The organism is Arthrobacter bambusae, assembly GCF_022606295.1.
Classification (GTDB): Bacteria; Actinomycetota; Actinomycetes; order Actinomycetales; family Micrococcaceae; genus Arthrobacter; species Arthrobacter bambusae_A.
The window spans coordinates 55,954-112,468 of sequence record NZ_JAHHZS010000002.1 but is presented as its reverse complement, the minus strand read 5'-3'; the positions used below and the strand labels follow the sequence as shown (position 1 = coordinate 112,468).

Here is a 56,515-nt window from a genome sequence, read left to right as displayed (position 1 = left end):
GTCCTGGAGCATGACCTCGACGACATCCTGGCGAGCGCCGCCGAGCTTGGCTTGGAGGGAGTGATGGCCAAGCGCGCCGACAGCCGTTACCAGCCCGGCCGACGCAGCAGATCCTGGATCAAGCTCAAGTTGGAACGCACGCAGGAAGTGGTGGTGGGTGGCTGGCGGCCCGGCGCCGGGGCGAGACTCGGGACCATCGGTGCGTTGCTGGTGGGGATTCCGGACGGCGACAAGCTGCGCTACGCCGGCCGGGTGGGCACGGGGTTCAAAGACTGGCAACTGCGCGACATCCTCAAGCGCTTGCAGGGGCTCGATCGCCCGGACTCACCCTTCCACGACATCCCGGCCGAGGACGCCGCCACTGCGCACTGGGTTTCCCCCGAGCTCGTGGGCGAGGTGACGTTCGGCGACTGGACCGCCACCGAGAGGATGCGGCACCCCGTCTGGCGCGGCTGGCGCCCCGACAAGTCCCCCGCCGACGTCGAGCGCGCGTAGCCCGAACAGTTCAGCGACACGGAAAATGCCCTACGCCGCCAGAATTCCGGTGTCGCAGGGCATTTTCCGTGTCGAAATCTTATTAAGAGGAGTGCGGCAGTTGGGGACGGCTGGTGCGGTGGACGGCTGTGACCGCAGCCTGCTGGCCCGCGCGGCCGTGGTTGGCGCCGCGATCCTTGGGGTGCTTGGACTTGCCACTGCCGTCTGGCCAGGCAGGTGCTTGGGTCGAGCCCAGCGTCATGGCCACAGTTTCAGGGGCCGGCATGGGCGCCTTGTCCATGGACTCGACCAGATGGCTGGCTACCTCGGAGTTGATTTGTTGCTCAACGCGCTTCGCAACCATTGTTCTTCCTTTCTGCATTGAAACGAAGGGATTTTCCATACTAGGTGGGAGCGGTCCGCTTGTCTGCAGGTTCTACCAGCGGACCTTCTTCTCGGACTTGGCCAGCTTGCCGCTCGCTTGGGTGGGCTTGTGCCCTTTTCCGGTGCTTTGCCAGCTGTTCGCTGCCCCGCCGCGGGATTTGCTGGCCAGCATCTCCTTCTGGGCGTCAGTCAGTTTCGATTTGACCCCAGCTTCCGGGGCGTCGGTTTCCTGCGCCTCCGGCTCGTGCCCGGCGTCGGTTTCGGGTGTGTTCGGTGTCATGCAGTGGGCTCCTTAAAGCTCTTGATGTGCCGGAGGAGGTATCGGGACGTGACGTCCGCTGCGAGACCCTGGTTCTGGTGGGAGCAACAGGAACGGCGCGGAGGCGAAGCCTCAACAGGCGTGGATTTTTGTCGGTTCAAACTCAGCGATGATCCGCTGGTCTATTCAAAAATCAGTGTTCCCATGCACCCACCCTAGACAATCCGGGCCGTGTTTGTGAACCCCGGTTTTGGCGGAGCCGTTTCACTCGTGGCCTCCAGGTCCCCTCTCGGCTAGCATGACCCGCAGAGCACCCCTCGGTGTCCTGAAAGGCTCTCCCATGTCAGTACCCACCTTCCAGCCTTCCCATTCCGCCGTCGCAGCACGGCTCCGTGCTGCCGGTTGCGTCTTCGCCGAGGACGAGGCCCGGCTCTTGATCGCGGCGGCGCACGCCCCCGGAGACCTCGACCGCTTGGTCGATCAGCGCGTCTCAGGTTTGCCCCTTGAATACCTCCTGGGCTGGGCTGAGTTCTGCGGCCAGCAGATCGCCGTGGACCCGGGCGTGTTCGTCCCCCGCCGCCGCACGGAGTACCTCGTCCAGGAGGCGTCCCGCCTCGCCCGGCCGGGCGCCGTCGTCGTCGATCTCTGCTGTGGTTCGGGTGCCGTGGGAGCTGCTTTGGCCGCCGCGGTGGGGGGCATCGAGCTTCACGCGGCCGACGTCGAGCCCGCCGCGGTCCGTTGCGCCCGCCGCAACATCGGGCCAGCGGGCGGACATGTCCATGAAGGCGATCTCTATTCGGCGCTGCCGGACGCTCTTCGCGCCCGGATTGATGTCCTTGTGGCCAACGCCCCCTACGTCCCCACGGAGGCGATCCGGATGATGCCGCCGGAGGCCCGCGTGCATGAACCGCGGGTGGCGCTCGACGGCGGCGCGGACGGTTTGGACGTGCAGCGCAGGATCGCCGAGGAGGCTCCGTTGTGGCTGGCTCCCGGAGGTCAGCTGCTCATTGAAACGAGCGTCCGGCAAGCCCCGACGACGGCGGCCCTTTTCCGGGGCGCCGGGCTGTCCGCGAGGGTGGTCCATTCCGAAGAATTCGACGCCACGGTGGTGCTCGGAAAACGACAGGAAATCCACCGGGGTTGATCAGCAAACTGTGCATTTGGCGGTCCTGAACCAAACAATTTGGTAACGAAGTCCTGAAACACGGAAAATCCGCGTGATTCCGGGGCTGCAGGCGGCACGCGGATGTCAGACATTTGCGTCCGAGAGGACCCGGAACGGCCCCGAAATTCGGAGCCCGACTCTAAGATCCGGCGAATCTCGCGTAAAATTGAAACCCTGCCCAGAGCGGAGCAGCTGTATGTCGCAAGCAAATGATCTCCCTAGGAGAAACACAAATGCCCACAGACCGAAGCATTACCGACTCTTCAGCAGGCGCTAGGAACGCTGCTGCAACGAGCAAGGCCGCGCCACGCGGTGCCTCAAAATTGAAACTTCCCACACGCCGTCGACTCAAGGTATCCGACGTCAACGTCGTTGACCAGCCCATGCTGAAAAAGGCACTCGGCGGCACGATCGTCGGCAACACCATGGAATGGTACGACGTCGGCGTGTTCGGCTACCTCATCACCACGATGGGGCCAGTCTTCCTGCCCGAGGCCGACAAGTCCGTGCAGACCTTGTTCCTACTGGGAACCTTCGCCGCAACCTTCGTGGCGCGGCCGCTCGGCGGCGTCGTCTTCGGCTGGTTAGGTGACAAGGTGGGCCGCCAAAAGGTGCTCGCCACAACACTCCTGCTGATGGCTGCGAGCACCTTCGCCGTCGGACTCTTGCCTGGATACGCACAAATCGGTATCTGGGCGGCGGCACTCCTCGTCATCCTGAAACTCGTCCAGGGTTTCTCGACGGGCGGCGAATACGCCGGCGCCACCACGTTCGTGAGCGAATACGCTCCGGACAAGCGCCGCGGCTTCTTTGCGAGCTTCCTCGATATGGGCTCGTACATCGGCTTCGCCCTTGGTGCGGCCCTGGTGTCCATCCTGCAGCTCACCATCGGCCAGTCGGCCATGGAGGACTGGGGCTGGCGGCTGCCGTTCCTCATCGCGGGTCCGCTCGGCGTCATCGCCGTGTACTTCCGTAGCAAGATCGAGGAATCACCCCAGTTCCAAGCCACGTTGGACGCACAGGAAGCCCTCGCCGCGGATGCCGCAGCCAGCGACGCCGCAGTAGCCAAGGGCCCCATCGGCATCGTCAAGGCTTACTGGCGCCAGATTATCCTCGCCATGATCCTTGCGGCGGCCGCCAACACCGTGGGCTACATGCTGACTTCGTACATGCCCACGTACTTGACCGAGTCCAAGGGTTACGACCCCATTCACGGCACGCTGCTGACCATCCCCGTGTTGGTCATCATGGCAGTCTGCATCCCGCTGACGGGCAAGCTCTCCGACCGGATCGGCCGCCGGCCCGTACTGTGGATCGGTGCCATCAGCACGGTCGTGTTCGCTGTTCCGGCGTTCCTGCTGATCGGCATCGGCGATATTTGGTCCACGCTTGCCGGTCTGGCCCTGATCGCCTTCCCGGTGACGTTCTACGTGGCAAACCTCGCCTCTGCACTGCCGGCACTGTTCCCGACCTCGAGCCGCTACGGGGGAATGGGCATCGCCTACAACTTCTCCGTAGCGATCTTCGGCGGCACCACGCCGTTCATTGTGGCCGCTTTGATCCAGGGCACCGGCAACGACATGATGCCCGCGTATTACCTCATGGGCACGTCGGTGGTCGGCGCAATCGCCATCTACTTCCTGCGTGAATCCGCGCAGCGCCCGCTCCCGGGCTCCATGCCGAGCGTGGACACCCCGGCCGAGGCCCGCGAACTAGTGGCCACCCAGGACACCAACCCGTTGATCGACCTGGACGAAATGCCGTTCGACGATGGCAACCTCGTGGCGGCGGGTTCGGGCAGGGACCCCGTCCCGGCCTAGGCAGACTGCGGGCGCGGGCTGCGGGCGGCCCGCGCCGGCGGGGCAAGGCTGGTTGTTTGGTAGCGGTATCGCTGCAAACAACCAGCCTTGCCGTCGTTCAAGGCCCTGTCCTTCAGGCCTTGCGGTCGGCCTTCTGCTCCTGCATCCGTTTTGCCTGCGCCTGGATCTTCGGGCCGTAACCGCCGTTCAATGCGGTGTCCCTGATGTGGGTGGCTTTCGCGACCCGGTCGCCCGCCGCCGCATCCTTCAGCGCCTTCAGGTCCGCCTGCAGCGCGGCTGGAAGCTTTGCGGCCAGCTTCGGGCGCTTGTCGAGGATGAAGGTGGCGATTTTCGCGGCGCGCTGGCCGTAGGTCGGCTTGCTGCTGTCCCCATTGACGAAGAACCGCAGGCCAACCGCCAGCGGGTGGCGCGCCAGTGCCGTTTTGGCCGCGACGGCAGCCGCCGCTGTCGGCTGGGAGGTAGCTGCCGCCGTCGTGCTTGTGCCGCTTGAGGTAGCCGCGTTGGCAGCGATCACGCCGCCGCCCAGCAGGAGGCCTGCCGCAAGGACGCCGACGACGACGGTTCGGGCCTTGGTGCGCTTGCGGCCCTCAACGGGGGTACCGGGGCTCGGGATGGTGTTGTTCATGGTTCGTGTCCTTTGTTCCGGCCGGTGGTCGATCCGCCGGCGCTCTTCACAACACTCTGGTCCGGCCGCATGAACTGACTGTTCGGCCAATGTTCGAGGAATGTAAAACCGTCCCCGCCGGCTGACGATGACACTCCAGGCACCCCGTCCTTGCTGTTGAATGGACGCATGGAAGAGAGCCGCGGATTGGTGCTGGTTGCGGAGGATGAACAGGCAATTGCCGATATCCAGCGCCTCTATCTGGGCCGTGCAGGTTTCGGCGTCCACGTGGAGCGGGACGGGGTTTCCGCGCTGGCGCAGATCAAGCGGCTCAAACCGGTCGCGGTGATTCTCGACGTCGGGCTACCCGGCTTGGACGGGATCGAGCTCTGCAGGCAATTGAGGCAGGCCGAGGATTGGACGCCCGTGCTGTTCGTCACGGCCCGCGATGAGGAGGTGGACCGCGTCCTTGGCTTGGAACTCGGCGCTGACGACTATCTCACCAAGCCGTTTTCGCCCTCCGAACTGGTTGCCCGGCTCAAGGCGGTCCTGCGCCGGACCGAAGGCACCCCACGGCCCAAGCCGCTGGTGCTGGGCAGTGTCGAACTGGATCCGCTGAACCGGACCGCACGCGCGGGAACCGAGGAACTCACGCTGACCGCCACCGAATTCGACCTCCTCGCCTATCTCATGGCCCAGCCCGGCCGGGTCTTTTCCCGTGAGCAGCTCCTGTCCGCCGTGTGGGGGCAGGCCAGCTACGCCGCCGGACGGACAGTGGATGTGCACATCGCGCAGCTCCGCGCCAAGCTCGGCGGGCACTCCCCCATCGCGACGAGCCGCGGTGTCGGCTATTCGGCCGGGGCTTCCCCATCGTCCGGCCCCCGTCCCTCGGCCGGGGAACCGACGTGAGGCGCTGGTTTGGCACGCTGGCGGGGCGCACGACGGCGGTGATCGCCGCCGTCGCGACCGTCGCCGTCGTGCTTGCCGGCCTTCTGGCGGCGCAACTGGTCAACGCCACGGCCGTGGACGAAGCCAAGAAGTATCTCGCGGTCGAGGCCGATTCCCTGAGCAAGCAATCAAGCCTTGGCAGCCTGCAGGACCTTCGCGCAGACCTGCTCACGCACGGCGCGAGGTTAGCGCAAATCAGTACCGACGGCCGAGTGAGTGGCGGCGGGGCGAGGCTGGTGGATGCGAAGACTGTAGCGGATGTCTTGGCCGGAAAATCGGTCTCGACATCGGTGAACGGTCCGCAGAACACCGTGGTCCTTGAGGCCCGGCCGTTGGCGGCCGGCGGTGGCGTGGTACTTGCGCAGCCGGTGTCCGAAATCCGCGCGGCCGCCGCTCCCCTGCTGAGCCGTATGCTGGTTGCCCTCGCGGTTTGCCTTGTGTTCGCCATCGTGGCCGGTGGCCTTCTGGCGCAATGGTTGAGCCGGCCCTTGGTACGCACGGCACATTCGGCCCATCGGCTTGCCGCCGGAGAACGATCCGTGGCGGTGGCGCCCGGCGGCCCGGCCGAAGTGGTGGAGGTTTCGCAGGCACTGGCTGCCCTCGACGCCGCACTCCGGACCAGCGAGGGGCGCCAACGCGAGTTCCTGCTCTCCATTTCCCATGAAATCCGGACGCCCCTCACCGCGCTACGGGGCTACGCCGAGGCGCTTGCCGACGGTGTGGTCAGCGGCGACGACGTGAGCGGGGTCGGGCAGACCCTCGTGGCCGAAACGAACCGCCTGGACCGTTTTGTCCGCGACCTCCTGGAATTGGCACGGCTTGAGTCAGATGATTTCCGCGTGGAACTGCAGCCTGTGGACGCGTCCTTGATCCTGCGCGAGAGCTGGCAGGCCTGGCAGGCGGTGTGTATCCAGAACGGGATCGCGGGGCGGCTCGAACTGCCTCTTGGGCCATTGCCGGTACGCAGCGACGGCCAGCGGCTGCGCCAAGTGGTGGACGGCCTGCTGGAAAACGCACTGCGCGTGACACCCGAAAGCGCTCCGGTTGTGCTCGCCGCTTACGCGACCGGGAGCGGGCTCACCGTTGAAGTGCGCGACGGCGGGCCTGGCCTCACGGAGGCGGATGCCGCCGTCGCGTTCGAACGCGGTGCGCTCTTTGCAAGGTACAGCGGAGAACGGCCGGTTGGAAGCGGACTGGGCTTGTCCATCGCGGCAAGGATCGTGCAGCGGGTGGGCGGCCGCATCAGTGTGCGGGTGGCGCCTGAGGGCGGTGCGGCGTTCGTGGTGGAGTTGCCCGGCATTCCCGCGGGCGCCCCGCAAACGTAGACTCTGCGCATGGCCGATATTCCAGTGGGTGTGCTGCACCACGTAGAGATTTGGGTACCCCACATCGGCCGTGCGCAGGAAGAGTGGGGCTGGCTGTTGGCCGAACTGGGCTACGAACAATTCCAGGAGTGGCCCGAGGGGTGTAGCTGGAAACTCGGAGGCACGTACATCGTGATCGAACAGTCCACGGCGCTCACGGGAAGCACCCACCGCAGGACAGAACCTGGCCTCAACCATCTCGCCTTCCATGCCGGCACCAGGGAGAGCGTTGACCGGCTCCGGGAGCTCGGCGCCGACTCGGGCTGGTATGAGATGTTCGAAAGCAAGTATCCCCACGCAGGCGGGGCCGACCACTACGCCGCCTATCTGGTGAATACAGACGGCTACGAGGTTGAGCTGGTTGCGGGGTAGGGGCGGGGCATTCGCCTAAGAACCCGGATTCCGGAGCCGGGACTTGAGGGCCGCCGTATCAACGCCCAGGTTATGGAGCAGGACGGCAGCCGGATCCGGTACCTGCCGGTCCAGCAGGGCAAGCATGAGGTGCCGCGTGGTGATCCTGCGGGCCTTCTCCCGGGTGGTCAGTATTAGTGACTCCTGAATGACTGAGCGGGCTGCCGAGGTGAAGGTAGTCCGGCTGCTTCCCTTCGGCGTATTCAGGGCACCGAAGTCGCCCAGCGTGATGCCAACGGATTCCAGCGCCTGCTGGTCGAGGGTGTCGAGCTGGGCGCGGGCGGATTCGAGGTCCGTCTCCAAAGTCCGGCAGCTCTCGGGGTCGTGGAGCAGCCCCAGCAGCAGATGGTCCGTTCCGATTCTCCGGTCTCCACGGCGTTTGGCTTCCTCGGCGCCGGCATGGACAGCAGTTCTTGCTTCGCCGGCAAATCGTTCAAACATGGCAGGCTCACTTTCCGTATTTGGCGTGGACCGACTGCTTGGAGACGCCCAAGGCGTCACCGATTTGTTCCCAGGACCAGCCCTGCTGCCGCGCGAGGGCCACATTGGTGGCCTCTACCTTTTCAGCCAGGCGATGCAGGGCGCCAACGGCGCGGAGGCCAATTGCCGGGTCCGTCGCCGCGATCTGGGAAGTCAGCTCATCACCATCCATGCTGTCAGTTTGAACTGACAGCATGGATCTGTCAATCCAAACTGACGAAATCGGCTTGGGCAAGGATTGACTTGACGCGCCGCCGCATGGCGATCCTCGGCCAACGACTCAGGCCCACCAAACCCTCGCACTCGAGAATGCCCCGGAGTCCGTCGTCCAACAGCTCCGGTTCCAAGTCCTCAAAACCCAGTCGGCGATAGTAGGGCGCATTCCACGGAACATCGCGGAAAGTGGTCAAGGTGAGCCACTCCAGGCCCTCGGCCTGCGCCCACTTTTCGGCACCGTCGAGCAGTTCGCTCCCCAGACCCCTCCGCGCATGCGACGGGTGGACACTCAACTGCTCCACGTGCGCATTTCCGTCGAGGTGTTCAACCAGGAGATAGCCCACCGGAACGTCTGATGCGTCGGCGAAGACCAAAACACCGCCCCGTGACTGGAAGATCGCCAGCTCCGTGACGGTCAGGGGCTCGTCGTCGGCGATGGCGTCCATGCCGCAAGAGCGGAAGATCTCCCCCGCGGCGAATTCGATCCCGCGGAGTCGTTCAAGTTCGTCCGGCCGTGCCGCCCTGATCATGCGGCGGCACCGTTGCGGGCAAGATATTCGTTGCGCTGCCCAATGAGATTCTGCAGGTATCGCCCCAGGAACGCTTTCTCCACCAGCCGGCCCACGACGCCGAAGGGCGCCGCGAACTCGACGCGATCGATCATGAGCGTGCCGCCGTCGTCGGGAAGGAACTCGTGCACGTGCCGGAAGAAACGGAAGGGTCCCCGCACTTGCTCGTCCGTAAACGACTCCGGGAAGCGGTACCGGGTGATCCGGCTGCTCATCCGCAGGGGTACCGCGAAATGCCAGGCCTGCCAGGTGACCTCGTCGCCTTCCGAGAGCAGTCCGGACACGACGCCGGCAACCGCACGTTCCCGGGACTTGGCCATGGAGCCAACGTGGGCGTCGACGTTGCGGGCGAGATCGAAGAGTTCCCCGGGCTCCATTCCAATATGCGTACGGCACGTGAACGACACAGTCATGCTTCGATCCTGCCACCGTTTCGAAACCCCCGTCGACCCAACTAGCTGGCAGTTGTTGTCGTTATGAGGCTCCAAAACGACATTAACTGCGAGCCAGTTGGGTGGGAGACTGGGCCCACGCCGGTGGGGACTAGTTGGACGGGAAGTTGTACGAAGCTCCCGAAGCGTGGGCGGACTCGGGCCAACGGGACGTGATGACCTTGCCTCGGGTGTAGAAGGAGACGCCCTCGGGGCCGTAGATGTGCTTGTCGCCGAAGAGCGAGGCCTTCCAGCCGCCGAAGGAGTAGTAAGCCACGGGAACCGGCAACGGCACATTGATGCCGATCATGCCAACGTCAACTGAACGTTGGAATTTCCTGGCGGATGCCCCCGAGGAGGTAAAGATCGCGGTCCCGTTGCCGTACGGATTGGAGTTGATCAGCCTGATGCCTTCATCGAGGTCCTCCACCCGCACCACCACCAGGACCGGGCCGAAAATCTCCTCCTGATAAGCGCTCATTTCGGTCTTGACGTGGTCGATCACGGTGGGGCCGACCCAGAAACCGTCCTCATGCCCAGGAACCACGAGGTCCCTGCCGTCCACGACCATCGCGGCACCGGCCTGCTCCGCCTCGGTCACCGTCTTGACGATGAACTCCCGGGACTCGGGGCTGATCACGGGGCCCATGTCGGCGTCGGCGTCGGTACCGTTCTTGACCTTGACGTCGAGGGCACGCTCTTCGACCTTCTTGACCAGCAGATCCGCGGCATTGCCGACGGCGACGGCCACGGAGATGGCCATGCACCGTTGTCCGGCGGAACCGAACGCGGCTGCGGCCAGGTGGTCGGCGGCGTTGTCCAGGTCGGCGTCGGGCAGCACGATCGCGTGGTTCTTTGCCCCGCCCAGGGCCTGGACCCGCTTGCCATGCGCCGTCGCCACTTCCAGGATGTGCTTCGCGACAGGGGTGGACCCCACGAAGGAGATGGCGTCCACGTCCGGGTGCGTGAGGAGCCCGGAGATGACATCACGGTCACCGTGCAGGACCTGGAACACGCCGTCGGGCAAGCCGGCGTCTCGGAACAGTTTCGCAAGCAACATCGCGGCCGAAGGGACGCGGTGCGAAGGCTTCAGGATGAAGGCGTTGCCCGTCGCGATCGCCATCGGAGCCATCCACAGCGGCACCATCACCGGGAAGTTGAATGGAGTAATGCCGGCCACGACGCCCACGGGCTCCCGGAACGAGAAGACATCGATGCCCGTGGAGACCTGGTCCGAATACTCCCCCTTGAGCAACTGCGGAATGCCGCAAGCGAACTCGATGACCTCCAGGCCCCGGCCGATCTCGCCCTTCGCATCGGAAATGACCTTGCCGTGTTCGGCGGTGATCAGGGCCGCGAGTTCGTCCACATGGGCAGCGACGAGCTCACGGAACTTGAACAACACGGCAGTGCGCTTGGCCAGCGAAATATCGCCCCAGGACGCTGCGGCCTTCTTGGCGATGGCAACCGTCGCGTCCAAATCGGCGCGGTTGGCCAACCGCAACTCGGCAGTCACGGCACCCGTGGCCGGGTTGTAGACAGGCTTGGTGCCCGTGCCGCTGCCGGCGGCCTCGGTTCCGCTGATGAAGTGGTTGATGATGGTCATTACTGCTCCTGTAGTAGGTGGTGCTCCACGGCATGAACGTCGTTGACATCCCGCGGCAAGCCGGTGGCGAGTGATTCCTGGAGCGCCAGGCGGACGGCCAGGTTCTGTTCGGTCAATTCCCTCTGGACGAGCTCGGGTCCGGAGTTGCGCACCCACGCGCTGAACCGTTCGATTTCGGTCTTGAACGGGTCTTCCCCGATGTCGACGGACTCAGTCCGACCGTCGCGGAAGGACAGCGTAACGCGGGCAATTTCGCCCGGGTCCGGGTCGAAGGCCTTGTCCAGGGTGATCTGGCCTTTCGTGCCGATGATCTGGAACGTGTTGGTGCGCGGGCCCTCGAAACCGCAGTCCAGCGTTCCCAGGACGTCCCCATAGTCCAGGATCGCGGCCATAGTGGTTTCCACCGCGTCCGTGCGGCTTGTGCCTTTGCCGAAGACGGTTTCCGGCGCGCGGCCCATGACCATGTTCATGATGTCGACGGCGTAGCAACCGACGTCGTTGAGCGCACCTCCGTCCATTCCCGGCTGGAGGCGGACCTCGCCTTCGCTTCGGTCCATGACGAAATGGAAGCGGGCGTGCATGGACACCAGCTCGCCGATCTTGCCCGAGTCGATGAACTCACGGACTTTCTGGTGCTGGGGGTGGAAGCGGTACATGAACGCTTCCATGAGGTTAACCCCGTTGCGTTCGCAGGCTTCCAGAACCCGATGGTAGTCGTGGGTGTTGGCGACGAGCGGCTTCTCGCAGAGGATGTCTTTGCCAGCTTCGGCAGCAGCAACAATCCAGTCGGCGTGCAACGAGTTGGGGAAAGGCAGGTAGACGGCTTCGATGCTTGGATCGGCCAGCAATTCCTCGTGGGAAGAATAGGCGGACGGGATGCCGAAGCGCGCTGCGACGTCGGCCGCCTTTCCGTTCGGGCTGCTGATCGCCGAGGCAACGGCATTCCGGGCCCGGCTCATGGCCGGCAGGAACCGCCCTTGGGCGATCCGTGCCGTGGTCAGCACTCCCCAGCGGACGGCGCTCATCGGTCGATTTCCGCTTCGAGCTGGCGCAGGAACGCGACCGACTGGCGGACGTCCCCGACCGGACCGTCGTCGGTGGGTTCGGAATCCAGGATGGTGTCCTGCTCCATGGTGAACCAGCCCTCGTAACCGGCGTCCAGCAGGTTCCGGACGATTCCGGCGATGCCGACGTCGCCTTGTCCCAGGGGCACGTACATGCCTGCCTTGACGCCGTCAGTGTAGGAGATCTCGCCGGCCTGGACCCGCTGCGCGAGGGCCTTGCGCACGTCCTTCAGGTGGGTGTGGCCGATCCGCGAGGCGTAGTCCCGAACCAGAAGGGCAGGGTCGGTGCCGCCGATGAGCAGGTGGCCGGTGTCCAGGCACAGGTTCGCCGCGGTGTCGTTGAGGACCCGGTCAACATCCGAGGTGCTTTCGATCATGGTTCCCACGTGCGGGTGGACCACCGCCTGGATACCTTTGTCCGCGGCGGCCTTGACCACTGCGTCAAGGTTCCTGCCGAACAGCTCCCAGCCTTCGGCGTCGAGCTCGTGGCGCTGATCGTAACCTGCGACGCCGGTCTCCGCGGCGAGGACCATGACGCTGGCCCCGGCAGCTTCGTACGCGTCCAGCTCAGCGGACACAACATCCAAAGGGTTCCTGGACGGATCGTGCAGGATGACCGGGAAGAAGCCGCCGATCGCCTGGAGGTTGTGCCGCTTCAGCACTTCCGCACGTTGGGCGGCCTGTTCGGGCAGGAATCCGGCCGGGCCGAACTCGGTGGCGCTGATCCCCAAGGCGGTCATTTCGGACAAGACCCTGTCGGCCTCAAGCTGGTAGCCCCAACCGGGGACTTCGCAAACGCCCCAGGAAATGGGTGCTGCGGCAAGACGCTGGGTGATGGTGCTCAATCTGATCCTCCGTATACGTTTTGGTCCCAGTCGATGACCGAGCCTGTGACAACACCGCTCCGGTCGGAGAGGAGAAAGACAATGAATTCTGCGATCTCGTCCACTTGTCCGAGCTTTCCCATGGGGACGGATGCGTTGGCTTTCTCCAGCCAGTCCGCCCCCGCGCCGTGGAATTTCTTCTGGGTTTCGGCTTCGCCGTCCGTGGCGGTCCAGCCGATGTCGAGCCCGTTGATGCGAATTTTGTCCCAACGGTGGGCATGCGCCGCGTTGCGGGTTGCTCCGGCCAGGCCAGCCTTGGCCGCCACATACGGCGCCAAGTACGGCTGCCCGCCGAGTTCGGCGATCGAGATGACGTTCACGATGCTTCCTGGCACACCCCTGCTACAAAGATGCTTGATGGTTTCGGCCATGATGAAGAACGGCGACTTCAGGTTCACTGCGATGTGCGCGTCGAAGAGCTCGGGCGTCGTGTCCAGCATGGTGCCGCGGGTGGTCAGGCCGGCCGCATTGACCGCGCAGTCGAGTTGCCCGAAGACGCTGATGGTCTCAAGCACTGAGTTCCGGGCTTGTTCGACGTCGGCAAGATCGGTCTTGATGAACCGGGTTTCGACGCCGGATGCCGTGATTTCCGCGGCGAGCCGTTCACCCGATTCCGCGTTCCGGCCCGTGACGGCGATCCCGGCTGCACCCTCGGCCGCCGCGCGTCTCGCGACTCCGGCGCCCAAGCCCTGCGTGCCCCCGCTGATCAGGATGACTTTGTCCTGGAGAAGTGGCATGGCTAGAGCTGCCCGATCTTGACCGAATTTTCGATCCTGACAGCGCGGCCGGAACGGGCGGACTCTTCAGCCGCGTTGGCCAGGGCGAGTGCCTGCAGGCCGTCGTCGAACCCCGGGCTGCAGGGGATGCCTGCGCGGATGGCCTTGGCGAAGCTGTCCAATTCGTTCCGGTAAGCCGCGGCGTAACGCTCCAGGAAGAACGGCAGGTAGGCGTCAGACTCTTCGGTGCCCGCGGCGCCATACTTGCGCACCGTCGTCGGGGTGACGTTGCCTGCGCTGAGCATCCCCTCGCTGCCGAACGCCTCCAGTCGCTGGTCGTGGCCGAAGGCGCTGTGGCGGGAGTTGGTAATGGTGACCAGCTCGCCGTCGCGGCCCTTGAGGGTGATGACAACCGAGTCGAAGTCCCCGGCTTCCTCGATGTAGTCGCAGAACATGTTGGCGCCAGTGGCTGAAACTTCGATGATGTCAGGGACGAAAAACCTGGCCATGTCGAGGTCGTGGATGCTCTGGTCCCGGAAGATCCCGCCGGAGGTGGCGATGTAGGCAGCGGGCGCAGGTGCGGGATCGCGGCTGATAATGGTCAGCTGTTCGAGGCGGCCGATTTCCCCCGCGGCGACGCGCGATTGGATGGCCGCGAAGTGGGGATCGAAGCGGCGGTTGAACCCAAGCATGAGGGGCGTGTTGTTGCCCTTGATCGCGTCGCGGCAAGCGAGCGCACGCTCGATGTCGAGGTCGATCGGCTTCTCGCAAAGAGCTGCCACGCCTTGCCCCATGGCGCGCGAGATCAGGTCCACGTGCGTGCTGGTGGGCGATCCGATCACGACGGCGTCAAGGTCACCGTTCGCGAAAACCTCGTCGGCTGACTCGACGGCGATAGCGCCGGTCCCGGCCGCCAACGTGCGGGCTCCTTCAATGAAAGGGTCGGCGATCCATGCCAGTTCCAGGTCCGGGTGCTCGGCGATGTTCCGGGCGTGGACCTGCCCGATGCGGCCGGAACCGAACAACGCGACCTTGAGGGGGCGTTCAGTGGACATGTGTGGGGTCCTTTCTAGCGGTTTGCCCGGGAAAATCCGGACGTGGGTTGGTTCTGGATGGCGGACGGGGACGTGCCCAGCTTCAGAGCGGTCACGGGGTTGCCACCGCGGCGGGTGTGCGGCCCGCGAGGACGTCAACCGCGCCTTGGGCGGCATCCCTGACCGTGTGGGCCATGCCTTGACGGGTGAATCCCATCAGGTGCGGAGTCAGGACGACGTTTTCGTGGTCGAACAAGGCGTGGTGGGCGGGCGGCTCGGGATCGTACACGTCCAGGCCGAGCCCCGAGAGCTGCCCGGACTGTAGTGCCTCGTGGACGGCGTCGAGCTCCACGAGGCCTCCGCGGCTGCAGTTGATGAGGATCGCTCCGGGCTTCACGGCCTTGAGCCGGTCCGCGTTGATGAGGTTGTGGTTTTCCGGTGTCAGGGGCGCGTGGAGGGTGATGAAGTCGCTGCCTGCAAGGAGCTCCTCCACGGTGCCACAGCGGATCTCGGCGGGGATTTCGGCGAAAGGATCGTAGGCCAGGACTTTCAGCTCGAAGGCCTCGGCGATACGCGCCACCCGGCGGCCTATGCGGCCGTAACCGATGATGCCGAGCGTGAATCCCTCGAGGTCTCCGACGCCGACGGCGGCACGTTGCTCCCAGCGTCCCTCGCGGACCAGCGAGGTCAGCGGAGAGAGCTTCTTGACGAGCGCCAGCAGGTGGGCGAACACGCCTTCGGCCACCGAGGCGGTGTTGCTTCCGGGCGTGATGACCACCGGGATTCCGCGTCGCTTCGCTTCGGCGACGTCCACGAGGTCCGTTCCGACGCCGGTCCTGGCGATGACTTTGAGGGCGGGCATGCGGTCCAACAGTTCCCGGTCCACGCGGTAGGCAGCCCTGACGATCGCGGCATCGGCGTTGGCCAGGTCCTCGTCGGTGGGGTCCTGGATGAGCCGCTGGTGTTCGGAGAGCAGCGGTTCCACGAGGTCTGGCTCGACGCTGCCGAGAGCGACAAAGATTTGGGGTGTGGTTATGGAAGCCATCGTCATCCTTGAAGATGTGGAGGGGTATGTGGGCGGCGCCGGGAATGGCGACCGCTGATAGGTCTAGAAAGTTAGAGGCCCAGGAGGCTGGATTTCCGCACGACCAAGTGGGGCGTGACGGAATGGTGGACGAACCCGCTGCCTTCACCATGGATGCGTTCCAGGAGGGTCTTGGCCCCCGTGACGCCGATGGTGGCGCTGTCCGGGTCGACGGTGGTCAGTCCAAGGCGCGGCATGGCACCGAGCGCGATGTTGTCATAACCGGTGACGGCTATTTCGACGCCGCGTTCATCGGCAGCTGTCATGGCTCCAAATGCGGCGAGGTCGTTGATGCAGGCCAGCGCTGTGGGGCGCTGGTGCTCGGAGCGGGAGGCCAGGGCCCGTTGCGCGGCAACATAGCCGGACTCCTGGAAGAAGTCGGCGTCGACCACGCGGATATAGCGGGCCAACCCGTGCTCTTCCATTGCCGCCGAATACCCGTCCACGCGTTCCCTGCCAACCGAGCCACCAAGACCGCCAAGGTGCACGATGTTCTCGTGTCCCTGGGCGATCAAGTGCTCAACAACCATGGACATGCCGAGGGCGTCGTCGCTTCGCACGATATCGGCGGTGTCGATGTAGTCGGGTCCGCCACCGGCAAAGACCACAGCCCCGCCTGAAACGGCGCGGCTGAACGGTGCTTTGTCAGGCACGGTTCCTACGACGAGCAGGCCCGCGACCCGCAAGTCCCGGAAGGCCTGCAGGATGGACTGGTCCACTCCCCTGCCCGCCGCCGTGACCGCACTGAAGAGGACGGTGTGCCCGGCCTCTTCAAGTACGGTCCGTGCGGCGTCGGCGACGTCGAAGGCCCACGGGTTGTGCATGTCGCTGACCAGCACACCGATGGTTCCGCTGTCCCGTGTTGCCAGTGACCGGGCCGCGAGGTTCAACTCGAAGCCCATCTCCTCAACAGCCTTGAGCACCCGCTGGCGGCGTTCGTCGCTGACGCGCGGTGAGTCGCGCAGCACGAGTGAGACCAAGGACTTGGAAACGCCGGCGCGTTCTGCCACGTCCATGATCGTCGGCCGCCGGGCGGATGGAGGTGCCATGGTTATGCCCGCGCTGCCGTGGTGCCGTGGATTTCCTCGATCTTCTGCCATTGACCGGACAGCGAGGACGCTTCCGCGGCGCTGACAATGGCAGCGGCTGAAGCGGCATCGTGGATGTTGGAGTTTTCCTGTGCTCCTCCGGTGACGGCAACGAGGAACTTCTTGGCCTCGATGACCTTGAGGTCGTCAAACCCCATGCTGTTGCCGGGCCCAGGTTGGAAGTGGGAGTAATCCCCATGGCGCGGGCTGGCGTTGACGGTGGTGTAGCCCTGCTCGTCGTTGTTGCGGCCCAGGCAGACCTTGAGTTCGTTCATGCGCTCGAAGTCCCATTTGAGCGAGCCTTCGGTCCCGTAGACCTCGATCTGGTAACCGCATTCGGGTCCAACGGCAACGCGTGAGGATTCGATGGTGCCGACGGCGCCAGCCCCGCGGGCGGACGGGCCGAATCGGACCAGCGCTGCAGCGTAGTCCTCATTCTCGACCTCTCCCATTTCACCGTTTTCGATCACCGCGAAGTGCGTCCCTGACCCCATCGCCAGTTTGGGGCGCTGCGTGTAGACCGTGCTTGTGAGCGCGGTTACCTCGGCGATCGGCCCAACTACATATTGGCACAGGTCCGTTGCGTGGCTGAACAGGTCCGCCAGCACGCCGGTACCGGCAAGTTTCCGGTCAAAGCGCCAGGACAGCGCACCGTTGGGTTCGGACGCGTACCCGGAGAAGAACACGGCGCGGACGTTCGTGATGCGGCCGAGCCGCCCGTCCGCGATGAGCTTCCTGGCGTGCTCTACTGCCGGGGCGTGGCGGTAGTTGTAGCCGATGGAAGTCACGACGCCGGCCTCCACGGCGGCTTCCTGCACGGCTGCGGTTTCCTCGTAGCCGCGTCCCACGGGCTTTTCGATCCAGAAGTGCTTGCCGGCTTTGGCCGCCGCGATGCCGATTTCGGCGTGCAGGAAGTTGGGGGCGCAGATGGAAACGACGTCGACGTCCGGGTGGTTCAGGACATCGTGGTAGTCGGTGGTGCCCTCCGCGAAGCCAAGGACATCGCGGGCGTAGTCCACCCGGTCCGGTGCCGTGTCCGCCGCGATGACGAGCTTGGTGGTCAGGCCGAGCTCCGGGTAGGCGTAGGGGACCGTCTGGTAGGCGCGCGAGTGGAGCTTTCCCATCCATCCGACGCTGATGAGGCCTACACCGACTGTGCGGGATTCTTGGCTCACGTTATTGCCTTTCTCATTGAAAATTCTTGTCAGTTGCGGGCGGTGTCAAAAGCGACGCGGAACGCCGCCGCCATAATGGTGGAGTCCGAGCCGATGGCCACGAACCGGAAGCCCTGGCGGACATACTTGGCTGCCGCCACGCCGTCCACAGCGAGGATGCCGGCCGCTTTGTTGTGCAGCTGCGCGGCGGCGACCACCCGTTGCAGTGCTTCTTGGAAGGCGCTGCTATCCAGTTGCATCGGCACACCCAGGGCGAAGGACATGTCCATCGGTCCGACGAAGAGGACATCCACGCCGTCCTGCGCCGCGATCTCCTCGACGCGCTCCAGTGCGTCGAGGGTTTCGATCTGGACGATTCCGACGGTTGACTGCTGGTCCGCGCTCAGCGGAGCCCTGTCCATGCCCCAGCGGCAGGAGCGGTTGTAGGTTGCCACGCCACGGTCGCCGTAGGGCGGATAGAGCATGTGCTTCACGGTGTGCTTGGCTTCTTCAACGGTGTTCAGTCGGGGCACCATGATGCCTGCCGCGCCTTGATCGAGCACGCGACCGATGCGGATCCGTTCCCCGCTCTCCACGCGGACAAGAGTGGGGACGCCGTAGCTTCCGGCCGCAAGGACACCGTCGCGCACGGCATCTTCACCGCCGGAACCATGCTCAAGATCGATGAGGACCCAGTCCGCGCCGGCAGCGGCGCACACTTCCACCGCGGTGGCCGAAGCCATGCCAACGAAGGTCCCCACTGTCACCTCCCCGGCTGCCAAGCGGCGCCGCAGCCGGCCGCCGTCGAGCGGTCCGCCGTCGTAATTGCTGCCGCCCGAGGCGCTCATCCGAACCACCGCTGGCGGCTCTTTGCCTGCTCGTAGTCGGCGCGGAGGGTGCGGACCCATTCCTGACCGGACACTTCTGCGGGAGCTACGTCCCACCAGACATCGCCGCCGGGCAGGTCGACGTGGGGAACGGTTGGCACCACGATCACGACTGGTCCTTGGGTGTCGCGGGTGGAGGCCAGCGCTTCCCGGACCTCTGCCGCAGTGCTTGCCCGGATAGCGAGGGCGCCCAGGCCTTCGGCGATCTGCCGCAGGTCCACCTTGAGGTAATCGCCATCCAGCCGCGCCTTGGGGGCGTCTTCGACGGCGACACTGCCCCCGGTGGTGCGGTAGCGGAACTCGTTGCCGAATTCCTTGCCACTGCGGTTCATCTGGAGGCGGTGGATGACCTGGTAGCCGTGGTTCTCGGAGACAACAATCGTGACGTTGAGGCCTTCCTGCGCGGCGGTGAGGATTTCGGTGGGTGCCATGAGGAACGTGCCGTCGCCGATGAAGGTAACCACGCGGTTGTCGTTGTTGCCCTCGGCCAGGCGGACGCCCATGCCGGCTGCGATTTCGTAGCCCATGCAGGAGAAGCCGAATTCCAGGTGGCAATTGCGGTTGCCCGTGGCGTCCCAGACTTTTTGGAGGTCACCGGGAGGTCCTCCGGCCGCGGCGATGATGGTGTCTCCGGAGCGGGCGTGCTCCTGCATCAGGCCGATCAGCTGCGGCTGGGTCAGGACAGCACCGGTGACCGGCGCGTCGGGGTGGTCTTCCGGGCGGAAGGGAGTGTCGGCGTCGAGCCACTGGGACCGGATGGGGGCCCACTTTGCCTTCTCGGAATGGACCGTTTCCTGCCACTTTTCGCTGGTGCTGTGGCCCTCCAGGGAGCGGGCAAGTGCTTCCAGTCCGAGGCGTGCGTCCGCCAGGATGCCGGTGGCACCTTGCTTGCGGGTATCGGCATCCACGATGTTCAAGGACGCGAACCGGACGTCCGGGTTTTCGAAGATGGACTGCGAACCGGTGGCGAAGTCGGTGAGGCGCGTGCCGACGCTCAGGACCAGGTCGGCTTGCTTGACCAGGGTGTTGGACGCGAAGTTGCCCTCCAGCCCGACGCCGCCCACTTGCCACCATTCGTCCTTGGTCACGGCGCCCTTGCCGCCGAAGGTCTCGACGACGGGAATTCCGGTCTGTCCCGCCAGCGCCTCGAGCGCGGCGTGGGCGTCGGAGTAGTGGATACCGCCGCCGGCGATGATCACGGGACGCTCGGCTGAGCGGATGAGCCGGGCGACGTCGTCGATCTCTTCCAGGTCCGGCAGCGGCCGGCGGATCTTCCAATCGCGCGGCTCGAAGAATTCGGCCGGGAAGTCGTAAGCGTGGGACTGCACGTCCTGGGGCAGCGAAATGACCACGGCGCCGGTGTCGGTGGGGCTCGTGAGCACGCGCATGGCCTGCGGAAGCGCGGTCAGGAGCTGCTCCGGGCGGTTGATCCGGTCGAAGAAGCGCGATACCGGGCGGAACGCGTCGTTGACCGTGGCATCAGCCTCGGTAGGGTGTTCGAGTTGCTGCAGCACCGGGCCCTGGTGCCGGGTGGCGTAGGTGTCGCCCGGCAGGAGCAGGAGCGGAATCCTGTTCACTGTTGCCAGGCCGGCCGCGGTCACAAGGTTGAGTGCGCCCGGGCCGATGGAGGCCGTGACGGCGAGGACTGCCTGGCGACGGCTCGCCTTGGCATACGCAGTGGAGATGTGGGCCAGGTACTGCTCGTGCCGGCCTTGGATGAACGGCATGTCGTCGGCCAGTTCGTCCAATGCCTGTCCCAGGCCGGCCACGTTGCCGTGGCCGAAGATGCCGAGGGCTGCGGGGACCAGGCGGCGGCGGACGCCGTCGGCCAGCGAATACTGTGCGGACAGGTACTTGATGACCGCTTGGGCCGTGGTGAGCCTGATGGTCTGAGATGGTGTGGTCATTGCCTTATTCCCGTTGTCGTGGTTACCAGGGGCGCCCGTGCAGGACGACCGTCTTCTCTTCGGTCATTTCCTGGACAGCAGAGCGGACGCCTTCCTTGCCGATCCCGCTGCCTTTCAAGCCCCCGTAGGGCATGAGGTCGGCCCGCCACAGCGGCGACCAGTTGATGTGGATGTTGCCGGCGTCGATCTGCCGCATGGCCTGGACCGCTCCGGCGACGTCGTTCGTGAAGATGCCGGCGCCCAGGCCGTATTCGTTGTCGTTCGCCATCGCGATGGCGCTTTCCATGTCCTGCGCGGACGAGACGGCGACGGCGGGTCCGAAGAGTTCGTTCCGGCTCAGCGGCGACCGGGGATCGACGCCCGCGACGACGGCGGGAGTCACCACGGCGCCGTCACGGTCACCGCCGGTGAGGACCCGGGCGCCCGAATGGCGGGCCTCAAGGATGGACGTGTGGACGCGTGCTGCTTCCCCTTCGGAGATCAGCGAGCCGAGCCGGGTGCCCTCTTCCTTGGGGTTGCCCACGGCGATCGCTTCGACCTTCGGGACCAACGCGTCCAGGAAGTCCTTCTCCACCCGACGGTCAACGATGACCCGCTGAACGGAAATGCATACCTGCCCGGCGTTGACGTAGCCCCCGGCAGCCACCGCGGTCGCGGCGAGTTCGAGGTCCGCGTCCGGCAGGATGATCACAGGGCATGAGGCCCCCAACTCGAGGGACAGCTTCTTCACTCCCGCGATCGAACTGATGCGCGTTCCGATGCTCGTAGACCCGGTGAAGGACACCTTGCGGACCCGCGGGTCAGTCACCAGCACATCGCCCAGGGAGCTGCCGGGTCCGGTGATCACGGACAGCGCCTCGGGCGGCAGGCCGGCGTCGACGAAGCACTGTGCCAGCTTCAGCGCCGTCAGCGGCGTTGCGCGTGCGGGCTTGAGTACGACGGCGTTACCGGCTGCCAGCGCGGGTGCAATTTTGTGCAACACCAGCAGGGCGGGGTAGTTGAACGGGGTGATGGCGACGACGATGCCCACCGGCTGCCGCAAGGTGAAGCCGATCTTGTCCAAGCCAGTCCCGGCGTTTGCGTCCAATGGAAGCGTGGAACCGTACAGCTGGCTTCCCTCATAGGCAGCGAGGCGGATGATGTTGCCGGAGCGGCTGGCCTCGCCCCGCGCCTCCGTGATGGGCTTTCCGGTTTCTGCGCTAATCGTCTGGGCGATGTCCTCGGCGCGTTCATCCGCCAGGGCGGCTGCACGCAGGAGGATGTCGACACGGACATGGGCCGGCGTGGTCTTTTGCAGGTGGGCACCGATCTCGGCCCGGTCAAGGGCGGCCTGGGCGTCCTGGACTGTCGCCACAGGAACCGTGTCGATGGTCCGGCCGTCGAAAGGCGAGCGGACTTCCTCGGTCCTGCCGTCGGCGGCACCGCGCCAGTTTCCAGCTATTAGCATTTCCATGGTTGCTCCATCAGGTTGTGAACTTTTGCGCTCAGTGGCGCTTGGCGTTGCTTTCGTATGCCGCGTCAGCGACTTCGGCGACTTCGGCTTGGACTTCCTTGAGGGCTTGGGTGTGTCCGCCGAGTTGTTCGAGTTCGTGGGCGAGTTCGGCCAGTTCCGCGCCGCCGGCCATCTGGGCGGTGAGTTCGTCCAGGGTGATGTCCTTCTTGTCGTAGTAGCCGATGGACTTGCCGCGCTTGAGCAGCAGGAACCGGTCCCCGACGGGGAAGGCGTGGTGCGGGTTGTGGGTGATGAAGATGACGCCCAGTCCGCGGTCGCGGGCCTGCAGGATGTAGCGGAGCACGACGCCGGACTGCTTGACGCCCAGCGCTGCGGTGGGTTCGTCCAGGATCAGCACCTTCGCCCCGAAATACACGGCCCGGGCGATCGCGACGCACTGGCGTTCACCGCCGGAGAGCTGGCCGATGGGCTGTTCCACATCGCGCAGGTCGATGCCCATCTGGGCCAGTTCCTTCAGGGTGATGTCCTTCATTTTCTGGACATCCATGGACTTGAACGGCCCGAACCCGGTGGTCAGTTCCGAGCCGAGGAAGAAGTTGCGCCAGATCGGCATCAACGGGACCACGGCCAGGTCCTGGTACACGGTGGCGATCCCGGCGTCCAGGGCGTCCCGGGGCGAGTTGAACTTCCGCTCATCGCCCATGACGTGCAGCACGCCTTCGTCGTGCTGGTGCAGGCCGGCGATGATCTTGATCAGCGTGGACTTGCCCGCGCCGTTGTCCCCCAGCACGCAGGTGACGCGGCCGTTGTCCACGGCCATCGTCACGTTCCGCAGGGCGATGATGTTCCCGTAGTGCTTACCGACCCCGTCCAGGGAGAGCAGGTGCACGGGGGTGTGGGTCAGCGGGTCCTTCTCGTCCCGCAGCAGGGTCTGCTGGTCGATCTGTTTGGCATTCATTTCTTCGGCGGCCTTTCTACTTGAGCTCTGCGCGGCGTTTGACGATGAGGTTCACGATGGTGGCCAGCAGCAGCATCAGGCCCAGGAAGAACTTGAACCAGTCCGGGTTCCACTGCGCGTACACGATGCCCTTGTTCGCCATCCCGAAAATGAACGCGCCGATCGCCCCGCCCACGGCCGAGCCGTAGCCGCCCGTGAGCAGGCAGCCGCCGATCACCGCGGCGATGATGTACAGGAACTCGTTGCCCACGCCCTCGCCGGACTGCACCGCGTCGAAGGCGAAGAGGTTGTGCATGCCCAGGATCCAGCCGCAGAACCCGACCGCCATGAACAACCCGATCTTGGTCTTGGTCACCGGCACGCCCACGGCGCGGGCCGCGTTCGCGTCCCCGCCCACCGCGAAGATCCAGTTGCCCACCTTCGTGCGCAGCAACACCCAGGACGCGACCGCGACCAGGATGATCCAGAAGAACACCGTGATCTTCACCTCGACCCCGCCGATGCTGATCGAGGACGCGAACACCGCGTGGGCCGAATCGAAACCGTCCAGCTTGGAAATCGACGGGGAAGACACCGACCCCCCGATCAGGCGGGTCAAGGCCAGGTTCAGGCCCGTAAGCATCAGGAACGTCGCGAGCGTCACGATGAAGGACGGCAGCTTCGTCTTGACCAGGATCCACCCGTTGATGAAACCGATCGACAGGGAAACCAGCAGGGCGATGACCACCCCCACCCAGGCGTTCATGGAGAAATACCAGCTGAATAGGGACGCGGTCAGGGCCGAGGAAATCACGGCCACACCGGTGGAGAGGTCGAACTCGCCACCGATCATCAACAACGACACCCCCACCGCCATGATCCCGATCGTCGAGGAACCATAAAGGATCGTCGCCAAAGCATTCGGCTGGGTGAACGTCCCGGACACCGAAGCGAAGAAAATGAAGAGGACGACGGCCCCCACGAGGGCACCGACCTCGGGACGGGCCATCAACTTGCTCAACGGGCCCCGCTTCGCGACCCGCTCATCCGCGGCAGTTTTGGGCGCCGGGGCAGTAACTAAAGCCATGGAACACACTTCCTTCTCTGTCAGCTCGCGCGGCAAGGAAGTCATGCCGCGCGAGCTGAACCATCATCGGATTAGCGGATGCCCTGCTGAACGAACTTCAGCACATCGGAAATATTGGACTTGTCAACGATCGTCGGGCCCGTGAGGACAGGCTGCCCGCCACCGACCTTGAAACCACCAAGTTTGTTCTGCCAGATCGAGTCAATGGACAGGTAGCCCTGGAGCCACGGCTGCTGGTCCACAGTGAACAGGACCTTGCCATCGTTGATCGCCTGCGCCAGCGCAGGGTTCAGGTCGAAGCTGGCCACCTTGATCGGGCTGTTGGCATCTGCCACGGCCTTGATAACGGTCAAGGTGATAGGGGCGCCGAGCCCGATGATCACGTCAGCATCCTTGCTGGCCTGCAGCTTCGCCGTCGCAGTGGACTGCACCGCCGTCATGTCGGCCCCGTTGACATAAAGGATCTCAGTGCCGGGCACCTTCGTCTTCACACCCGCGCACCGCTGTTCGAGTTGCACCTGTCCCTGTGACTGGATCACGCAGATCGGGTGCTTGTACCCGTCCCCCGCCAGCTTGGCGCCGACTGCCTCGCCAGCCAAGGTCTCGTTGGAGCCGAAGTGGGTGAACGCCCCCATCTGCGCGGAGACGTCCCCACCCGCGTTGAAGCTCACCACCGGGATGCCCGCGGCGGTGGCCTTCTTCAGCACATCCTTCATGGCGCCCGGGTTGGCGATCGTGACCGCGATGCCGTCGACCTTCTGGTCGATGGCCTGCTGCACCAGCTGGGACTGGCGCCCCGCATCGGCGTCACTCGTGTAAAGAACCTCGACATTGTCTTTCGCTGCCGCGGCCTCCGCACCCTTGCGCACGATGTCCCAGAACGTATCGCCGGCCTCGGCGTGGGTGATGAGCGCAACCTTGATCCGCGGAGTGCTTGCCGCCTGCCCCCCACCCGCGGCGTTGGCGGTGTCGGCCGGTTTCCCGCCCCCGCTTGAGCATGCTGCCAGGGCCAGAAGCGGTACTACGGCAAGGGCTACTGCGCCCCGCCGCCAATTGAACTTTGCCACGTGAGATCTCCTTTGATGTCGCGTACTTCGACCGTCGACCCCGTTGCTGTGCCTTCAAAGACATGGTGGGAGGACGGAAACCATCTAGCTGTGAACGGATGTGATCCACATCGCTTTGTGGAACGCTCCAACGCTAAATCAAGGCTTGACCAATTGTCAATGGAGCGTTCCAATTGAATAGTCGACGGGTGTTCCCACCCACCTGCCTTAACTAGCCGCGCACCGTCGCGAGGAGAACGATGACGTACTCAAGCACCCCCGAACTAATCGCGACCTGCTGGACGAGCGCAGGAAATATCGCGCCGTTGAATACCCCCGAGATCAGTCCCGTCCCTATCGGCGAGCGTTTGGAAGCCATCGCCTCAACCGGATGGGCCGGGTTCGGATTGGCGTACGACGATCTCGTCGCTGCAAGGGACACGATCGGTTTCTCCGGGCTCAAGGATCTCATTGACCAAGCAGGCTTCCGCCACGTCGAAGTCGAGTTACTCACGAACTGGTGGGACGATTCCCTGTCCCATGAATGGAGGCCCCAGTTCGAGCTGCTCCTCGATGCCGCGGAAACGCTGGGGGCGCGCTTCATCAAGATTGGAACGGCGTTCGGCGAGCCATTGGAAGATCTTGATTTCCTGGTGGAGCCGCTGCGACGGCTGACAACCGAGGCCTCGGAAAGAGGAACCCGGATTGCCCTTGAGCCCATGCCGTTCTCGATGGTCGGATCGATTCCCGCGGCCGCCGAACTCATGAGGTCGGTCGATATGCCCGAATGTGGCCTGGTGGTTGACTACTGGCATGCCTTCCGTGCTGGAACGAGCTTGGAGGAGCTGTCCCGCAGCGTGACCGCCGAGCAGATTTTCGGGGTGGAACTCAATGACGCTGACGCGGAAATCAAGGGCACGCTCTTCGAGGACACTCGCGACAATCGCCGCCTTTGCGGAGAGGGCGACCAAGACGTCGCAGGGTTCATCACAACGCTCCAGGCCATCGGTTTCAAAGGGCCGTGGGGTGTGGAAATACTCTCCGAACAACACCGCACACGTCCGGTTCGCGAAGCGCTGGAATCCGCCCACTCGACGGCGCTTGCCTGTTTCCCCGCTTGACGCGCCTCCCGCCAACCCAACTGACTCGCATTTGTTGTCGTTATGGGGCCTCATAACGACAACAAATGCGAGCTAGTTGGGTGGGGACGCACAGAGAAACGTTGTGACCCAGCTAATGGCGCGGATCTCGGGGTGCTGATAACTTCCCAATGATCGGCTGAATTGATTGGTGGTGTCCCGTTGCGATCAATCATGGCCCATTTCCGTGCGCTCAATACCGTTCCACCGGCAAGCAACGATCACCTGGCTGCCGTCCGCGTCGCACTGAGCGTCGCCGTGCCGGCGCTGGTGCTTCTTGCGGTTGGCCGCGCGGACCTCATCATCTACGCCGTGTTCGGCGCCCTGACCGGCATGTACGGCCGTGCCGAGTCGCACCAATTGCGGCTCAAGCACCAGGCCCAGGCTGCAGCGGTGCTCCTGGCCGGTGTCTCGGTGGGCACGTTCTTGTCCGTCTCCCATATCCACTCGTGGGGATTGGTAGTGGTCGAGACGCTCTTGGCAGGCGTGGGCTCGCTGTTCTCGGACAAGGTGCGGCTCAAGCCCAACGGGCCCTTCTTCGGAATTCTGGCATTGGGGGCATGCGCTTCCGTCCCCGCGCACATTCCATTTTTCGCTGCAGTCCTGATCTGCGCGGCATCGGCTGCGTTCTCGATGGTGGTTGGCTTCGCCGGATGGCTTCGGTACCGGGGGTGGGAACGCGGCGCCATCCGGGACATTCCGGCATTCAACACTCAGCTGCGGCAGGCAGCCGGGCTTCACGCGGCAAGGTATGTGCTCGCCGTCGGCGCGGCAGGTGCTTGCGGAGTGCTCACGGGCAGCGGGCACCCGCACTGGGCCATGTTCGCGGCAGCTGCCCCGCTGGCCGGTGCCGACACCCCGGGGCGGCTGCACCGCGGCATCCACCGCATCGTGGGGACGTTCCTCGGATTGGCGATTGTCGCCGTCGTACTCTTTCCGGGACCGCTCTCTCCGCTGCACTATTTCCCCGGGCAAACCACCATCATCCTGGCCCTGCTGGTGATCGGTTTCCAGTTCCCCACCGAGTTGTTCATGGCTCGGCACTACGGCTGGGCCATGGTGTTCTTCACTCCGTTCATCTTGCTCATGACTCAGTTGGCGGCGCCCGCGGATCCTGGAGTGCTCGTCCTGGAACGCGGAGTAGAGACGCTCGTGGGAGCCGTGATCGGGATCGCCGTGGCCGTGCTGGTCCAAGCGCCCCGGCTTACTTCGCGGGGCCGATCTATTTCAGGGGCCTCCGGGGCGGACCCGACGTAAGCTTCGCCGGCAGGAAACGCATGACGGCGGTGATCGCTTTGTACCGCTTCGTCGGGATGGATACCCCTTTGCCCTTGGCGTTGTCTTCCAGTCCTTCCCGGACAACGCGCTCGGCCTTGAGCCACAGGAAACGCGGAGCCACCGATTTGTCCATGCCCATGCGATCGTGGAATTCGGTGTGGGTGAACCCCGGGCACACCGCGGTGACCTTCACACCGCTGCGGGCATAAGCAGTGTTCGCCCAACGGCTGAAGCTGACTTGCCAAGCCTTGGCTGCCGAATAGCTTCCCCGGTTCGCGAACGCCGCAACGCTCGCGACGTTGATGATCCTCCCGGACTTGCGTGCCAGCATCACTTCCAAGGCCGCGTGGCACAGCTCCAGGGGTGTCTGGACATGCAGTCGCAAATGCCGCTTTTCGTCTTCCACATCGTTCTTCTCGAAAGAATTCAGCAAACCGATTCCAGCATTGTTGACCAGCACGTCCACCGGCCGCGAAGCGTCACGCAGCCTGGCTGCAACAGCCGCAACCCCGACGTCGGAGGTCAAGTCCGCGGGCAGGACCTCCACCGAGATACTGAAGTCCCGCTCAAGCACCTCAGCGCTTGCCCGCAGCCGCCCCTCGTCGCGCGCCACGAGGACGAGGTGATGGCCGGATTCGGCCAGTTGGCGCGCGAATTGGGCGCCGAGTCCGGCAGTAGCCCCGGTGACCAAGGCGGTGAGTTCGTTGGCACGAGTTGTCATGCGCCCAGACTAGCCCCGTTAACCCTCCGTGTGGTGATGTCCGTCCCGGCCGTCAAGCGGCATCTTGACGGCGGTACTCGTTCGATTCCTGTGCTCGCGGTAGAGTGCCTCAAAATGCGCCCGTATAAACCGCCGAAGGGCGGGGCAGCGGCTGCCAAAAAAAGGGGGAACAGACAGTGGACGAAGCTCATGCCCGGATTGAATTCCGCGAAATCGACGAGCACGGTAATTCGCTGGAGCATCACCTAGAGACACCTGAGGCCGTCCGAGGGGGCTCGGTGAATCCGTTCATCATCGGGCTGTGGGCACTGGAGGTGGCGCTCGTCATAGGCATCATGGTGATCATCAACGAGGCTATGACCCCGTTCACCCCCAGTCCGGGAAATACGATGCCCCCCGCGTACTTCTTGACAATCATGATCCCGCAGCTTCTCCTGGCCGCAGCCCTGATCTTGGCGACGCTGCTGTTCTGGCACGCTTGGCAATGGCAGAAACGGAAGGCACAAAAGTAGGCACCTTCCCGGGATGGCAGGAAAGACGCCGCGCATTCGTCTCGCTTCAGCTAGGACTGAGGTGGCGTGCGGCTGGGGTCTCAGATCCAGCCGCACGCCGTGCAAGGATCCATTGATCCCCGCACGCGCCCCGGGCCGTGAGTCGCATGGGGGCGCACGGCCCCATGGGCACGGCCTGGCATGCGGTCCATCGAGAACGAGCTCCTTCGTTGCGGCCCCCAACAGGTCCGCCAGGAGTCTCATTCCATCCCATGCCAGGCACTAACTATGTGTCGCGGGGACATGAATCGTGTCGCGAACGTCGCAAGTTCTTTCCGAAAGAACCGTCGAAATGCCGGGTTCATGATTTATTCGGCGGGCCGGTCTTCCGGCATCGAAACGGTGAGATCAACGATGCGTCCCTTGGCCGCAGCTTCGCGCACTGACCAGATTGCTGCGATGGCCGCATCCTCGTCCTCAAAAGCCTTGGATGTGAGCAGGACGTCTCCATTTTCAGTGACGAGTTGGAACCGGAGGTGGGCGTCCGCGTCAACGTAGAGTTTGAATTGTGAGGCCATTGCAGTGCTTTCTTGTCGGGAGGTAGGTGCGCTTCAGGCCTTGCGTTCCTCAAGCGTTTGAATCATCGGCTTCGCCGGCGGTTCCAAGCCCGGGAAGCCAGGTAGAAGGCGAGCAAGCCGCCGATGAAATAGACCACCCAGAACGGGAATCCGATGTTGGATTGGCGTCCCGCGAGGGTTTTCTGCTCCGGCGCGTCTTTGGGGATGTCCGCGATCCGGGAGGCGTGAACAAGGAGCCGGTGCGAGTTGACTCCAATGGGTGTGCACGTGACCAAGGTGACGGAGTCCTGGCCAGGGATGATTTTCAGTGAGGAGATGTCATCCGGCTTGACCACTTCGATCCTGTCCACTTTGTAGAGGAACGTGTGCTCCATGACTTCGGTGGAAAAGATGTCACCCGTTTTCGCGCTGTGGAGGGGATTGAAGAGTTCCGCGTTCGGGATTCCCGAGTGCGATGTGAGCACGCTGTGAGTGCCGGGGCCGCCCACGGGAAGGGAAGAACCATAGAGATGGCCGACTCCTTTGGCAAGGACGTCGTCGCTGGTTCCGTGGAAGATCGGCAGATCGATGTTCAGGGACGGGTAGCGGAATCTTCCGATCACCTCGTCGTTGGCGACGTTGAGCTGGCTCTGATAATCCCGCAGCTGCCCTTCCAAAGCCGGGGCCGGGGCGTGGGCGGAGTACGGGTCCCGCAGCTGTCCGGCAGGGATCCGGAAGTTGTATTCGCGTGCCCGGTCCAACACTTTCGTCCGGGCAGAGGGTTCAAGCTGTTCGACTTCCTGCGCGTAGCCGGAAAGTTGGTTGTTGTGGGAAATCGAGCTGAACCAGTCGGCTGCCTGGGGGTAGAGGACCAGGCCCAGACCGATGGCGGCAACGACCATCATGGTCACAAATCTCCGGTCGGCATGGCCACGCCTGATGTTTGTGCGTCCACGCGTCCCTTTTCGGGGGCGCCGACGGCCGCCGTCCGGACCGGTTTCGGAACCCTCCATGAATTCTTTGAGGGTTTGGGGCATTGGGGCCTCTTGCTGTGATGGACGGGAGAGGTATGGGGCAACCACCATACTGGCGGATGCCCCATACCCTGCATCAAGGGATGCGGGTCACCGAGGGGTGTTTACTTTGCCTCGTTGCGCTTCCGTCGGCCGGTGACCATGAAGAGACCGGCGCCTGCCAGCACGAGGATCCCTCCGGCGGTCAGGGCCCAGGTTCCCACACCACCGGTGAGGGGCAGCTGGAACCCGGCGTTGTGCGGGACGTTGTTGATCGTCACTGTGACCACTGACGGGTCGTTGCTGGTGACCGTGGTCTCGACGGGCTGGGCGAGCAGCTCGTAGCCGGACGGGGCCTTGGTCTCCACAAGCCAGTAGCTCTGGTAGCCGGGCTGGCCCGGGGTCACTGTTGCCCCGTTGGCCCAGTTGGAGTAACGCAGTCCGGAGATCACCAGGTTGCCGCTGGCATCGGTGGTCCAGGAACTGGCACCTCCGACGCTGATCGCGTTCGTGCCGGCCAGGGCATCGGCCTGGGTCGGGTAGACCGCGAACACGGCACCGGCCAGGGCCGCGGAGCTCTGGGAATCCTTCTTGTGCAGCACGATGTCGCCCCACTTGGTAATAACTGGAGGAGTGACGACCGGACCGTTGGGCTGGCCCGGGGTGATGGTGAAGCTGGCCGCGTTCGGGTAGACAAGAGCCGTGTTCGCGATCTCACCGACCGTACTGACGGTGGAGTTCACCGTCACCAGGACCTTGGCCGTGGGATTGGCCGCGAGCACGGCCCGGCCGGTGGCGGTAAAGTCGACCGTGAGGGTCTTCGTGGCCGTGTCGAACACGACCGTGTAATCGGTGTTCAACACCAGTGCCGCGTTGTTCGAAAGCGCCACTGTCGAGCTGGTGTAGCTCAGCTTCGAATCGAGCTGGTCGACAATCCGGTATCCATCGATCGGGTTCACGTTGGGAATGTCGGACGTGATGGTCCACGTCACCGCGTCACCAAGCTTGATCGCGGAGGCGTCGTTCACGGTCTTCGTCGCTGTAGTCACGGCGTTCTTGGGATAGACGTTCACGTCATACAGCCAGCTGTTCCCGCCCGCGGGGTCCGTCATCGGAAGGGTCACCAGGAACGGGGCCGAGGGAGTGACACCGGCAGGATAGCCGGTCTCCGTCACCAGATACAGGCCCAGGGGAAGGTTCCCCAGGCTCGCCGTTCCGTTCGCGTCCGTCGTGGTCGTGGAGCCCGGGGTGGCCGCCTGCGCCGCGGCCTGGGCCGGCGTCAAGGCTGACGCGGCAGTCCAGCCCGCGTTGGTCGTCAGGTCAATGTTGTTGACCTTCTGCACTGTGAACGTCACCCCGGCCATCGGGGTCAGTGCCGCGGTCTGGGCCGGGGTCAGTGCCGTTCCATCGTTAGGCAGGTTCGTCGGCGTCGCCGGCTTCTCGTACTTATGGATGGTCAACGAACCCGTCTTGGACGGATCGATGTTCGCGGTGTTCGCCGCGTGTGCACCTCCGGCTCCGAGGGCGAGCATCCCAGCTGAGGCTATTGCGGCGAAAGAGGCTATTATGCCGCGCCTCACCTTCGATGATTTCATCGTGTTCCTTTCTTGTTCCCCCATTGATTTGCGCGGAGCTGCGCTAAGGAGTTTGGGTTTGTGGGGTCTTGTTCGCTCGCCTGAAGACGATGAGGGCGAGGGAAGTCATAAGGGCGAGGATCCCGAGAACCGTTCCGCCGAAGATGTCGGCAGTGCCTGGCCCACCGGCGAATGGAAGCTTGACGGACGCCATATCCAGAACGGTGATGGTCTGGTTGTTTGCTGTTACTGACGTTCCTGCGGTGGCCGGGTCCAAGGCGATGCTGCCGTTCGGCGCAATAGTGAACTTCACGGGGGTGGCCAGAAGCGAGTAGCCGTCCGGGGCTTTGGTTTCGAGCAGCCAGTAGGTCCCAGGAAGCAAATTTTTGACCTCGACCAGTCCGGGTGACCCGGATACTGGGCTGTTCACTCCGACGACGGTGGGGCCCATTTGCCCGGCGGCATCGTTGTGGATTTCAAAGGTCGAGCCGGTCAGCGGGACGGTGGAACCCTGGGTTGCCCCGGGTCCTGCCTTTTGCAGGAACAGGTGGCCAGTAGTGGGATTCGTGGTGAAACATGCAGGGTCAAGTGGCGCCGAGCCTCCGGTGACGCATCGTGCCGGAGGGACGATCCCGTTGCCGGTTGCCCCGTTCTTCACGATGACGAGCCATGCATTCGTGCTGACCGTCACCGAGTAGGTCAACACTGCCGTGCCGTTGCCGGGCAGAGTAAATGAAGGAGTCGCCAACGTGCTGCCGGTACCCGGATCCGGGACTGCGAGGGGTGTACTGCCATTGACGGTCAGGTTCGCGGACCCCGCGGTGAACGTGGCGTTGTTCAGTACCTGGCTCAGGTCATCGGTGAGGATGACACCTGTGATGGGGTTGGCGGTGGAGTTGGTGGCCGTCACCGCATACGTGATCACCCTGTTTGCGCTTGGATCGCCCGGGTTGATGGAGGTTCCGGAAGCAGGGGATGCTGTCTTGCCCAGGGTCCACACGCCCACGGGATTGACCGTGCAGGTGGCACTTCCAGCCGGGCAGCTCGTTGGCGGAGTGATGGTGGTTGATGGTGTCAGGTAGTTCTCGAGCGAAGCCTCACCCAGATTGCCGGCGCTATTGACCTTCACCTGATACGTGACGACGCTCTTCGCGCCGGCAGCCACGGTGCCCGTGACGGCCAAGGTTTTCGGCGTTGCGCCCGAGTTGTTCGTGACAAGCAAGGGGGTCCCGCTCGTGGAGGTTGCGGTGATGGAGGTGGCCACGAAGCTCGAGGCGTCCAGAACGTCTCCGAGCCAGTCGGTGAAACTGACAGCGGCCGGGGCAGTACCGGTCGTGTTATCGAAGGTCAGCGAGTAGCTCAGAACCTGCCCGGGCTGGACCATGGTGCCGGCCACGGGGTCCACGCTCTTGGAGGCCACTAAATTGGGGGTGAGGGCGTCGCAGGCGGAGTTGTCCGTCGTCGGACCTTGCTCCTGGCCAGGCGGCAAGGCAACGGAGTTGAACAGACCCGTCCCCGGGCCGGCGCACGCCGGCACTGGTGTGGTGTTCGTGTAGTGGAACGTCACCGCGAGGTTGAAGGTCTGCGTGACCCCTGGACCGATGGCAGAACCCGCCGGAGCCAGGGTGTAAGGGCCGGCGGTCGACGACGATCCACCAGCAGGAGCGCCGGTCCCGGTAGTCGTCCAAGCAGCACTCGTTGCAGCCAGGTTCGGGGCGAACGCCGGAGTGTCGGCCAGGGTGCCGTAGGTCCCGGCCACCGAGCCGGTGTTGGCCACGGTGACGGTGTAGTTGGCGACCAAGTCGCCGTTCGCATCCGGACCGGTGACAGTGCCGGGCTGCTTGGCTACGTTGATGATCGGCTGGGCGGTGTTTGACAAGGTGCAGGTAATGTTCGCCCCGGCCACCGGGGTGATGGCCAGCGAACCGCTGAACGCGGCACCGACGGGCAAACCAGGCTGAAGGCCGAACGAGTCCGTACAGGTAATGGAGCCGGCATAGTTTGCAAGGTTGGCCGTACCGGCGGCCGCTTCGGTCAGGGTATACACAGTTCCAGCCGTGGCCACGTAGGCGCCGGTGGTGCCGGTTCCCGCAGTTACTGACGATCCCGTACCTGTCGTGGTCGAGTTGGTGGGGTTGTTGACTACCGCGCCCGCCGCCCCGCCGGTGCGGATCTGCACGGTGAACTGGTCCGTTGCCGCCTGACGCGGCGCTCCGAGAGCCTTGGTGAGGGCGATCCGCGGAGCTCGGACGGTCAGCGTGGCGTTCGCGGGCGGGTTGAGGTTGGTCACGATGTTCGCGGGACCGTTGACATACGTCCCCTCTCCAGCTGCCGTCACATTGAACGTGATGGTGCAGGATGCCTGCCCTACGGCAAGATCACCGCCCGTGGCCGTGAAGGTGTTCGATCCGGCGACTCCCGTTTTGACGAATGCGGCACCGGCCACCTGGGCACACGTCCCGCCGATCGCGGGGTTAGGGGCGATCACGACGCCGGCGGGCAGCGTATCGGTGATGCTCCAGTCGTTCTTCGCCTTCAGGTCGCTGGTATTGGTCACCGTGAGCGTCACGGTGGAGGCCTGGCCGGGGGCGATGAGCGCCGGACTGAACGACTTGTCCAACTGCGGGGTCACGTCGACGATCTGGGGCAGGTCGAACGCCACGTCGTTACCCGAGCCACTGGTCTGGGCGTTGTACAGAGACAGCCCGAGGTTCGCGGTCGTTCCGTTCGGAACCATGTACGCCGCCGACTGCAATTTGGTCACCTGGGTCGACCAGTCAGTGGAACTGGTGCATGGGTTCAGTCCGGAGCTCAGCACGATCGGAGTGCCGTTCACGAGAAGACTGAATGTCTCCTGCGGTTGACTGGCGCCGCCCTGGGCAGGACAGTTCACAGCCGCGAAATAGGCCGACACAGCGTAGTAGTGCCCGGCGATCGCGGGAATGGTCTTCACTGTGCGGAATTCCGTGCCGGCTGTGATGGAACCGCTCAAGGCATTCGTGTACTCCGTCAGAGCCTGATTCGTTTGTGCTTGCGCCGGGCTCTGCCCCTGCGCCACGCCGAGTGCTTGGGCCATGCTCCGTAGCGAGGGCCACGTGGTGCCGAGGTTGCGCTGGCAACCAGCGTCTGAGGCCGGAGGGTTGGGCGTGGTCCAACTCATGATCCAGCCGTTGCACTGGTTTCCAGCCGGCGTCCATTGCGGGTCCGCCGTGTACGTCGAGAACGCGGCTGCCGCACCGCCGGTGTAGTTCAGGATGTTGATGGCAGCCGCCGAAGCATCCTGATTGCTGAAGTCCTCGGTGTAGACCGGCGTACCAGCCTGTGGCACTCCCGGGGTTCCGGGCGTCGTCGCATATGCGGGTGAAGGCACGGTGCCGCCTAAGCCAAGGCCGACAATCGTTGCGGTGAGGAGAATTGCCAGTAGCTTGGCTGGAAGGGACTGCTTCATAGGCTTTTCTTGCATCACTTTCGGGAGCGGGCACACAGGTGGTCTCTAGCCATCAAGTACGCGCTTCCCGCGATTCGTGTCGCAGAAAACAGATTCAAATTTTTGAATGAAGGAGGGAGAAACGGCCACCCACTGAAACAGTGGGAGCAATTCTCAGATCGTGACGCGGAAACGGGAACAAATTTTCGGAATGTGTCATCGGCGGGTCACGTTCCGGGCGGACCGTCGCCTATTTCGCTTCGGTTGGCCTCCGGCGCCCGGTGGCCATGAACAGGGCTGCGCCAGCCAGCACAAGGATCCCGCCCGCGGTCAGTCCCCAGGTTCCCGTGCCTGTGAGCGGCAGCTGGAATCCGGCATTCTGCTTGACATTGCCGATCGTCACCGTGACAGCGGAGGGGTCGTCGCTGATCACAGCGGTCTCGACCGGCTCGGTGAGCAGCGCGTACCCGGACGGGGCCTTGGTCTCGACCAGCCAGTACGACTGGTAGCCCGGCTGACCTGGGCTGACGGCCTTTCCGTTCGCCCTGTTGGAGTAGCGCAGGCCGGAGATCACCAGGTTCCCTCTGGCATCGGTGGTCCAGGAACTGGCACCTCCGACGCTGATCGCGTTCGTACCCGCCAGGGCATCGGCCCGGCTCGGGTACACCAAGAACACCGCACCGGACAGGGCAGCCGAACTCTGGGAATCCTTCTTGTGCAGGACGATGTCGCCCCACTTCGTCACCGCGACCGGAGGCGTGACCACCGGGCCTCCGGGCTGGCCCGGAGTGATGGTGAAGCTGGCCGCATTGGGATACACGAGGGCGGTGTTCGTGATCTCACCGACCGTGTTCACGGCGGTGTTCACCGTGACCAGGACCTTCGCCGCCGGATTCTCAGCCAGGACCGCCCGGCCACGGGCGGTGAAATCGACCGTGAGGGTGTTCGAGGCCGCATCGAACACGATCCTGTAGTCCGTGTTCAACACCAACGCCGCGCTGTTCGAAAGCGCCACCGTCGAGTTCGTGTAGCTCAACTTCGGATCCAGCTTGTCCACGACCCGGTACCCATCAATCGGGCTGACATTGGGAATATCGGAGGTGATGGTCCACTGCACGTTGTCACCGAGCTTGACCACGGACGCATCGCTCACGGTCTTCGTCGCTGTCGTCACCGCGTTCTTCGGATAGACGTTCACGTCATACAACCAGCCCGTCCCGCCCGCCGGATCCGTCATGGGAAGGGTCACCAGGAACGGCGCCGAAGGAGTGACACCGGCCGGGTAGCCGGTCTCCGTCACCAGATACAAGCCCAAAGGAAGATTCCCCAGAGTCGCGGTTCCCGCGGCGCCGGTCGTGACCGACGAACCGGGCCCAGCCTGCGCCGTGGCCTGGGCCGGCGTCAAGGCAGCCGCGGCAGTCCAGCCCGCGTTGGTCGTCAGGTCAATGTTGTTCACCTTCTGCACTGTGAACGTCACCCCCGCCATCGGGGTCAGTCCCTCCAGCTGGGCGGCGGTCAGTGCCGTTCCGTCATTCGGCAGCTTGCTCGGAGTCGCCGGCTTCTCAAACTTATGGATCGTCAACGAGCCCATCCGCGAAACGGGGTTCGTGATGCCGGTCCCGGAATCAACCACCCTGGCCGTCTCGTGCGGCACGGGAACTGCTTCGGGAGCCATTGGCGCGGGCGCTGCGGGTTGCAGTTCGGCAACGGCCGGCGGGTCCGACGTCGGCACGGGGCTTGGCGGGGGTGCCGTCGGGGCGCGTTCCGGCGCGGACTGCTGGGCTGACGGCGGCGCGATGCTCGGGACTTCGGCTTCAGCGATGGGCGCCGGGCCGGTTTGTCCAAGCCACATGAGGATGCCTGCAATCGCGAGGCCCCCGAGGACCAGCGCGGCGACCGCAATCTTCCAGAATTCCCCCACCGAGCGCAGTCCGGCTGCGGCCGGTTCCGACTGTCCCGGAAGGAACGGCTCGGAAAGAAAAGGCTCCGGAAGAACCCCGCCGGGAAAAAGCGACTCCAGCAGCGCGGTTCCGGGGAGGAATCCGGCAGTCACCGCCGGCGTGAAGACCACTCCGACCACCAAGGGGAAGACAAGAGCCCTCATGCCCGCCTGGACATCGTTGAGTTCGACGAGCACAGCCGTGCACTTCGAACACTCATCCAAATGCGCCTTGACTTTTTCGTACGACGCACGTTTCAGGCCGCCGCGTGCGTACTTTCCGAGCTGGCTCGAAAATTCAACGCATGAGTCGTCGCTGACCACCGTGATGTGGTTTTGCAAGTAGGCCTGCCGGAGCCCTTCACGCGCCCGGATCACGAGCGAGGAGACGCCGTTGGGGCTCAACCCGATGAATGGTGCGGCTGCCGCAGGTTTCAGGCCCTCGATGTCCACATGCCAGAGGACGGCCTGCCAGCGTTCCGGAAGCGATCTGAACGCCTTCGCCATGGTGCTGGACTCGAAGGCGTCCAATACGGTGTCCGCATCGACGGAAACCGTATCCAAGACGTCGACGTCGCCCACGATCTGGGTACGCCTGGCCTTCCGGTTCCGGTCGTAGGCAATTCGCCGGACGGCGGTCAGAAGATAGGAACGGAAAAACTGGTCAGGTCCTTTGCCCTCGATGAGGGCTTGGAAAATCGAAGCGAACGCCTCGGCCACTACGTCGTCGGCGTCACTGACATTGTCCGTCTGGGCGCGGGCAACAAACTGGGCCGCTGCCACATGTCGCCGGAACAGTACATCGAAGGCGGAAGCGTCGCCTTCACGCACCATGGCCATGATTTGAGGGTCGCTGTGCCCGACAGCCAACGACGCGTCCCCGCCATTCGAACCGTCTTCTGAAACTTGCCCCATAGCAATCCAGTGTGACAGCCGAAATTGCATGTGACTTGAATCTTACGAAGGCCCGCCACAAGCAGCGATAGTTCCAGCACTCCGCCCTAGGTAGCTAGGCGGGCCCGCTACTCGTTGTCCGCTTCCCCTACGGGCGGTTCCGGCGGCCAATCGACGTCGAGCTCGTAACCCTCGTGCTTGCGCAGATAGGCGGCAATGAACGGGCAATGCGGGATGATCCGCTTGCCGGAGGCGACGACGTCGTCCAAGGCAAAGTGCGCGAGGACCTTGGCCAACCCGCGGCCTTTGAACTGCGGGCGCGTTTCGGTGTGGAGGAAATCAATGTGGCCGGGTTTGTCCATGAACTGTGAGATCACGGCTACTTCACCGTCAACCAGAAGCTCGTAACGGTGGAATTTGTCATTCCTGACCGTTGTCACGCCCGGGCTGAACGACTCTTCGGTTGAATCCGTGAACTCAGTCATGAGTCGAGATTCGCACGTAAACCGGGCTCTGGCAATGGCACCGCAGGCCCGTCGGGAACCGCCGCAGCAAGGACGCCGGCCGGCACCCGTCCCAGCAACAACACTCCCAGCGCGAAGCACGCCGCTCCCCCGCCGAGGAGGGTCAGCGTGAGTCCGTTGAAGGCGGCGTCCACCACCGGGATGAAGACCACGACGGCGGCAGTCACCACCGCGACGTGCGTCCTGCCGCGCGCGTGGATGGCCGCCGTCGGGCGCTCTTCGAGCCTGCCGCACAGGAGCAGGACCGGAAGCAAAAGCAGGAGGACGCCGAGCAGGACCAGCGGGCGGGCCCACCACCATTCGGCGGTACCGGCCGCCGGCTTGGGGAAGTCCGTGAGGAGAAGCAGCCCGGACATGGCCGCGAGTAGCGGCAAATGCCACAGATAGACCGTCATGGACCGCCGGCCCGCCACCGCCACTACCCATCGGATCCAGCGCACGCCGGCCGCCCAGTCAAGTCCGGGGCGCAGTAATTGCAGGGTTGCTGCCTGGGACAGGCCGAGTAGAAGCATGCAGAAGTTCGGCGGGTTGAGGTCGACGATCATGTTTCCGGAGTAGACCCCGATTCCGGTCACGAGCCCCAGCAGCAGGTTGCTGCCGACGATCAACCCGACGAACCAGCCCCGGCTGCGCCCGGCGAAGATGCCGTCGGCAATGAAGAAACCGAATTGCTGGACCGCGCACCACACAAAGAGCATGTTGACGAAGGCGAGCATCGGAAACGCCCCGCGCAGCGAGTCCAGGGTGATCACGGCCGCCACGAGCCCGCCGAGGGTCAACCACGGGGAATGTCCATGCAGCCGGGCCAGGACCGGAACGCTCAATTGCGTAGCGAGGTACGCGGCCAGGAACCACAAGGGCATGCCCGCGCCGGTCGCGATGAGCTGGACTACCTCCGGGTCGACGCCGAGGAGCCTCGCGGCCCACAGCCCGACGAACATTGAGGCCAGCAGCGCGGTTGCCGGACGGATGAGGCGCAAGAGCCGCAATTGCGCGTAGTCGATGCCGGAGCCGCCGCGCGAGCGTAACCGCCGCCAAGACTCCAGTCCCGTGATGCCGCCGAGGACGAAGAACAGCGGCATCACTTGGAACACCCACAGGACGGGTTCGAACCAGCGCTGTTCCATGAGCGTGTTTTCGGTGGTGACGGTGCCGTCGGGGTGCAGGACCGGGCTGACCATCATGCAGTGCGAGAGCACCACCAGGATGAGGCAGAAGAACCGGGCGAGATCGATCACGGGATCACGTGGGCGGCCAAATGCGGCCATGCCCGCCGACGTCTTTTGTTGCCCCGAGAATCCCATCGCGCTCCCTCGTGAACTGCTGAGATCATTGTCCGCCCGCTCGACGGCGGGAACCAGAGCGTGCGAGGGTGTGAATTCGTGGGTGCGGCCCGGGGGCCTGCGTGCCGGTACGCAGCTGTGGAGCCGCACCCACGATCACGGCGTTTAGCGAAGCAGTCGTCCCCGCTGCCGCGGATCGCCCGCCGCTGCGCAGGCCGCCAGTGCCAGGCCGAAAGCGCCGTCCAGAACCGCACGATCCGCGGAGGCCGATGAGCCGTGGGCAGCAAACTCGGCGGTGTGGTGGGCGGCCCCGTGGACGTCGTAGCCGAGCAGCGGATGGATGCTTGGGACCAGTTGCGAGACGTTGCCCATGTCTGTTGAAGCCACCGGTTCTTCGTTGAACGCAACAGCCCTCCCCCGGGCGGACATCGCTTCCCGGTAGGCCTCGGAAAGGTACCGGTCCTGCCTGAGCTCAGCGTAGGCATTGCCCGTGGGCGTGACCTTGAGTGTGCTCCCGCTGGCAAGGGCGCCCGCTTCCAGACAGCGCCTCACGCGGTCCTCTATGGTTCGCAGGTTCTTGAGGCTCGGCGAGCGCATTTCGACGCTCGCCCGGGCCCGCTCCGGTATGACGTTGACGGCGCTCCCGCCTTCCGTCACTATCAGCGAAACAACCGAGCCGGGCGGAAGCTGTTGCCGCCCCAAGGCAATGGCCGTCTGTGCAATCACGAGTGCATCGAGAGCGTTGACCCCTTCGGACGGGGCGGCCGCGGCGTGGGCCGCGCGGCCTTCATAAAGCACGTCCCACATCCCCATGGCCAACGATGAGCCGCCGATGACGTCCTCGGCGCCGGCATGGGCCATCATCGCCAGGGATACGTCGTCGAAGAAGCCCTCGCCAATGAGATCGACCTTGCCGCCGCTCGTCTCTTCTGCCGGGGTGCCGAGGACCTTGACGGTGATCCCCAGCTCTTCAGCGACGGGAGCGAGCGCGAGTGCAGCGCCCACAGCAGACGCGGCGTTCACGTTGTGTCCGCAGGCGTGCCCGATGGTCGGCAACGCGTCGTACTCAACGCACAACGCGACCACCAGCTCTCCCGTCCCGAACCTCGCACTGAAGGAAGCGGGGAGCATCGGCTGCGGACCGTCAAAGCTGAAGCCCGCGCTCCTGAGCAGCCGGCTAACCCGCTTGGCTGCCCGGAACTCCTGCCCGCTGAGCTCCGGATCAGCGTGGATCGCGTGGCTCAGGCCTAGGATTTCCGATTCCCAGCGCTCAAGCGCGGCAGAGACGGAGCGCCCGACGGCGGTGGAGGAGGAGGCAGTGACGGGGATTGCGGTTTCCAGAGCCACGGCATTCGAGGCGGCGGCTTTCATACGGCGATTCCTGCGGTTGCGTGGCGCTTCGGGTAACGGGCTGCTGACGCAGCCGCGATCAGGGCCGCGATGGCGAGGGCAATCCAGATCGACAGGAGGCCGCCCTCGCTGATGTGGCCGGACTGGACCGAAGACGAGGAAATGAGCTTCACGACGGCGGCGCCCACCGCGATGCCAACGGACAGCGCCAGCTCATTGAGTCCGGCCGCCGTCGAGGTTTCCTCGAGCGGAACGCCCTCAACGGACAGTGCGCGGGTCCCCGCCTGGTACATGCCAAGGCTGAGGTTGAACATGGCGAATCCGGTGCAGTAGCCGGCCAGGGAGCCGTGCGCAGCTGCCATGACCACGAAGCCGCCCGCCAGCAGGACGCCCGCAAATACCAGGGTGGCACGTTCGCCGAACAGTCTGAGGGCCTTTGAGGTCAGAAGCGAGGAGAGCAGCGAGAGCACCGATGCGGCGGCCAGGACGACGGCGATCATGAGAGGGCTCAGCGCGAAGCCGTAGCCGGTCTTGTCCGGGTTTGAATACAGGAAGATCCCATTGGTGCCGAAGTAGCTGATGGAGGCGAAACCGAAGAAGAAGGTGGCCAGCGAGACCGTCCGGATCCGCGGGATGGCAAGCATCCGCAGGTCCATGAAGCGCTTACCGTTCACGTTTCGAGAGTCCAGGACCGCCCAATAGGCCAACAAAGCGAGGCCGAGGATTCCGGAGCCGAGCGTCTTGGCATCCAACCAACCCCAGTCAGGGCCCATCGAAAGTGCCACTACGAAGCCGATCAGTCCGAGGGAACACGCCATGAGCGGCACCAGGGCGAGTCCCTCGCGGGTGGGGGTTCCGGCGTCGGGCAGGACGAAGGAGCAAAGCAGCCCCACGACCGCGAACGGCACCGCTACCCAGAATCCGAGGGTGGGATCGTCGACGCCGATGATCCCGCCGAACAGACCGCCTGCACCAACCATGATCATGAGCATGCCGATCATCACGCTGACTCCAGTGCGCGTCTGCGCCGGGCTGGTCACCCGCAAGATGCCCATCATGAGCGGGATGAAGCCTACAACGCACGTGAGCATAACGACGCCGATCGTCACCGTCCACAGCGACGGCCACAACGCCATCATGAGGACGCCTGCCGCGACGACCGCCGTCGACCAGCGGAGGACGAGCCGGTAGCCGTAGCTGTCGCCGAGCCGCGAAATGATCGGCGTGAGCACGGCAAAGCTCACGTTCGAGATCAGGAAAATACCGTTGATGGTGGGGTCGTCGATCGAAAACGCCGGCCCCAAGGCGGGGAGGATCGGGTTCAGGTAACCCTGGGTGACTCCGCTGAGCGATTCGATCAGGGCCATCGCCACGATCATTCCCGTGATGGTCCGGCGTGCGACTGCCGCCGTTGCTGGAGGTGCTGTCTTGCTTGCCATGTGCTTCCTTGAGTGGTGGGGGCTTTGGATGCGAGTGGGTGATGCGAGTCACAACGTTAGGTCTGCCGTCTACACTGGCTAGGAATTTGTTTGAAATCGTCTGAGAATCGTGAATTTTGAAGGAATCAGCCATGATCTCTGAAACCGATCTTGAAATCGTGAATGCCCTGCAGATCAATCCCCGCGCGGACTGGAGCCGTATCGGGGACGTCCTGGGGTTGTCCGGGCCTACCGTCGCGCGCCGCTGGAACGCCCTTGCTGAGCAGGGACTGGCGTGGATCACCCCGGCCCCGGGTCCGCGCTATCTGAGTGCGGGCTGGTCGGCGTTCATCAGTCTTTCTTCGCTGCCGAGCGAGAACGAAGCCCTCGTCCAGCGACTGTGCGGGGAGCCGGCATTCGGCACCGTGTCGCTGGTGTCCGGCTCGCACGACCTCTTCATCGACTGCTTCGCCTCAAGCCACGAAGAGCTCATGGATATCGTGACCGGCTCCTTCGCGGGCCTCCCCGGAGTGACGCACCGGGAGGTCGTTTTCGTCACCAAGCTGTACCGGCAGGCTTCCGATTGGCGCAGCGGCACCCTCGAACCTGTGCGGGCACGGCTCATGTCTGCAGAACCCCTGCCCGCGCCGGCCGCCTACGCGCCCGATCGGCTCGACGCGTCCCTCCTGGCGGAACTGGCTAAGGACGGACGCGCCAGTTGGGCGGAACTGGGGGCAGCCTGCGGCGTCTCGCCCCAGACGGCACGACGGCGGGTGGAGCGGTTTCTCGCGTCCGGCTACATGACGCTGAGGTGCGATACGTCCGTTTCCGCACAACAAGGATTAAGAGAAGTCAGTCTGATCCTGAACGTGCCCGCCCACCGTGTTGACGCCGTCGGGCGCTATTTCGCGGCCCTGCCGAATTGCAGGCTCAGCGCCCAGGTTCTGGGCGCCCAGAATCTGCTCGTGACACTGTGGGTCCGCGACTATCTGGAGGTCCAGGGACACGAGCGCGAACTGGCGGAGCGCGCGCCGGGAAGCGCCGTGATCTCCCGGCAAGCCGTTGTCCGCAACTACAAACGCCTCGGGCACGTGTTGGACGAGTCCGGACGCAGCCGCAGTGTGGTCCCGTTGCCGCTGTGGCGTGAAGGATAGCTGCCGGCCCCGTTCCCAAACCCTCGCTCACGTATAGCGGGCATTTCCCAAACCCTCGCTCACCAGTGAGGGGAAGTGCCGCTCCCATCTGGACACCCAGACGGCAACCCGGACAATTGCCGTGCGCCGGGACGGCTCGCGGCGTTTAGTAGAGAGTGCTATCAATCCATGACAAAGGAGTCATCGTGGCACGCGCCGATTTCGCGACAGTGCAGTCAGCCCCAATTCCGCCCGCTCCAGCCGCACTCCCCGGCGGCGCCTCGCTTGGCATCGCCTTGGCGGCAAGGCCAAACGCCGACGACGATTCAGGGTCCGGCGGCGAAGTGCCCAGCAGCGCGTGGCGGGTGCGTGCCGACGCCTGGGAATTCCTTGGGTATGCCGTCAAACAGCTGGCCGCCGCCACGTCGCGTTCCGGGGGCGCCGGCCGGACGCGCGAACTGCCGCGGGACGTCCGAAGGTTGTTGCCGCTGCTTGAGTCCCTCGAAATGTATTGGGCATCTCCGGGGCAGCAATATGTCATGGAATTGCGGCGAATCCTGGAGGCTGGAGAATACCTCGAGGCGCTGAACCTCATCGAACCGGTCGCGCGACGCGTCGCCGGCCACAACCACCACGCCCAGGAACCCGCACAGGACCCCGAACGCGAAACGGAACGGGTGGAAGAACCCTCCGAATCGCGCAAGCGGTTCGAGGTCCTCGTAATCGACGACGTCTCAAACGCCGATCGTGAAGCCCTTCAAACGGAACTGCATAGCCAGCGCCGCCCCGCAGACGCCTTCAATTACGAGCTCGCGTTCGTGCCGAGCTTCGAGGACGCCATCGTGGCTATCCTGCTCAACCCCGACATCCAGGCGTGCGTGCTGCGTCCGGGATTCGTCCCCAACAGCAGGCAGCGCTTCAGCCGGGACGTGCGCAGCTTCCTGGACCGGCTCATGGGGAAGTCGCTCCCCCAGCGTCCCTTGGACCGCATCTTGAGCTTGGCGGACAAGTTGGGCCAACTCCGCCCCGAACTTGATCTCTACCTCGTGGCGGGAGTCGGAATCGAAGAACTCGCCGGTTCCTTGACCCGCCAATTCCGTCGGATCTTCCGCCGCCAGGATGGGCTGGAGCTCCACTTGTCCTTGCTCGCCGGCATCGCTGAGCGATATGAGGCGCCGTTCTTCCACGCGGTCCAGCAGTACAGCCGTAAACCCGCGGGCGTTTTCCATGCCCTGCCGGTGTCCAGGGGCGGATCGGTCATCCATTCCAAGTGGATCAACGATCTTGGCGAGTTCTATGGCCTGAACCTGCTTCTCGCCGAAACCTCGACCACGTCCGGCGGGCTCGATTCGTTGTTGGATCCGCATGGTTCCCTCAAGCAGGCCCAGAAGCTGGCGGCCCGGGCATTCGGTGCCCAGAAGTCGCTCTTTGTCACCAACGGAACATCCACTGCCAACAAGATCGTGCACCAATCGATCCTGGCACCCGGCGATGTTGTGCTGGTGGACCGGAACTGCCACAAATCGCACCACTACGCCCTCATGCTGGCCGGCGCCAGGGTCTCCTATTTGGACGCCTACCCCTTGAATGATTTCTCCTTCTATGGCGCGGTTCCCTTGGAAAGCATCAAGCGGATGCTCCTGGATTACCGCCGGGCAGGGCGGCTCCACGAGGTCAAGATGATTGCCCTCACCAACTGCACGTTCGACGGCATTGTGTACGACGTCGAACGGGTGATGGAAGAGTGCCTCGCCATCAAGCCGGACCTGGTGTTCCTGTGGGACGAGGCCTGGTTCGCGTTCGCGGGCTTCCACCACATCTACCGCCGCCGTACGGCCATGGCTTCGGCCCGGGCGCTCGAGGCAAAGTTCGCGGATCCGGCCTACGCCCGGCGCCGCGCCGAGCAGTTGCGCGCGCTTGCGGCGGCGGGCGGGGCGGCCAACTCCGGTTACGACGGCGGCGGCGAGCCCGACGACGGCGGGCCGCGTTCCGGCGTCGGGCCCGTCAACGATGAGCTGCTCCTGGAGACGAGGCTGCTGGCCGATCCGGCAAGGGCCCGTGTGAGGGTCTACTCAACGCAGTCCACCCACAAGACCCTGACCTCGCTCCGGCAGGGATCCATGATCCACATCCATGACCAGGACTTCGGCCAGTTGAACGAGGAGAGCTTCCGGGAGGCGTACATGACGCACACCTCCACTTCGCCCAACTACCAGATCCTGGCTTCCTTGGACATGGGACGGAGGCAGGTCGAGTTCGAAGGCTACGAGCTCGTGCAGCGGCAGGCGGATCTCGCCGTTAGCATCGCCCAGGCCGTGGCGAGGCATCCCTTGCTGAAGAAGCACTTCCGCGTCCTCGGCACCAAGGACCTCATACCGGCGCAGTACCGCGAAACCAACCGGCAAATGCCGCTCCGCGACGGGCTGGCGGCCATGTCCGAAGCTTGGGATCGCGACGAATTCGTTGTTGATCCGAGCCGTTTGACCCTGCACATCGGCCTCACCGGCGTGGACGGCGATACTTTCAAGCATGACTACCTGATGGACAAATATGGGATCCAGGTCAACAAAACCTCAAGGAACAGCGTGCTTTTCATGACCAACATCGGCACCTCGCGGAGTGCCGTTGCTTACCTCGTCGAGGTCCTGGTCAAGCTGGCCGAAACCTTCGAAGACGAGCAATCCGGCCTGAGCGGCTTGGGGCAGCGGGCCCGCCGTGCGCGCGTCGCGGCTCTGACCAGCACGCCGCCGCCCTTGCCGGACTTCAGCCGCTTCGCGGAACGGTTCCGGGTAGATGCGCAGACGCCGGACGGCAACATGCGTGCGGCCTACTTCGAGAGCTACAAGGCCGGATCCTGCGAATACTTCAGCGCGGCCGAACTTGCGCGGAGGGTCGCCGCGGGAGAGGAAATGGTCTCAGCGTCCTTCGTCACTCCCTACCCGCCGGGCTTCCCTGTCTTGGTTCCCGGGCAGGTGATCACGGAGGAGATCCTGGCCTTCATGTCGGCGTTGGACACCCGGGAGATCCATGGATTCAATCCGGAACTTGGCTTCAGGGTGTTGACGGGTGAGCTAGCGTCACGCCAAAAGCCTGCATAAGTGAGCGAGCGACGGGATTGGAAGGCGCATACGTGAGCGAGCGTCCGGGTTCAGCCGAGCGCCACGGCCAGGATGCCGAGCACGACGGCGAGTAGCGGCGTCGTGCCCTGAAGAACCGCGGGGCGGAGATACTTTTTGCCGCTCAAGGCAAGCACGGTTGCCGCCAGCAGCATGGAGCCGCATGACGAGAAGACGAGGGTCCAGCCCACTTGCGGATGACCTAGTGCCACAAAGACGATCCCGGCGAGCGCCCCGACGGCAAGGAAGAGGTTGTAGAAACCCTGGTTGTACGCGAGGGGCTTGGTGGTTTCGGCGTCCGACTGGGAAGCGACGCTGAAGCGCTTCCACGTGGCCGGACGGGTCCACGTGATGGACTCCATGCTGAAGATGTAGACGTGCAACAAGCCGGCAATGAGGGCGAAAATCAGGGAGGCCACGATCATGTGCTGATCGTAGCCTCCCTGCATCGCTTCGAGCTGCCAGCGGGCCTCACTATGCTTGGCGCATGCTTCAAGAGCCTCCCGCCGTCGCGGCATTAAATGTGGACATGCGCCTTCCAGCGGCCGTCGCCAGCATGGATTTTCGGCCCGAGCCTCCCATTCTCTTGCTGCACGGTTGGGCCTCGACATCCGCCTATTGGGAGCCACTCGCCACCGAATTGCTCGACGCCGGGCGGACCGTATGGACCGTCGATTTGCCCGGGTATCACTGCGGGGATGTATTGCCTCAGGGGTTCAAGTGGACCTTGGAATCGGCAGCCGATGCCGTGGCTGCAGTTGCCGCCCGGAACTCATCGCCGGTCCACATTGTTGGCCACTCAATGGGCGGAAGCGTGGCGCTGACACTGGCCGCGCGGCACCCGGGGCTTGTGGCCAGCGTGGCCTTGATCGGCATGGTTCCGGCCCCGCCGAACGAAGGCTTCAAATCGATGCTCGAATCCCAGCTACGGCAAGGTTTCATCGACGACGCGACGCGCATCAAGTGCATGAAGGCCTGGTTTGGCGCGTTGCCCCCGGAGGAGCATCGCTTGCTGAGTCAAGGATTTGAACTGCCTTTCGAAGTCCTTGGCCCGAGCGGCCTAGCGGCGATGGCCGGCGTGGCCGCAGATGTCCCCGCAAAGGTGACTGCGCCGACGCTGGTGATTGCCGGCGTCGGGGACCGCTTGCGTTCGCTGGACCAAGCGGAAGCTTTCGTGGCGGCCAGTCCGCTACGGAGGCTCGTGGCAATCCCCGAGGCCGGACATAGCGTGCATTGGGAGCAACCGCGCGCTTGCGCCCTGGCGCTCCGCGCGTTTTGGAACGAAAGCCGGCAACCGCCAGCGTAAGATGTCGGACATCTAAGAACGGAGCACCATGGCACGCAAGTCGCTGGTCGGCATCGTCGCCGACGAGCTGCTGGACCGCATCGTCGCGGGCGAATTTCCGCCGGGCACGGTGGTTCCCGGCGAACTCGAGCTGAGCGCCAAGCACGAAGTCAGCCGGATGACCGTCCGCGAGGCCATGAAGACCCTCGAGGCCCAGCGAATCCTGAGCGTGGAGCGCGGCCGGGGAACGTTCGTCAACCCGCTCAACCGCTGGGCGTCCCTTGAAGCCGTGCTGCGTGCGGCTTCGGAAGGAAAGAACGACGCCGCAGCGGCCGTCCAGCTGATCGAGCTGCGCCGCATGCTTGAGACCGGCGCCTGCGAACTCGCAGCGTCACGGGTCTCCCCCGAAGAAATCGAGCAGCTGCAGGTTCTCGTGTCCGCGATGCAGGAGGCCCACGATTCCAACGACCTGAGCGCCTTCGTCGAGGCGGATCTCGGGTTCCACGATGCTATCCTTCACGCCTCGGGCAACGTCTTCGTGGCCGTACTCTTCGAACCCCTGCACCGCGTCCTGGAAACCCGGCGCACCCAGACCGCGCAAATCCCCGATATCCAAGGGCGCGCGATCGGACATCACCGGGCCATCCTGAAAGCCCTCGAAGCCGGAGACGCGCCCCGAGCCCGCGAGGCCATGAACGCACACATGCAGCAGACCCTCGACGACCTCAGGACCTACGTCCTGGAGGCTTAGGCCGGCGCTCCCTTCAGACGCCCGCTCACATATACGGGCCATCTCCCGAACGCCCGCTCACATATACGCGAAAACTGCGAGCGGGCATCACTGCAGAGTTCCTCGGTCCCGGTTTTGCGCGGACAGCTCGGCGACGGCGGCAATATCGCGCGGCGTCGTCCTGCAGCACCCGCCAATGAGCCGAGCACCGAGCATTTGCCAGGCGGCGACATTTTCCGCAAGGCTCGAATGCCGCTTGCCGTCCGCGCCGTTCTCAGCCGCACCAGGCGCCCAAGTCTTGGTAACTGCGTCGTAGCTTTCTCCCGAATTCGGATACGCGATCAGCGGGATTGGGGTGACTTTGCTCAAGGCCTCGAGTGATGGGGAGACCAATTCCAACGGCACGCAATTCACCCCGATGGCAACTACGCGCGGCTGCGAGGAACAAAGCGTGGCCACCTCGGACAGTGGCGTGCCGTCGCTTATGTGCTCCCCGTCCCGGAGCGTGAACGAAAACCAGGACTCGACGTCGAATTCTTCCACGAGTGCCAACAGTGCCTCTGCCTCCGCGAAGGAAGGCAACGTCTCAATTGCGAGCAAGGCCGCTCCGGCCTCCACCAGCGCAGCGATCCGAGGCCTGTGAAACTCCATGAACTCGCCCCGGCCGAGGATGTAGTCACCGCGGTATTCCGATCCGTCGGCGAGGTAGGCGCCATAAGGGCCCACGGAGCCGGCAATCAGCAGGGGAACCGCATCCGAGTTTTCGTCCAGGTGCTCACGCCGCGCTTCGTCGGCCAACCGCACGCTCAAGGCCACCAAACCCAAGGCTTCTGCCTCACCAATCCCCCGCTGGACAAATCCTTGGGGCGTGGCCTGATAGCTCGCAGTGATGGCGATCGTGGCCCCCGCGTCGAAGTAGTCGCGGTGAATCTGTTTGATCAAGTGCGGCTCTTCCAGAAGGACTCTTGCCGACCACAGAGGGTCTTGCAAATCGCAGCCGCGCGCCTCAAGTTCAGTGGCGAGTGCACCATCCAGCGTCAGGTGTGAACCGGCGTCGAGCATGCGAGACAGCGTAGTACTAGCGGACATGTTTCAGGTCTCCAAAGCAGTTCGGTCTCACTCTTGCTTGTGAAGAGTGTGTGATCGTAATACGCATTTACTAATGCTTGTAATGATCATCACTCTATGTCACCATGGCAGTCAAGCAATCTGCGAGATCCGCAAGGAAGAGGCATTCCCGTGAACATTGAGATGAAATCAGTACGTAAGTTGCGCGTACATTGGCCCGTTACGTCCGAGACCTTCTCGCGGCTCGCTGCGGGCGAAGCCGAGGCGTTTAGGGATGACCAGGGCATCGCGGCGCTGCTCCGGGCTTTGACCGAATCCGGGGACCTGGGGGACTTCGGGAAGTACCGGCACGTCTTTGAGTCCGGCTTGGGTTTCGAAGGGTTTACCGTGACCGAGCACGCCAATCCCACGCTGGGCAAGGTGGGCCAGCAGACAATTTCGCCGACCTTCGTTTTCACGACGTATTTCGACGCAGCGCTGGACGACGCCGCGGTGGACCGGTTCACCCGTCGCATTATGGAAATCCACCCTTGGGAAGTTCCGGTCATCGAATTGTCCGGGCCCATCAGTGTCTCCAGCACCGCGCTGGCGGCAGCCTTCGGGACCGCGGCCGCGTCATGATCGAATCCACCTCCGCTGGTCTTTGGGACGGCCTGGGGCCCTTGCTTGCCGGACGATCATTTACCGACCTGACGCACGCGTTCCATCCAGGCCAACCGCACTTTCCTGCCTTCCCCGACGAGACACGGGAAGCCTTGTTCGACCTGGAAAAAGGCGACGGTTTCACAGCCCACCGCTACTCGATCGTCGGGCAATGGGGGACGCACGTTGATCCGCCCTCGCACTTCATCCGCGGCGGTCGGACCTTGGACCAAGTTCCCGTAGAGGACATGCTCCTTCCACTGGTCATCCTGGACATCGCCGAACGGGTCAAGGTCAACGCCGATGCCACCCCCACGCTGGAGGACATCCAAGCGTGGGAAAACCGAAACGGCGACATCCCCAAGGGCTGCTTTGTAGCATTGCGGACAGGTTGGAGCCAGCACTGGCCCGACGTGGCGGCCATGACGAACAAAGACAGCGACGGCGTCAGCCACACCCCGGGTTGGTCGCAGGAGGTGCTCACTTTTCTGATTGAACGGCGATCGGTTGCTGCCGTTGGTCACGAACAGACGGATACGGATCCGGGACTAGCTACCTCCCGCCACGATTTCAGCTTGGAGACCTACGTTCTCGCGCAGGACCGGTGGCAGATCGAGCTCCTGGCGAACTTGGACGGACTTCCCGAAAAGGGCGCCGCCCTCATTGCCACCTGGCCGAAACCTCTGGGGGGTAGCGGTTTTCCTGCAAGGGTCTTTGCCATCCATTAAGACGGACGCGCCCGCCGCTAGAATCGGATCCATGTCCAAGACATCCAGCATGGGCCGGGGAATCATGGCCCTCCTTGCAGTCGGCTCCCGCACCAAAGAAGGCCTTCCGGGCGGAACAGTCGCCGACGTGGCAGCCGATCTAGGCAAAGACCGCAGCCAGGTTTCGCGTAGCCTTCGGGGTGCGCAGCAAGAAGGCTTTCTGGAACGCACGGAACAGCGGTCGTACACCCTGGACTGGTCGCTCTTTACCGACGCCCAGCTATTGACCGAACGGCGGCTGCAGACCGACGGCGCCACGGCGCTAGAAGGCCTGGCGGCCGAGACGGACGAAGGCTGCTTCCTTGGAGTGCTCAACGGGGACAGTACGGTCACCGTCGGCGAGCGGGTCCCGGACGGTAGCGATCTGGTGGGTTCGTGGCTGGGCCGGCCGTACCCCGCTTACTGCAGTGATGCTGGCCAGGCACTGCTATGGCAGGCGTCAGATTCCGAGGTTCGGACCATCTTGGCGGATGTGGCATTCGTTGGCCATGGACCCAACACGCCTGTTGACATCGAGGACTTCCTGACCCGCCTGCATGCGGCTAGGCGGCGCGGGTATTCCATCGTTGATGAGGAGGCCGAGCCGGGCTTGTATTCCTTGGCCGTTCCGGTCCGGGACTTCAAAGGCGAAGTGGTTGCCGCGCTGCAGGTCGTGGGTCCCAAGGCACGCTTGGAGCCAAGAAGGGAGGCCAGCGCAGCAGCCCTGGTGTCCTGGGGAAGGTGGCTTGAGTCAGCCCTGGGTCACTCCTCGTCGCAGTAGCAAGGCTGGCTAGGACCGGTCCGCTGAACTGAGGTGACTGGTCCCGAGCCGATTTGCGGCCTCCATCAGAACTTTGGCGATTTTCCCTGCCCTGGGCTCGATCTCTGGCCGGCCGTCCAGGACACTAAGCGACGCGAGTATAGTTCCCTCGGGGTTGCGGACGGGAACGGCCAACTCGTAGACGCCGTGCTCGAACTCTTCCGCCGCCAGAATGAAGCCGCGGGCTCTGTCTCGGTCCATCAATTCGCAAACTTCCCCAGGCGAGTGGGCCGCGCCGGGGCCGCCGACTCCGATGAAGTTCACGTCCTTGAGCAGTTCTTGGAGGGCGGCCTGGTTGTGGTCCCACAAGAGTGCTCGGCCGGATCCGGTGCACCACGTAGGCGTCACCATCCCAGGTTTCACAAAGCTTCCGGGGAGAGCGTCATTGCTGGACGCGCGCAGGAGGGTTACCCGGAAGCCGCTCCGGACAGAAACCCTTGATCGGAGGCCGAACGAGGCGACCAAAGCCTCCAACTCGGTTCTTGATTCGCGAATCCACCCAGTATTGAGCGAAGCCGCGAGGGAGAAGAACCGTTGGCCCGTCCTGAACGGACCCCGTTCGACCCGTTCCAGAAGTCCCAGATCACATAATTCCTGAGTCAGGCGCGATACGCGACTTTGTTCCATGTCCAGCTCGGATGCGAGCTGGGAAACGCCGAGAAGCCGCCTGCCCCACTTCTCCCGATCCGCGACCAGCCGCACAATCCGGAGTCCTTGTGCCATGGACGACGCTTCCGAAGAAGTATCCATTCTCAATTCTCCTTCCGCCCGACAACCACGCCTATTCTCACACGCCCTTGTGGTTGGCCAAGATCCGGTTCCCACGGGCCCACACCGTGTAAAGGTCCGCGAGGATCGCCGAGTTCGCCGTTTCCATCTCCGTAATGGTGATTTCTTCGCTCCCCTGCTTTCCAAACAGCACCACTTCGTCTCCGGGAGAGACGTCCGCAATGTCGGTCACGTCCACAACCATGGAGTTCATTGAGACAAGGTCGACGACGGCGGCCCTGCGGCCCCGGACGAGGACGCCGCCTTCGCGGGCCAGGACGCGCCGGTAACCGTCGCCATAGCCTGCGGTCACCGATGCCAGCCTGGAATACCGTTGCAGGGTGTGAGTGAGCCCGTAGCCCACTTTGCTGCCGGCGGCATAGCTGTTGACGGAGGCCACCCTGGCCTTGAAGGCAAGGCACCGTTGAAACTGGCCTGCTGCCGGATCGGAATCACCGTAGAGCACAGCCCCCGCCCGGACCATGTCCAGCCAGGAGCCGGGTACGTGCAGCACCGCATAGGAGTTGGCGCAGTGAATCAGGACATCTTCCCGGGGCGTACCGGTGATCCGGAGCAGTGTCATCGCTTGGCTTTGAAAGCGACGGAGGGCTTGCTCGATATGCCGGTTGTCATCTTTGGGGAAGTGGGTCATGATTCCGGCCAGCCGGAGCCTCGGGTGGCTGAGGATTCCGGCCGCGCACGCCCGGCCGGAATCGGAAGAGACATCGAGGCTGTGCCTGCTGATTCCCGAAGAATTGATGTCGAGGTGGATCTTTATCGTTTTCCCCGCCTCGGCGGCGATATTCTGCATCTCCCAGGCGCTCTGCGGGTCGCAGACAAGTTCTTCGATGTCATGGTCCAAGCCGGCGGCAACCTCTTGGGGTGCGGCCGCACGGACGCGAAGGATCCTGCCGTCGAAACCGCAGCGACGCGCGACTGTCGCCTCCTCGTTGCTTCCGATTCCGAGGAACGGAACGCCAAGGCGAACAAGGGAGGGAACTAGGAGATCAGCGCCGTGGCCATAGGCATCAGACTTCACCACGGCGCAGAGAAGCGCCCGCTGGTCAATCATCCCCAGGACATTGCGGACATTCGACTCGAAGGCGTGGGCATCAATCTCCAACCAGTTGCCCACTTGTTGAATCAGGTGTTGTGAATTCATGAATTTTCCGTTGGACGGCTTCGCGGCCGGGATACGAAGGTCCCCGGCCGCGAAGCTGAATGGAAGATGCTGCTATGCCAACCCGGCTGCGCGTGCCTTGCGTCCGTACTTGAAATGGAAGAAGGCGTAACAGGCTCCCACAAAGGGGACTCCAAAGTAGAGCGCAGCGATCTGGTTAGGGTCGAACGCAATGCCGATCAACGAAATGAAGCAGAGCGAAAACGCCAAAATCGGAATCAGGGGGAACAGCGGGGCTTTGTAGGGCAGGCTGGCGACGTTGCCGCCGTTCTTGACGAAAGCCCTTCGGTGGAAGAAATGTGATGCGGCGATGGACATCCACACGCCGACGACGGCGAACCCTGCTACCGACACGAGGGCCAAGTACACCGTCTCGGGCGCGGCCACGCTGCTGATGAGTGAGGCTAGTCCACCCACCATGCTCACGGAGAGCGCAACCATGGGGATCCCCCGCCGGGTCAGCTTTCGCAAAGCCTTGGGCGCATGTCCCTCGTCGGCGAGCGAGTACAACATGCGCGCACAGGAGAAGAGCCCGCTGTTGCCGGCGGAAAGAAGGGCGGTGATGATGACAAAGTTCATCGCGTCGGCGGCAAAGGGGATACCGATTGAGGAAAAGACCGTCACGAACGGGCTCTGGTCCAGGCCGACTTGGTCGAACGGGATGGTGGCGGCGATGACCGCGATGGCTCCGACGAAGAAGATCAGCAGGCGGACAACAGTGCTGCGCATGGCTTTGGGAATGGTCTTGGCTGGGTCCGCCGTTTCGCCTGCGGCAACGCCGATGAGTTCTGAACCGGAGAAGGCGTAGAACACTGCAAGCGCCGTGACAAGAACACCGGTAAATCCGTTGGGGAAGAGGCCGCCTGTGGTGTTGAAGTTCTCAAGGAGGAAGGGATGATTGCCGGTCTCGCTCAGCGGGTGGAAACCAAACAGCGCAGCGCCGCCGAGCACGATGAGGACGATGATGGCGCCGACTTTGATGATGGCGAACCAGAATTCCGATTCTCCGAAGAATCGCGAAGAGACGGCGTTGAGACCGAAAAGCACGGCCGCAAAGATCACGCACCAAACCCACACGTCGATGCTTGGAAACCAACGCTGCATGAGGAGGCCTGCCGCCGTAAATTCAGACCCGATGGCCACTGCCCAGCAAAGCCAATAGAGCCAGGCCGTGGTGAAGCCCGTGGCTGGCCCGATCGAGCGCGATGCGTAGATGTGGAAAGCTCCCGAGACGGGGTATGCAATGGCAAGTTCGCCAAGGCACGCCATCACCAAATAGACCACGAAGGAGCCAATCAAGTAGGCGATGACCGCGCCGAGCGGCCCGGCTTGGGAGATCGTGTAACCGGAACTCAAGAAGAGCCCTGAGCCGATCACGCCACCCATGGCGATCATCACCAGATGCCGGGGTCCCATGGACCGGCGAAGCCCGGATTCGGACGACGGCGGGGCTGGGCGCTGCTGTTCTAGCGTGACGGGTGATGAGGATTCCATGGTGTCTCCCGGGTCAGTGGTCATTGGTCATTGGTCAGATCAAAATGCGAAGGTGCGCGTGACCTCAAGGGGGGATCGAAAGGTCATCCGGATGGCCGGAGCCGCGCAAGGCGATGGTGATGAAGATAACACAGCTGGGCTCATTTGGTCATTAAAAACATTTGACCATGCATATATTGCACGCATGTTACTGCATGTGTGCATGTCGAAACGGCATGTGGATGGTCACTTCGCCCTATTCTTCGGCCGGAATCACATGCCCCGACTGACATGGAAAGCAGTGAACATTGGAACACCGATGTAACTGACTGAAGGAGCACCATGACCAGCTATGACATTGCCCTGATCGGCTTTGGCGGCGTCAACAGGACCCTGGCCGAACTGATAGCAACACGCGGCGAGGCACTTCGATCCGAACTGGGCTTCGGCCTTCGGGTCGTTGCCATCACCGACCTCCGGCTCGGATCCCTGGTCCGGCCCGAAGGCATTGACCTCTCCATGGCCCTGGCCCTCGGCGGCGGGAGCGAGACCTTCGCCGAACACGGAGGATCTGCGGACACCAACAATGAGTCGGTCATCCGCACCTGCACCGCCGACATCATCTGCGAAGCCACCTTCACGAACCCCGACGACGGCGAGCCGGCAGTCTCGCACGTGCGCTGGGCACTCGAATCCGGTAAGAGCGTCTGCACCACGAACAAGGGCCCCGTTGCCCTTCGCGGTGCCCTGCTCACTTCCTTGGCCGAACAGAACGGCGCTCACTTCGAGTTCGAAGGAGCCGTCATGAGCGGCACACCCGTCATCCGCTTGGCCAAGAAGATGTTCGCGGGCCTCAAGCTAAACGGTTTCGAAG

53 protein-coding genes (2 of these 53 running past the window's edge) are annotated in these 56,515 nt (G+C 64.0%); 17 read left to right on the top strand and 36 right to left on the bottom strand.

Features of this window, described 5'->3' with window-relative positions; translation table 11 throughout:
- Positions 1-495 carry the final stretch of an ATP-dependent DNA ligase gene (locus tag KNN17_RS01870; protein ID WP_241707241.1) on the top strand. It extends 1,980 nt beyond the left edge of the window, so 495 of the gene's 2,475 nt are visible here — the last part of the coding sequence; its start codon lies off the left edge, out of view; its stop codon occupies positions 493-495.
- Positions 496-577: 82 nt separating this feature from the next.
- Here KNN17_RS01870 and KNN17_RS01865 read toward each other — a convergent pair whose 3' ends face one another.
- Positions 578-838 (bottom strand): hypothetical protein, encoded by a 261-nt coding sequence (locus KNN17_RS01865; protein WP_078106873.1) that lies wholly within the window; start codon positions 836-838, stop codon positions 578-580.
- A 72-nt stretch (positions 839-910) separates the two neighbouring features.
- Complete coding sequence (locus KNN17_RS01860; RefSeq protein ID WP_078106874.1) at positions 911-1,138, bottom strand: hypothetical protein; 228 nt, start codon at positions 1,136-1,138, stop codon at positions 911-913.
- A gap of 319 nt (positions 1,139-1,457) precedes the next feature.
- Between KNN17_RS01860 and KNN17_RS01855 the strand changes: the two genes are divergently transcribed.
- Together KNN17_RS01855 and KNN17_RS01850 are read left to right on the top strand one after the other, a co-directional pair.
- Complete coding sequence (locus KNN17_RS01855) at positions 1,458-2,261, top strand: putative protein N(5)-glutamine methyltransferase (RefSeq protein WP_241707240.1); 804 nt, start codon at positions 1,458-1,460, stop codon at positions 2,259-2,261.
- A 254-nt stretch (positions 2,262-2,515) separates the two neighbouring features.
- Positions 2,516-4,102, top strand: coding sequence for an MFS transporter (locus KNN17_RS01850; RefSeq protein ID WP_241707239.1), 1,587 nt, complete (start codon positions 2,516-2,518; stop codon positions 4,100-4,102).
- 112 nt (positions 4,103-4,214) lie between these two features.
- Here the strand turns inward: KNN17_RS01850 and KNN17_RS01845 are convergent, their stop codons facing one another.
- Complete coding sequence (locus KNN17_RS01845; RefSeq protein ID WP_241707238.1) at positions 4,215-4,727, bottom strand: hypothetical protein; 513 nt, start codon at positions 4,725-4,727, stop codon at positions 4,215-4,217.
- 168 nt (positions 4,728-4,895) lie between these two features.
- Here KNN17_RS01845 and KNN17_RS01840 point away from each other — a divergent pair, with 168 nt between their 5' ends.
- Genes KNN17_RS01840 through KNN17_RS01830 form a run of 3 tightly spaced genes read left to right on the top strand, consistent with a single transcriptional unit; the run spans position 4,896 to position 7,390 of the window.
- Positions 4,896-5,615: a response regulator transcription factor gene (locus tag KNN17_RS01840; protein ID WP_241707237.1), complete on the top strand. Its 720-nt coding sequence runs from the start codon at positions 4,896-4,898 to the stop codon at positions 5,613-5,615.
- Complete coding sequence (locus KNN17_RS01835; RefSeq protein WP_241707236.1) at positions 5,612-6,979, top strand: sensor histidine kinase; 1,368 nt, start codon at positions 5,612-5,614, stop codon at positions 6,977-6,979. The genes KNN17_RS01840 and KNN17_RS01835 overlap by 4 nt, the downstream gene beginning before the upstream one ends.
- A 9-nt stretch (positions 6,980-6,988) precedes the next feature.
- Positions 6,989-7,390, top strand: a complete 402-nt coding sequence (locus KNN17_RS01830; RefSeq protein ID WP_241707235.1) for a VOC family protein — start codon at positions 6,989-6,991, stop codon at positions 7,388-7,390.
- 15 nt (positions 7,391-7,405) lie between these two features.
- Here KNN17_RS01830 and KNN17_RS01825 read toward each other — a convergent pair whose 3' ends face one another.
- From KNN17_RS01825 to KNN17_RS01740, 18 genes are all read right to left on the bottom strand, one after another.
- Positions 7,406-7,870 carry a Clp protease N-terminal domain-containing protein gene (locus tag KNN17_RS01825; RefSeq protein ID WP_241707234.1) on the bottom strand — a complete coding sequence of 155 codons (465 nt, stop codon included), beginning with the start codon at positions 7,868-7,870 and terminating at the stop codon, positions 7,406-7,408.
- Positions 7,871-7,877: 7 nt separating this feature from the next.
- Positions 7,878-8,081, bottom strand: a complete 204-nt coding sequence (locus KNN17_RS01820; RefSeq protein WP_241707233.1) for a helix-turn-helix domain-containing protein — start codon at positions 8,079-8,081, stop codon at positions 7,878-7,880.
- Between the two features lie 31 nt (positions 8,082-8,112).
- Positions 8,113-8,655, bottom strand: a complete 543-nt coding sequence (locus KNN17_RS01815) for a GNAT family N-acetyltransferase (protein WP_241707232.1) — start codon at positions 8,653-8,655, stop codon at positions 8,113-8,115.
- Positions 8,652-9,107, bottom strand: a complete 456-nt coding sequence (locus tag KNN17_RS01810) for an SRPBCC family protein (RefSeq protein ID WP_241707231.1) — start codon at positions 9,105-9,107, stop codon at positions 8,652-8,654. Before KNN17_RS01810 ends, KNN17_RS01815 begins: the two co-directional genes overlap by 4 nt.
- Positions 9,108-9,237: 130 nt before the next feature.
- A complete protein-coding gene (locus KNN17_RS01805) occupies positions 9,238-10,731 on the bottom strand; it encodes a CoA-acylating methylmalonate-semialdehyde dehydrogenase (protein ID WP_241707230.1) in 1,494 nt (497 codons plus the stop codon).
- Positions 10,731-11,756, bottom strand: coding sequence for a Gfo/Idh/MocA family protein (locus KNN17_RS01800; protein WP_241707229.1), 1,026 nt, complete (start codon positions 11,754-11,756; stop codon positions 10,731-10,733). The genes KNN17_RS01805 and KNN17_RS01800 overlap by 1 nt, the downstream gene beginning before the upstream one ends.
- A complete protein-coding gene (locus KNN17_RS01795; RefSeq protein WP_241707228.1) occupies positions 11,753-12,640 on the bottom strand; it encodes a sugar phosphate isomerase/epimerase family protein in 888 nt (295 codons plus the stop codon). Before KNN17_RS01795 ends, KNN17_RS01800 begins: the two co-directional genes overlap by 4 nt.
- Positions 12,637-13,416 carry an SDR family oxidoreductase gene (locus KNN17_RS01790; protein WP_241707227.1) on the bottom strand — a complete coding sequence of 260 codons (780 nt, stop codon included), beginning with the start codon at positions 13,414-13,416 and terminating at the stop codon, positions 12,637-12,639. Before KNN17_RS01790 ends, KNN17_RS01795 begins: the two co-directional genes overlap by 4 nt.
- Positions 13,417-13,418: 2 nt before the next feature.
- A complete protein-coding gene (iolG, locus tag KNN17_RS01785; protein WP_241707226.1) occupies positions 13,419-14,450 on the bottom strand; it encodes an inositol 2-dehydrogenase in 1,032 nt (343 codons plus the stop codon).
- 91 nt (positions 14,451-14,541) lie between these two features.
- Entirely contained in the window at positions 14,542-15,474 is a 933-nt protein-coding gene (locus KNN17_RS01780) for a hydroxyacid dehydrogenase (protein WP_241707225.1), read from the bottom strand.
- 71 nt (positions 15,475-15,545) lie between these two features.
- Entirely contained in the window at positions 15,546-16,562 is a 1,017-nt protein-coding gene (locus tag KNN17_RS01775; RefSeq protein WP_241707224.1) for a LacI family DNA-binding transcriptional regulator, read from the bottom strand.
- A gap of 2 nt (positions 16,563-16,564) precedes the next feature.
- Positions 16,565-17,776, bottom strand: coding sequence for a Gfo/Idh/MocA family protein (locus KNN17_RS01770; protein WP_241707223.1), 1,212 nt, complete (start codon positions 17,774-17,776; stop codon positions 16,565-16,567).
- 29 nt (positions 17,777-17,805) lie between these two features.
- Positions 17,806-18,603: an HpcH/HpaI aldolase family protein gene (locus KNN17_RS01765; protein ID WP_241707222.1), complete on the bottom strand. Its 798-nt coding sequence runs from the start codon at positions 18,601-18,603 to the stop codon at positions 17,806-17,808.
- A complete protein-coding gene (gene iolD, locus KNN17_RS01760) occupies positions 18,600-20,549 on the bottom strand; it encodes a 3D-(3,5/4)-trihydroxycyclohexane-1,2-dione acylhydrolase (decyclizing) (RefSeq protein WP_241707221.1) in 1,950 nt (649 codons plus the stop codon). The genes KNN17_RS01765 and iolD overlap by 4 nt, the downstream gene beginning before the upstream one ends.
- A 22-nt stretch (positions 20,550-20,571) precedes the next feature.
- Positions 20,572-22,002, bottom strand: a complete 1,431-nt coding sequence (locus KNN17_RS01755) for an aldehyde dehydrogenase family protein (RefSeq protein WP_241707220.1) — start codon at positions 22,000-22,002, stop codon at positions 20,572-20,574.
- A 31-nt stretch (positions 22,003-22,033) separates the two neighbouring features.
- Positions 22,034-22,960, bottom strand: a complete 927-nt coding sequence (locus tag KNN17_RS01750; RefSeq protein WP_241707219.1) for an ATP-binding cassette domain-containing protein — start codon at positions 22,958-22,960, stop codon at positions 22,034-22,036.
- Positions 22,961-22,976: 16 nt separating this feature from the next.
- Positions 22,977-24,026, bottom strand: coding sequence for an ABC transporter permease (locus tag KNN17_RS01745; RefSeq protein ID WP_241707218.1), 1,050 nt, complete (start codon positions 24,024-24,026; stop codon positions 22,977-22,979).
- A gap of 71 nt (positions 24,027-24,097) precedes the next feature.
- Positions 24,098-25,093, bottom strand: coding sequence for a substrate-binding domain-containing protein (locus KNN17_RS01740; protein ID WP_241707217.1), 996 nt, complete (start codon positions 25,091-25,093; stop codon positions 24,098-24,100).
- A 239-nt stretch (positions 25,094-25,332) separates the two neighbouring features.
- On the opposite strand from KNN17_RS01740, the gene KNN17_RS01735 reads away from it, so the two are divergent.
- Positions 25,333-26,193, top strand: a complete 861-nt coding sequence (locus KNN17_RS01735; RefSeq protein ID WP_241707216.1) for a sugar phosphate isomerase/epimerase family protein — start codon at positions 25,333-25,335, stop codon at positions 26,191-26,193.
- Between the two features lie 192 nt (positions 26,194-26,385).
- Positions 26,386-27,468 (top strand): FUSC family protein, encoded by a 1,083-nt coding sequence (locus KNN17_RS01730; RefSeq protein WP_241707215.1) that lies wholly within the window; start codon positions 26,386-26,388, stop codon positions 27,466-27,468.
- Here the strand turns inward: KNN17_RS01730 and KNN17_RS01725 are convergent.
- A complete protein-coding gene (locus tag KNN17_RS01725) occupies positions 27,434-28,210 on the bottom strand; it encodes an SDR family NAD(P)-dependent oxidoreductase (RefSeq protein WP_241707214.1) in 777 nt (258 codons plus the stop codon). The genes KNN17_RS01730 and KNN17_RS01725 overlap by 35 nt on opposite strands.
- 176 nt (positions 28,211-28,386) lie before the next feature.
- Here KNN17_RS01725 and KNN17_RS01720 point away from each other — a divergent pair, with 176 nt between their 5' ends.
- Positions 28,387-28,722 carry a hypothetical protein gene (locus KNN17_RS01720; protein WP_078106911.1) on the top strand — a complete coding sequence of 112 codons (336 nt, stop codon included), beginning with the start codon at positions 28,387-28,389 and terminating at the stop codon, positions 28,720-28,722.
- A 347-nt stretch (positions 28,723-29,069) separates the two neighbouring features.
- On the opposite strand, the gene KNN17_RS01715 is transcribed toward KNN17_RS01720, so the two are convergent.
- The 9 genes from KNN17_RS01715 to KNN17_RS01675 form a co-directional block, all read right to left on the bottom strand.
- A complete protein-coding gene (locus KNN17_RS01715) occupies positions 29,070-29,279 on the bottom strand; it encodes a YegP family protein (protein ID WP_241707213.1) in 210 nt (69 codons plus the stop codon).
- Between the two features lie 62 nt (positions 29,280-29,341).
- Positions 29,342-30,163, bottom strand: coding sequence for a class C sortase (locus tag KNN17_RS01710; protein ID WP_241707212.1), 822 nt, complete (start codon positions 30,161-30,163; stop codon positions 29,342-29,344).
- A gap of 233 nt (positions 30,164-30,396) precedes the next feature.
- The gene (locus tag KNN17_RS01705; protein WP_241707211.1) at positions 30,397-31,866 is read right to left on the bottom strand and encodes a SpaH/EbpB family LPXTG-anchored major pilin; all 1,470 of its coding nucleotides are present in this window, start codon (positions 31,864-31,866) and stop codon (positions 30,397-30,399) included.
- A gap of 43 nt (positions 31,867-31,909) precedes the next feature.
- Entirely contained in the window at positions 31,910-35,293 is a 3,384-nt protein-coding gene (locus KNN17_RS01700; RefSeq protein WP_241707210.1) for a DUF7927 domain-containing protein, read from the bottom strand.
- Positions 35,294-35,522: 229 nt separating this feature from the next.
- The gene (locus KNN17_RS01695) at positions 35,523-38,126 is read right to left on the bottom strand and encodes a SpaH/EbpB family LPXTG-anchored major pilin (RefSeq protein ID WP_241707209.1); all 2,604 of its coding nucleotides are present in this window, start codon (positions 38,124-38,126) and stop codon (positions 35,523-35,525) included.
- Positions 38,127-38,233: 107 nt separating this feature from the next.
- Entirely contained in the window at positions 38,234-38,590 is a 357-nt protein-coding gene (locus KNN17_RS01690) for a GNAT family N-acetyltransferase (RefSeq protein WP_241707208.1), read from the bottom strand.
- Positions 38,587-39,897: an acyltransferase family protein gene (locus tag KNN17_RS01685; protein WP_241707207.1), complete on the bottom strand. Its 1,311-nt coding sequence runs from the start codon at positions 39,895-39,897 to the stop codon at positions 38,587-38,589. Before KNN17_RS01685 ends, KNN17_RS01690 begins: the two co-directional genes overlap by 4 nt.
- A 180-nt stretch (positions 39,898-40,077) precedes the next feature.
- Positions 40,078-41,283 (bottom strand): M20 family metallopeptidase, encoded by a 1,206-nt coding sequence (locus KNN17_RS01680; protein WP_241707206.1) that lies wholly within the window; start codon positions 41,281-41,283, stop codon positions 40,078-40,080.
- Positions 41,280-42,701, bottom strand: coding sequence for an MFS transporter (locus KNN17_RS01675; RefSeq protein WP_241707205.1), 1,422 nt, complete (start codon positions 42,699-42,701; stop codon positions 41,280-41,282). The genes KNN17_RS01680 and KNN17_RS01675 overlap by 4 nt, the downstream gene beginning before the upstream one ends.
- Before the next feature lie 131 nt (positions 42,702-42,832).
- Here KNN17_RS01675 and KNN17_RS01670 point away from each other — a divergent pair, with 131 nt between their 5' ends.
- Both KNN17_RS01670 and KNN17_RS01665 read left to right on the top strand, forming a co-directional pair.
- Positions 42,833-43,834: an Lrp/AsnC family transcriptional regulator gene (locus tag KNN17_RS01670; protein ID WP_241707204.1), complete on the top strand. Its 1,002-nt coding sequence runs from the start codon at positions 42,833-42,835 to the stop codon at positions 43,832-43,834.
- Between the two features lie 323 nt (positions 43,835-44,157).
- On the top strand, positions 44,158-46,911 hold the full coding sequence (locus KNN17_RS01665; RefSeq protein ID WP_241707364.1) for an aminotransferase class I/II-fold pyridoxal phosphate-dependent enzyme: 2,754 nt from the start codon (positions 44,158-44,160) through the stop codon (positions 46,909-46,911).
- 50 nt (positions 46,912-46,961) lie between these two features.
- Here the strand turns inward: KNN17_RS01665 and KNN17_RS01660 are convergent, their stop codons facing one another.
- Positions 46,962-47,354, bottom strand: coding sequence for a DUF1304 domain-containing protein (locus KNN17_RS01660; protein ID WP_241707203.1), 393 nt, complete (start codon positions 47,352-47,354; stop codon positions 46,962-46,964).
- 62 nt (positions 47,355-47,416) lie between these two features.
- On the opposite strand from KNN17_RS01660, the gene KNN17_RS01655 reads away from it, so the two are divergent.
- A complete protein-coding gene (locus KNN17_RS01655) occupies positions 47,417-48,235 on the top strand; it encodes an alpha/beta fold hydrolase (RefSeq protein WP_241707202.1) in 819 nt (272 codons plus the stop codon).
- Between the two features lie 28 nt (positions 48,236-48,263).
- Entirely contained in the window at positions 48,264-48,965 is a 702-nt protein-coding gene (locus KNN17_RS01650; RefSeq protein ID WP_241707201.1) for a FadR/GntR family transcriptional regulator, read from the top strand.
- Positions 48,966-49,052: 87 nt separating this feature from the next.
- Here KNN17_RS01650 and mmuM read toward each other — a convergent pair whose 3' ends face one another.
- Positions 49,053-50,033, bottom strand: a complete 981-nt coding sequence (gene mmuM / locus KNN17_RS01645; protein ID WP_241707200.1) for a homocysteine S-methyltransferase — start codon at positions 50,031-50,033, stop codon at positions 49,053-49,055.
- 150 nt (positions 50,034-50,183) lie between these two features.
- Here mmuM and KNN17_RS01640 point away from each other — a divergent pair, with 150 nt between their 5' ends.
- The 3 genes from KNN17_RS01640 to KNN17_RS01630 are packed head-to-tail and all read left to right on the top strand — an operon-like array spanning position 50,184 to position 52,181.
- Positions 50,184-50,633, top strand: coding sequence for a hypothetical protein (locus tag KNN17_RS01640; RefSeq protein ID WP_241707199.1), 450 nt, complete (start codon positions 50,184-50,186; stop codon positions 50,631-50,633).
- Positions 50,630-51,382 (top strand): cyclase family protein, encoded by a 753-nt coding sequence (locus KNN17_RS01635; protein ID WP_241707198.1) that lies wholly within the window; start codon positions 50,630-50,632, stop codon positions 51,380-51,382. Before KNN17_RS01640 ends, KNN17_RS01635 begins: the two co-directional genes overlap by 4 nt.
- Before the next feature lie 31 nt (positions 51,383-51,413).
- Positions 51,414-52,181, top strand: coding sequence for an IclR family transcriptional regulator (locus tag KNN17_RS01630; protein ID WP_241707197.1), 768 nt, complete (start codon positions 51,414-51,416; stop codon positions 52,179-52,181).
- A 9-nt stretch (positions 52,182-52,190) separates the two neighbouring features.
- On the opposite strand, the gene KNN17_RS01625 is transcribed toward KNN17_RS01630, so the two are convergent.
- From KNN17_RS01625 to KNN17_RS01615, 3 genes are all read right to left on the bottom strand, one after another.
- Entirely contained in the window at positions 52,191-52,970 is a 780-nt protein-coding gene (locus KNN17_RS01625) for an IclR family transcriptional regulator (RefSeq protein ID WP_241707196.1), read from the bottom strand.
- Between the two features lie 37 nt (positions 52,971-53,007).
- Complete coding sequence (gene alr / locus KNN17_RS01620) at positions 53,008-54,150, bottom strand: alanine racemase (protein WP_241707195.1); 1,143 nt, start codon at positions 54,148-54,150, stop codon at positions 53,008-53,010.
- Between the two features lie 72 nt (positions 54,151-54,222).
- Complete coding sequence (locus KNN17_RS01615) at positions 54,223-55,662, bottom strand: amino acid permease (RefSeq protein WP_241707363.1); 1,440 nt, start codon at positions 55,660-55,662, stop codon at positions 54,223-54,225.
- A gap of 321 nt (positions 55,663-55,983) precedes the next feature.
- On the opposite strand from KNN17_RS01615, the gene KNN17_RS01610 reads away from it, so the two are divergent.
- Positions 55,984-56,515, top strand: partial view of a homoserine dehydrogenase gene (locus KNN17_RS01610; protein ID WP_241707194.1) — the 5' portion only. It continues 521 nt past the right edge of the window; 532 of the gene's 1,053 nt are visible here — the first part of the coding sequence; it begins with the start codon at positions 55,984-55,986; its stop codon lies beyond the right edge, outside the window.

What these genes read in the sequence shown, in the direction of transcription:
- KNN17_RS01865 (WP_078106873.1), bottom strand. Translation starts at nt 838, where the DNA reads ATGGTTGCGAAGCGCGTTGAGCAACAAATCAACTCCGAGGTAGCCAGC.
- KNN17_RS01860 (WP_078106874.1), bottom strand. Translation starts at nt 1,138, where the DNA reads ATGACACCGAACACACCCGAAACCGACGCCGGGCACGAGCCGGAGGCG.
- KNN17_RS01855 (WP_241707240.1), top strand. Translation starts at nt 1,458, where the DNA reads ATGTCAGTACCCACCTTCCAGCCTTCCCATTCCGCCGTCGCAGCACGG.
- KNN17_RS01850 (WP_241707239.1), top strand. Translation starts at nt 2,516, where the DNA reads ATGCCCACAGACCGAAGCATTACCGACTCTTCAGCAGGCGCTAGGAAC.
- KNN17_RS01845 (WP_241707238.1), bottom strand. Translation starts at nt 4,727, where the DNA reads ATGAACAACACCATCCCGAGCCCCGGTACCCCCGTTGAGGGCCGCAAG.
- KNN17_RS01840 (WP_241707237.1), top strand. Translation starts at nt 4,896, where the DNA reads ATGGAAGAGAGCCGCGGATTGGTGCTGGTTGCGGAGGATGAACAGGCA.
- KNN17_RS01830 (WP_241707235.1), top strand. Translation starts at nt 6,989, where the DNA reads ATGGCCGATATTCCAGTGGGTGTGCTGCACCACGTAGAGATTTGGGTA.
- KNN17_RS01825 (WP_241707234.1), bottom strand. Translation starts at nt 7,870, where the DNA reads ATGTTTGAACGATTTGCCGGCGAAGCAAGAACTGCTGTCCATGCCGGC.
- KNN17_RS01820 (WP_241707233.1), bottom strand. Translation starts at nt 8,081, where the DNA reads ATGGATGGTGATGAGCTGACTTCCCAGATCGCGGCGACGGACCCGGCA.
- KNN17_RS01815 (WP_241707232.1), bottom strand. Translation starts at nt 8,655, where the DNA reads ATGATCAGGGCGGCACGGCCGGACGAACTTGAACGACTCCGCGGGATC.
- KNN17_RS01810 (WP_241707231.1), bottom strand. Translation starts at nt 9,107, where the DNA reads ATGACTGTGTCGTTCACGTGCCGTACGCATATTGGAATGGAGCCCGGG.
- KNN17_RS01805 (WP_241707230.1), bottom strand. Translation starts at nt 10,731, where the DNA reads ATGACCATCATCAACCACTTCATCAGCGGAACCGAGGCCGCCGGCAGC.
- KNN17_RS01800 (WP_241707229.1), bottom strand. Translation starts at nt 11,756, where the DNA reads ATGAGCGCCGTCCGCTGGGGAGTGCTGACCACGGCACGGATCGCCCAA.
- KNN17_RS01790 (WP_241707227.1), bottom strand. Translation starts at nt 13,416, where the DNA reads ATGCCACTTCTCCAGGACAAAGTCATCCTGATCAGCGGGGGCACGCAG.
- iolG (WP_241707226.1), bottom strand. Translation starts at nt 14,450, where the DNA reads ATGTCCACTGAACGCCCCCTCAAGGTCGCGTTGTTCGGTTCCGGCCGC.
- KNN17_RS01780 (WP_241707225.1), bottom strand. Translation starts at nt 15,474, where the DNA reads ATGGCTTCCATAACCACACCCCAAATCTTTGTCGCTCTCGGCAGCGTC.
- KNN17_RS01775 (WP_241707224.1), bottom strand. Translation starts at nt 16,562, where the DNA reads ATGGCACCTCCATCCGCCCGGCGGCCGACGATCATGGACGTGGCAGAA.
- KNN17_RS01765 (WP_241707222.1), bottom strand. Translation starts at nt 18,603, where the DNA reads ATGAGCGCCTCGGGCGGCAGCAATTACGACGGCGGACCGCTCGACGGC.
- iolD (WP_241707221.1), bottom strand. Translation starts at nt 20,549, where the DNA reads ATGACCACACCATCTCAGACCATCAGGCTCACCACGGCCCAAGCGGTC.
- KNN17_RS01755 (WP_241707220.1), bottom strand. Translation starts at nt 22,002, where the DNA reads ATGGAAATGCTAATAGCTGGAAACTGGCGCGGTGCCGCCGACGGCAGG.
- KNN17_RS01750 (WP_241707219.1), bottom strand. Translation starts at nt 22,960, where the DNA reads ATGAATGCCAAACAGATCGACCAGCAGACCCTGCTGCGGGACGAGAAG.
- KNN17_RS01745 (WP_241707218.1), bottom strand. Translation starts at nt 24,026, where the DNA reads ATGGCTTTAGTTACTGCCCCGGCGCCCAAAACTGCCGCGGATGAGCGG.
- KNN17_RS01735 (WP_241707216.1), top strand. Translation starts at nt 25,333, where the DNA reads ATGACGTACTCAAGCACCCCCGAACTAATCGCGACCTGCTGGACGAGC.
- KNN17_RS01730 (WP_241707215.1), top strand. Translation starts at nt 26,386, where the DNA reads ATGGCCCATTTCCGTGCGCTCAATACCGTTCCACCGGCAAGCAACGAT.
- KNN17_RS01725 (WP_241707214.1), bottom strand. Translation starts at nt 28,210, where the DNA reads ATGACAACTCGTGCCAACGAACTCACCGCCTTGGTCACCGGGGCTACT.
- KNN17_RS01715 (WP_241707213.1), bottom strand. Translation starts at nt 29,279, where the DNA reads ATGGCCTCACAATTCAAACTCTACGTTGACGCGGACGCCCACCTCCGG.
- KNN17_RS01710 (WP_241707212.1), bottom strand. Translation starts at nt 30,163, where the DNA reads ATGATGGTCGTTGCCGCCATCGGTCTGGGCCTGGTCCTCTACCCCCAG.
- KNN17_RS01705 (WP_241707211.1), bottom strand. Translation starts at nt 31,866, where the DNA reads ATGAAATCATCGAAGGTGAGGCGCGGCATAATAGCCTCTTTCGCCGCA.
- KNN17_RS01700 (WP_241707210.1), bottom strand. Translation starts at nt 35,293, where the DNA reads ATGAAGCAGTCCCTTCCAGCCAAGCTACTGGCAATTCTCCTCACCGCA.
- KNN17_RS01695 (WP_241707209.1), bottom strand. Translation starts at nt 38,126, where the DNA reads ATGGGGCAAGTTTCAGAAGACGGTTCGAATGGCGGGGACGCGTCGTTG.
- KNN17_RS01690 (WP_241707208.1), bottom strand. Translation starts at nt 38,590, where the DNA reads ATGACTGAGTTCACGGATTCAACCGAAGAGTCGTTCAGCCCGGGCGTG.
- KNN17_RS01685 (WP_241707207.1), bottom strand. Translation starts at nt 39,897, where the DNA reads ATGGCCGCATTTGGCCGCCCACGTGATCCCGTGATCGATCTCGCCCGG.
- KNN17_RS01680 (WP_241707206.1), bottom strand. Translation starts at nt 41,283, where the DNA reads ATGAAAGCCGCCGCCTCGAATGCCGTGGCTCTGGAAACCGCAATCCCC.
- KNN17_RS01675 (WP_241707205.1), bottom strand. Translation starts at nt 42,701, where the DNA reads ATGGCAAGCAAGACAGCACCTCCAGCAACGGCGGCAGTCGCACGCCGG.
- KNN17_RS01670 (WP_241707204.1), top strand. Translation starts at nt 42,833, where the DNA reads ATGATCTCTGAAACCGATCTTGAAATCGTGAATGCCCTGCAGATCAAT.
- KNN17_RS01660 (WP_241707203.1), bottom strand. Translation starts at nt 47,354, where the DNA reads ATGATCGTGGCCTCCCTGATTTTCGCCCTCATTGCCGGCTTGTTGCAC.
- KNN17_RS01655 (WP_241707202.1), top strand. Translation starts at nt 47,417, where the DNA reads ATGCTTCAAGAGCCTCCCGCCGTCGCGGCATTAAATGTGGACATGCGC.
- KNN17_RS01650 (WP_241707201.1), top strand. Translation starts at nt 48,264, where the DNA reads ATGGCACGCAAGTCGCTGGTCGGCATCGTCGCCGACGAGCTGCTGGAC.
- mmuM (WP_241707200.1), bottom strand. Translation starts at nt 50,033, where the DNA reads ATGTCCGCTAGTACTACGCTGTCTCGCATGCTCGACGCCGGTTCACAC.
- KNN17_RS01635 (WP_241707198.1), top strand. Translation starts at nt 50,630, where the DNA reads ATGATCGAATCCACCTCCGCTGGTCTTTGGGACGGCCTGGGGCCCTTG.
- KNN17_RS01630 (WP_241707197.1), top strand. Translation starts at nt 51,414, where the DNA reads ATGTCCAAGACATCCAGCATGGGCCGGGGAATCATGGCCCTCCTTGCA.
- KNN17_RS01625 (WP_241707196.1), bottom strand. Translation starts at nt 52,970, where the DNA reads ATGGATACTTCTTCGGAAGCGTCGTCCATGGCACAAGGACTCCGGATT.
- alr (WP_241707195.1), bottom strand. Translation starts at nt 54,150, where the DNA reads ATGAATTCACAACACCTGATTCAACAAGTGGGCAACTGGTTGGAGATT.
- KNN17_RS01615 (WP_241707363.1), bottom strand. Translation starts at nt 55,662, where the DNA reads ATGGAATCCTCATCACCCGTCACGCTAGAACAGCAGCGCCCAGCCCCG.